The following is a 57,671-nucleotide window of genomic DNA, read 5'->3' as shown; positions in this document are numbered from 1 at the left end:
TACGGTATGGGCATATTTACCGAGAACACCACGAGAGTAGAGTGGTGGGATAACAGTAGTTTTCTTGCGTTCTTCGATTTCTTGGTCAGAAACATGCATGGTGATTTCTTTGGTATCTTGGTCAACCGTTACCAAATCACCTGTACGGAGGTAGGCAATTGGTCCACCATCCTGAGCTTCAGGTGCGATGTGTCCAACAACCAGTCCATAGGTACCACCAGAGAAACGACCGTCTGTTAGAAGGGCAACCTTGTCACCTTGGCCTTTTCCGACAATCATAGAAGAAAGGGACAGCATTTCAGGCATACCAGGACCACCTTTTGGTCCAACATAGCGGACAACGACTACATCGCCATCTACGATTTCATCGGTCAAGACGGCTTCGATTGCTTCCTCTTCTGAATCAAAGACCTTGGCTGGACCTGTATGGTTGCGGACTTTCACACCAGAAACCTTGGCAACGGCACCTTCAGGAGCAAGGTTACCTTTTAGGATGATGAGTGGGCCATCTGCACGTTTTGGATTTTCAAGTGGCATGATGACATCTTGACCTGGAGTCAAGTCTGCAAAATTCTCTAGGTTTTCAGCAACGGTTTTACCTGTACATGTGATGCGATCGCCATGAAGGAAGCCGTTTTTGAGCAAGTATTTCATAACCGCAGGGACACCGCCGACATTATAGAGGTCTTGGAAAACATATTTACCAGATGGTTTTAGGTCTGCCAAGTGAGGTACGCGCTCTTGGAAATCGTTGAAGTCTTCCAGTGTTAATTCAACATTAGCAGCATGGGCGATGGCTAGAAGATGGAGCGTAGCGTTGGTTGAGCCACCGAGTGCCATGGTAACAGTGATTGCATCTTCAAAGGCTTCACGAGTCATAATGTCAGATGGTTTGATGCCAAGTTCTAGCATGCGTACAACAGCACGACCAGCTTCTTCAATATCAGCCTTCTTCTCAGGAGATTCAGCAGGGTGAGAAGAAGAGCCAGGAATGGACATACCCATTACCTCAATGGCAGTAGCCATGGTATTGGCAGTGTACATACCACCGCAACCACCAGGACCAGGACAGGCATTACACTCAATCTGACGAACTTCTTCAGCAGTTAAGTCGCCATTGTTCCATTTTCCGATTCCTTCGAAGACAGAAACGAGGTCAATATCTTTTCCATTGAGGTTACCAGGTGCGATAGTTCCACCGTAGGCAAATACGGCAGGAATGTCCATATTGGCGATAGCAATCATAGAGCCAGGCATGTTTTTATCACAGCCACCGATTGCGACAAAGGCATCCACGTTGTGTCCTCCCATAGCTGCCTCAATAGAATCTGCAATGATATCACGTGAAGTCAGTGAGAAACGCATTCCCGGAGTCCCCATAGCGATTCCGTCTGCAACGGTGATGGTACCGTATTGAACAGGCCAGGCACCTGCATCTTTAACTCCTTCTTTGGCTAATTTTCCAAAGTCATGAAGGTGGATGTTACAAGGTGTATTTTCAGCCCATGTCGAAATAACCCCAACAATGGGCTTTTCAAAGCTATCGTCGGTCATTCCTGTTGCTCGTAACATAGCACGGTTAGGTGATTTTACCATCGAATCGTAGACGGAACTACGGTGACGGAGGTTTTTAAGTTTGTTTGTATCGGTCATAATTTTCTTCTCCCTATCTTATTTTACCCATTATATCATAGATATGAAAGAAACGATAAAAGATTTGATAAATAATTGGAAATTTCCGAATTTTCCAACAATTCATTCTACAATAAAAGGCACCTAAGAATTTTAAGTGCCCTTATCATTTATTTGTAGATTAAGTGGTCGTTTTTCGACGATTGTTTGCGGATGGATTGATGAAAAGACCGACTAACGATAGAACTAGGAAGGCTGCGCCGATGTACCAATAAGGTTGATCTAAGGTAGTTGAACGTCCAGATAGGTTGATAATGCCTCGGAGAAGACAACCAGCTGTAATAGTTGCGACGCCAGAATTCCACAAATTATAAGAGAGACGTGAAAGAGTAGGTATAAGTTGCAGCAGACCGAGTAGCACAGCTCCGCCTATTAATGGTACACAGAACATATAATGCATAAAGACAGAGACTTCGCCATAGCTGAGACTTTCATAGATTCGACTGAAAATAAACAGGAAAGCTGTTATTGCTAAGTAGGAGATAAATGTTCTTGAAACTCTTGTAGTTGAATTAGTAACCGATGTAGACAATGTCACTCACCGCCCTTTCTGAGATAGTATTTCCGTTTGTTGTTGGGTTGTTAATAACTTGACCGTTGAAGTAAAGAGTAGATGAACCACCGCCATCAAGGTTGTAGGCAGTTTGAGCACCATATTGTTTCATAACTTCTGCCAATTGATAGAGAGAGAGTCCTTCGCTTTCAGACGTACGTCCATCTGCTACGACGATGATATAATGATTTTCATCGATAATCCCGATAGCAGAACGAGGGTTGGATGACATTGCACGTCCGACTTCTGTTGAAGTATCGACGACAATTTCGCCGTTTTCGACCAATGATGGACCAAATGCTAAGAGGTTGACAACGCCCTTGTCAATCAATTCTTGGGCGGTAATCTCATTTTCATAAATGATTTCAAATGAGCCGTCTGCGTAGATAGCCAAGTCACCATAGGAAGCATTGTCACGGACTGTGTCACGGTAGAGAACGCCGTTTTTAATAACATAACCAGTTGAGTTGGCTCCGTAGTAGTCACCATTAACCGCTAGAATGGCATTGTTTGCTGCCGCTGTTTCTGAGGTTTTAGCTGTTACGTTTGTACCGTAAGTGTTTTGCGCAAGTGCTGTTTTTAAATACTCTGGCGAGCTAACTTGGATATCCGCTACATAGACAGTTGTATTGTTGGTTGTGATGGTTTCCAAGTTAATTTGGATATTGTCATCCATATAGCTGGTATCTGTTGTAGATACGTTTGTTGCAGTGGTGGCAGCTGTCGATGAAGATGAGGTAGTTGTATCTTGGCTACTTGCTGTGGTATTGCTTGCAGAGACTGTTGAGATGGCCTCTGAGATGACAAAGGTTTTCAACATAGAATAGGTGAACCCACTGGTTAAGAGTATTCCGAAGATTGAGGCATAGGCAAAGGGTTTTTTAAGCAATTTCATGGGAAAATGATTTCCTTTCTTTAAAAATGATATTCTTTTGAACAAACCAAGAAGCTAGGAAAAGGAAGATATCAACTGCAAGTTTGACAATGTAGAGGTTGAGTCCTAGAATTTGGTGGAAGAGATAAAGAAGCGCAGTGTCACAAAGGAAGAGGATAAGGGCTAAAGTAAAGTAGCCGGCTCCAGTACGAGTGACGCTTTCTTTATTTTTAAAGACTAACTTCTTGTTAAGTGCAAAATTACAGGTAGCGCTACAAATGCGAGCAAGGGTATTTGCGACCAATAAGCGTAGAGCAGTTGGTAAGCTAGTGAGTAGCAATAAGGCAAGTGCATATACTCCGTAGTCAACTAGAAATCCACCAAAAGATGCCAGAGCAAATTTGAAGAGATTTTTGTAAATGAGCAGTCCATCTTTTATGGGACGAAAATGCGAACTGGCATTATCATCGATATAAATAGTTTGAATTGGGACTTCCGTAATTTTATAGCGTTGACTTGCCTGAGTTAACATGTTCATCTCGTACTCATAGCGATCGCCTTCAATATCTAACATGAATGGAATTAAGTCAGTATGGAATCCACGCAAGCCTGTTTGTGTATCGGACACATTGACGCCAGTTTGCAGTCTAAACAACACTCTAGTTAGTTTGTTACCAAAACGACTCCGAAAGGGAATGTCTTTGGTAAATTGACGAACACCAAGAATCAGGCGACTTGGCAAATTCATAGCTGCACGGGCGATGCGGTCAATATCATTCACAGCATGTTGACCATCTGCGTCAGCAGTTACGATAACACCTGGTTTTCTCAAATCTTGGATGAAACTAAAGGCTGTTCGCAAGGCTTGGCCTTTTCCTTTATTGACATCATGGTGTAGAACAATTGCATAGGTTTTGGCGATTTCAAGAATATTTTTGGATGCGCCAGTACTACCATCATCCACAACGATGACCTGACAATTTAGCCTGTTTTTCATTATTTCTAATAGTTGGATTAATTTTTCATCTGGCTGGTAAGCCGGTATCACTACATAATACATATCCTAAACCTCATTTATTTTTCTTGTTGGGACTACTATACTGAAGTTTTCTAAAAGCAAGCTGAAACCAAGCCAGTCAAGGGGGTTGCTTAAGTTTTGCTTAAGAAAATGTTAGGAAATAGTTAAGAAAACGAACAAATGTAGGAATTTTCAGAAAATTCCTTGACATTCTACTTCCTTGTGATATTATAGTAGATAACACATTTGCAGAGAGGAGGAATATTCGTGCAAGAAATTCAACTAGACCAACCGCGTTCGGGGTCCTATCTCATTTTGGACACCCTGCATCAGCTGGGAGTAGACCTTGTTTTTGGATATCCTGGTGGGGCAGTTTTGCCTCTATATGATGCTATCTATCAATATGAGGGAATCCAGCATATTTTGGCTCGTCATGAACAAGGAGCGGTCCACGAGGCCGAAGGATACGCTAAATCATCAGGAAAGGTGGGCGTAGCCATTGTAACCTCTGGGCCAGGAGCTACCAATGCCATTACTGGAATTGCGGACGCAATGGGCGATAGTGTTCCTCTTTTAGTTTTTACTGGTCAAGTCGCAACACGTGGTATCGGTAAAGATGCTTTTCAGGAAGCGGATGTCTTGGGGATGACAATGCCGATTACCAAGTACAATTACCAAATTCGGGATACGGCAGATATTCCTAGAGTCATCACAGAAGCTCTCCATATTGCAACAACGGGGAGACCGGGTCCCGTTGTTATTGATGTTCCAAAAGACATCCAAGAAAGAGTTGTTGATTTTTATCATGACCCAACTCTACACCTACCAAGTTATCAGCCAACGATTGAACCAAATGGTTTGCAGGTTAAGAAAATTTTGAAACAGCTTAGCCAAGCTCAAAAACCAGTTATATTGGCTGGTGGTGGTGTCAATTATGCAGATGCCAATAAAGAATTAGTTGCCTTTGCAGAGCGCTACCGTATTCCAGTAGTTTCAACCCTCCTTGGATTAGGTGCAATGCCCATTGAGCATGAATTATCCTTGGCTATGGGGGGAATGCACGGTTCATACGCTGCTAATATGGCTATGGATCAGGCTGATTACATTATCAATATTGGAGCGCGATTCGATGACCGCCTAACAGGAAATCCAACAACCTATGCGCCAAATGCGACGGTAGCACATATTGATATTGATCCCGCAGAAATTGGTAAAGTTGTCAAAACGGCTATTCCAGTAGTGGGCGACGCTAAGGCAACCTTGAAAGCTTTGCTTGCTTTAGAAACAGTCGAAACAAGCTATGCTGATTGGACGGCACAAGTATTGGAAAACAAACGTCGGGCGCCATTTTGGTACAATGAAGATGAAAAGGTTATTAAGCCACAGGCGGCAATTGAATTAATTGGTCAGTTGACGCAAGGGGATGCCATTGTCGTGACAGATGTTGGTCAGCATCAAATGTGGGCTGCCCAATTCTACCCCTACAAACATGCACGTCAACTTGTAACATCTGGTGGCATGGGGACCATGGGCTTTGGTATTCCTGCGGCTATCGGCGCCAAATTAGCTAATCCAGATAAAGAAGTAATCATCTTTGTTGGTGATGGCGGCTTCCAAATGACCAACCAAGAATTGGCTATTTTGAATGGCTATGGTGTACCGATTAAGGTCGTATTGATCAATAACCACTCTCTTGGAATGGTTCGTCAATGGCAGGAATCCTTCTATGAAAAACGTCGTAGCCAATCAGTCTTTGATGATGAGCCAAATTTCCAACTGTTGGCAGAGGCCTATGGAATTAGTCATTATAGTTTTGACAATCCAGCGACTCTAAGTGAAGACATGAAAGTTATCTTAGAAGATAAACCAATGCTCATAGAGGTTCATATTTCTAATCGTGAACATGTTCAACCGATGGTGCCAGCAGGTAAGAGCAATGCAGAAATGTTGGGGGTGAAGTTCAATGCGTAGAATGTTAACAGCTAAATTGCGAAATTCATCTGGTGTTCTGAATCGTTTTACAGGTGTCCTATCTCGTCGCCAAATCAATATTGAGTCCATCTCCGTCGGCCCAACAGAAGTAGATGGTATCTCACGTGTGACGGTGATTGTAGACGTGGCCAGTCACGATGAGGTCGAACAAATCATCAAACAGCTAAACCGCTTGATTGATGTGGTCCGTGTCCGTGATTTGACGGACATTCCCCACTTAGAGCGTGAGGTGATTCTTGTTAAAATTTCAGCTCCGCCAACAAAACGAGCAGAAATTTTAGCGATTATCCAACCCTTTAGAGCAAATGTTGTTGATGTGGCACCGCACTCCATTACCATTCAAATGACAGGTGATGGAGATAAGATTGACGCCCTCCTGCGGGTGATTCAGCCTTATGGCATTAAGAATATCGCAAGAACGGGTGCGACTGGCTTTAGTAGAGACTAATCCTTTTCGATAATAAAACCTATCCTGCGTTGATTTGGCTTGATGAACGTTAGTTCTATCTTCGTCTACATCGCCTAGTCTAGCCTTCATTTTCTTTGAACATCCAAAACTACAAATAAAAATAGAAAAGAGAAAAAATTATGACAGTAACAATGCAATATGAAAAAGATGTAACAGTAGCAGCACTTGACGGTAAACGTATCGCCGTTATCGGTTATGGTTCACAAGGTCATGCCCATGCTCAAAACTTGCGTGATACAGGGCACGATGTCATCATCGGTGTGCGTGCAGGTAAGTCATTTGACAAGGCAAAAGAAGACGGTTTTGAAACTTTTGAAGTAGCAGAAGCAGCAAAACAAGCCGATGTCATCATGATTTTGGCTCCAGACGAAATCCAAGCAGACCTTTACAATGAAGAAATCGCTCCAAACTTGGAAGCGGGCAATGCCCTTGGTTTTGCCCATGGTTTCAACGTTCATTTTGAATTTATCAAGGTACCAGCAGATGTGGATGTCTTCATGTGTGCACCAAAAGGTCCAGGTCACTTGGTCCGCCGTACCTTTGAAGAAGGTTTTGGAGTACCAGCCCTCTATGCTGTTTACCAAGATGCAACTGGCAATGCAAAACATATTGCGATGGACTGGGCAAAAGGTGTTGGTTCAGCCCGTGTTGGTCTTTTGGAAACAACTTTCAAAGAAGAGACAGAAGAAGATTTGTTTGGTGAGCAAGCTGTTCTCTGCGGTGGCTTGACAGCCCTTATGCAAGCTGGTTTTGAAGTCTTGACAGAAGCTGGCTATGCACCAGAATTGGCATACTTTGAAGTTCTCCATGAAATGAAACTTATCGTTGACCTTGTTTACGAGGGTGGTTTCAAGAAAATGCGCCAATCTATCTCAAACACTGCTGAATTTGGTGACTATGTATCAGGTCCACGCGTGATTACAGACCAAGTCAAAGAAAACATGAAAGCAGTCCTTGCAGATATTCAATCTGGTAAATTTGCAAATGACTTTGTAAATGACTATAAAGCAGGCCGTCCACGTATGGAAGCTTATCGTAAAGAAGCAGAGAATCTTGAAATCGAAAAAGTAGGTGCAGAACTCCGCAAAGCAATGCCATTTGTCGGACGCAATGATGACGACGCATTCAAAATCTATAATTAAACACTATCATGGTAGATAGGGGGATAGTCAGCTTTACTTTGAGTGATGGCAATACATTTAAGGTTTGAGTTGGCGGCTGAGGGGATGTCATTCCCTTTTTCCCTTATCTCCGAAAATGAATAAAAGAGCTGGTTTTTCCAGCTCTTTTGCCCATTTTGTTCATAAATAGATCTTTACAAAATTAAACATTCGTTTTCTGTTGAATAACATGCTAGTAGCTTGAATATAAGTATAAATACTAGGATTTTCTAGGGAATAATGATACAATAAATATAGAAAGAAATTAATGGAACTATGATTACAGCAAAAAATGTAGAACAAGCATACTCCGTTCTTAAGCGCGTGGTAGTACGTACCCCCTTGGATTATAGTCGATACTTGTCGGAAAAATATGGTGCAACTATTTATTTAAAAAGAGAAAATGAACAGCGTGTTCGCTCTTTTAAAATTCGAGGAGCCTATTATGCTATTTCACAATTGACAGATGATGAGAAGTCACGCGGAGTGGTCTGTGCTTCGGCCGGGAACCATGCTCAAGGTGTGGCCTACACCTGTCAGGAAATGCAAATTCCTGCTACGATTTTCATGCCCATTACAACTCCGCAACAAAAAATAGGGCAGGTTAAATTTTTCGGAGGAGACTACGTAGAGATTCGGCTCGTAGGTGATACCTTCGATGAGTCAGCCAAGGCAGCACAAGATTATACTCAGGAAAGCGGGAAAACATTTATAGACCCATTCGATGATGAAAATGTGCAGGCTGGTCAGGGAACAGTAGCCTATGAAATCTTGGAAGAAGCGGAAGAGCAAACCATTAGTTTTGACCAAATTTTAGTTCCCATAGGAGGAGGTGGTCTGGTTGCAGGCGTTTCGGCTTATCTGAAAGAACATGCACCTGAAATTAAGATTGTTGGTGTTGAAGCAAGTGGGGCACGGTCAATGAAAGCGGCTTTTGATAAAGGTCGTCCGGTTAAATTAGACCAAATTGATAAATTTGCTGACGGTATTGCGGTACAGAAAGTCGGTAAGTCGACCTACGAAGTGGCTCGGAAATACGTAGATCGCCTGATTGGTGTGGATGAAGGATGGATTTCCGGGACTATTTTAGACCTCTATTCTAAGCTGGGTATTGTTGCTGAGCCAGCAGGAGCAGCAACGATTGCAGCTCTTGAGGTAGTCAAGGACCAAATCAAGGGGCAAACCATTTGTTGTATCATTTCTGGTGGTAATAACGACATCAACAGGATGCCGGAAATGGAGGAACGTGCGCTTATCTACGAGGGAATTAAACACTACTTTGTTGTTAATTTTCCACAACGTCCAGGGGCTCTTCGTGAATTTGTAAATGAAATTCTAGGGCCAAATGATGATATTACTCGTTTTGAATATATCAAACGTGCCAATAAGGGAACAGGGCCGGTTCTAATCGGTATTGCCCTAGGAGATAAAACAGATTATACGCAGTTTATTTCTCGCTTGGAAGAGTTTGATCCCCAGTACATCAATCTTCATGAAAATGATTCGCTTTATAAAATGCTAGTTTAGGAGGTCATTATGGTGCTTGGTCCAATTGTTTTTATTGGTAGTTTCTTGTTTTTTGTACTGATTGCTTTGATTTTGATTGCTTCAGGGCTATACGTTGTCAAGCAGCAGACGGTCGCTATTATTGAGCGCTTTGGGAAATACCAAAAAACATCTACCTCAGGTATTAACTTTAAAATCCCCTTTGGAGTTGATGTCATTGCAGCCCGTATTCAATTGCGGATGTTGCAGAGTGAAATCGTGGTAGAAACCAAAACTCAGGACAATGTCTTTGTGACTATGAATGTTGCCACTCAATATCGTGTTAATGAACATAATGTGACGGATGCCTATTATAAACTTATGCATCCAGAGGCTCAGATCAAGTCATATATTGAGGATGCCCTTCGGTCATCTGTTCCTAAATTGACCTTGGATGAACTCTTTGAGAAAAAAGATGAAATTGCTCTGGAAGTTCAAAAACAAGTGGCCGAAGAAATGTCAACCTACGGCTATGTTATTGTCAAGACCTTGATTACGAAGGTCGAGCCAGATGCCGAGGTCAAGCAATCAATGAATGAAATTAACGCAGCTCAGCGGAAACGGGTTGCGGCCCAAGAATTGGCAGAAGCTGACAAGATTAAAATTGTCACAGCAGCAGAAGCAGAGGCTGAAAAAGACCGTCTACATGGTGTGGGGATTGCCCAACAACGGAAGGCAATTGTAGATGGCTTGGCAGATTCGATTAGAGAATTGAAAGATTCAAATGTCAGTCTGTCTGAGGAGCAAATTATGTCCATCCTGTTGACCAACCAATACTTGGATACATTAAACAATTTTGCACAAGGAGGTAATCAAACCATTTTCCTTCCTGCAAATCCGGAAGGAGTAGAAGATATCAGAACGCAACTATTGTCATCTCTCAAAGTAAAATCATAGTAAAAACCGAACATTTTGCTTGACAAAATAGGTTTATCTGTATTATACTTAATTGCACGAATAAAATAGAAAGGGGTTTCTCATGACTAGTTATGAAAAAGTTGCCGCTGTTGTCGGCTGGGTTCGTGAAAAGAAAATCACAGGTTACCGTATCAGCAAGGAAACGAATGCTCGTGAAATGTCAGTTATCGCTCTTGCACAAGGACGCGCTAAAATTGACAATATTTCATTTGCTACTGCCTTGGGGTTGATTGACTTTTACGACAAAAACCACAAGAAATTTGAAAACTAATCTAAATAATAGTTTTATTTAGAACCTTTACTGAGAAGACCATTTGGTCTTCTTTTTTTGGTACAAAAAAACTTACCAGCTAAAAAGGCTGATAAGTTTGAATTCGAATAAAGGATTGAAAGGTTATCCAAGGAAACGTTGGAGAAATTCGCGAGTCCGTTCTTCCTGGGGATTTTCAAAGATTTGCTGTGGACTGCCTTCTTCGGCAATGACACCCTTATCCATAAAGATGACACGGTCTGAAACATCGCGGGCAAATTCCATTTCGTGAGTTACGATAAGCATCGTCAATCCTGATTTTGCCAAATCTTGCATGGTTTTGAGAACTTCCCCGACCATCTCTGGATCGAGAGCAGAAGTCGGCTCATCAAAGAGGATAACTTCTGGGTCAACAGATAGGGCGCGTGCAATGGCCACACGTTGTTTCTGTCCACCAGAGAGTTGACTTGGTTTGGCTTGCCAGTACTGTTCGGTCATGCCAACCTTGTTGAGATTTTCCTTGGCGATTTTCTCTGCCTTAGCTCGATCTCGTTTCAGTACAGTAGTTTGTGCTACAATGGCATTTTCCAATACATTTAGATTGTTGAAAAGGTTGAAGGATTGGAATACCATACCTAGTTTTTCACGGTAAGTCGTCAAATCATATCCTTTAGCCAAAACATCTTGTCCGTGGTATAGAATCTGTCCTTCTGTTGGTGTTTCCAAAAGGTTGATAGATCGGAGGAAGGTTGATTTTCCCGAACCAGATGAACCGATGATTGAGATAACCTCGCCCTTTTCAACGCTAATAGAGATGTCTTTGAGGACTTGATTTTGTCCGTATGATTTCTTTAGATTTTTGATTTCAAGAATTACATTTTTAGTCATGTGGCACCTCGACTTGCATTTGGTTTGCACCTGTTGTGTATGTATCTGTATCAAAATGCTTTTCAACTGCGCGTAAGATACGTGTCACAGTAAAGGTTAGGATGAAGTAGATAATAGCAATAACCGTAAAGGTTTGGAAATATTGATAGGTTTGGGTTGCGACAGTATTTCCTGAGAAATAGAGTTCAACAACTGAGATAACGTTCAATACAGAAGTATCTTTGATATTGATGACAAATTCATTACCAGTCGCTGGTAAGATGTTACGAATAACCTGTGGAAGGACAATCTTACGCATGGTCTGATTATGGGTAAATCCGAGAGCAGTAGCAGCTTCAAATTGGCCCTTATCGACGGCAAAGATACCACCGCGGACAATCTCGCTCATGTAGGCACCTGTGTTGATGGATACAATGAAGATAGCGGCAAGTGTGCGGTCAAGATTAAGTCCGAATGCTTGGGCGGTACCATAGTAAATAACCATGGATTGTACAATCATCGGCGTACCACGGAAAATTTCGATGTAGATATTGATAATCCAACCGAGCACTTTTTGACCAATAGCAAGCGCCTTGTTTGCTGCTTTTGGAGCTGTACGGAAGACACCGATGAGGAGACCGATAGCAGTACCGATAATTGTACCGAGGATGGAAATGAGTAATGTCATCCCAGTTCCGCGCAGAAGTTGTTGCCAGTTGTTAACAACAATATTCCAAACTTGGGCGAAGAAACTAGGTGTTTCACCCTCGCTGGCTTCTTCAACGGGCTGGTTTTCAATCATATCATCCATAAGTGCGATTTGCTCTTCTTCTGAAATAGTTGCTAAGACTTCGTTGACCTGAGCGATACGCTCGTCATCTTTGCGCATACCGACAGCAATGGTTACGTCTTCGGCATTGGTTTCAAAACTGTCTGCCAATTCAACCATTTTGAAAGCTTTATTTGCAGCTTCTGCTGTACGACCTTCTGGACGTTCAGAAACATAGGCGTCTATAATGCCAGATTCTAAAGCTTGACGGATTTGGGAGAAATCTCCCATGGCAGTCTGTTTGTTAGCCCCTTCAATTTGGTCAATCAAATCATAGAGGTAAACCCCTTGCTGGGCAGTGATTTTTGCGCCAGCAAAATCTTCCAAGCTGGTTGCATCTGCGTACTGACTATCAGAACGAACAACCAGGGTAGGAATTGAAGTATAGTAGCTATCTGAGAAGGCGATTTCTTTCTTGCGCTCTTCTGTCGGGCTCATACCGGCGATAATCATATCGATTTTACCAGATGTAAGAGCAGGGACCAAGCCTTCCCACTTGGTTTTAACAATCAAGAGTTCTTTGTCCATGGATGCAGCGATTTTTTTTGCAACCTGAACATCATATCCGTTGGCAAATTGATTGGTTCCCTCAATAGGAACGGCACCGTTGCTATCATCTTCTTGGGTCCAGTTAAATGGTGCATAGGCAGCTTCCATACCGACCCGCAGGTATTCGTCTGCCCGAACCCCTGTTGTTACAGAAAAAACAGCGATTAGGGTCAGCAGAAATATACTGAGTTTACGTTTCATAATGTCTCCTTTAAAATGCTATTACACCATTTTATTAAAAATTCTGACAAATTTCAATATCCTTGAACTATCATTGTGTTATTTTTTATGGTATAATAATTAGAATTGAAAAAAGGAGTTTATTATGATTTTGGAATTGTTGAAGGCTATATTTTTAGGAATCATTGAAGGGGTAACGGAATGGTTGCCAGTTTCTTCAACGGGGCATTTAATTTTGGTTCAAGAGTTCGTGAAATTAAACCAAAGCAAGAACTTCCTAGAAATGTTTAATATTGTCATTCAGCTAGGAGCAATTCTAGCAGTTATGACCATTTACTTTAAAAAATTGAATCCATTTCAGCCTGGAAAAACCAAGCGTGATATTCAATTGACTTGGCAATTATGGGCCAAGGTTGTCATTGCCTGTATTCCGTCCATCCTAATTGCAGTCCCGTTGGATAATTGGTTTGAAGCGCACTTCAATTTTATGGTACCGATTGCGATTGCTTTGATTGTCTACGGTATTGCCTTTATTTGGATTGAGAACCGTAACAGTGGTGTAGAGCCACAGGTGACGGACTTAGCGAAAATGTCTTATAAAACTGCCTTGTTGATTGGGTGTTTCCAGGTCTTAAGCATCGTTCCGGGGACTAGTCGATCAGGTGCGACCATTCTGGGAGCGATTATTTTGGGGACCAGCCGATCTGTGGCGGCAGATTTTACCTTCTTCCTTGGAATTCCAACCATGTTTGGTTATAGTGGCTTGAAGGCTGTTAAATATTTCTTAGATGGCAATAGCCTGAATATGGAGCAGGTATGGATCTTGCTAGTCGCTAGTGTGACGGCTTACTTGGTATCCTTAGTTGTTATTCGTTTCTTGACAGACTTTGTTAAAAAACATGATTTCACGGTCTTTGGTTACTACCGCATCATTTTAGGGGCGATTTTATTGGTTTATGCCTTTATCACATTTTTATTTTAAGAGCAGGGAGACCTGCTTTTCTTTTGTCTTTCGAGCTTGGTTTTAGTATAATGGTGGAAGATATGTATGAGTATTGAAAATGATCAATCAATTTTAAGAAATTGATGAATCAATGAATGAGGTAGTTATGAAAGTAAAGCAAATTAGTGATTCAACCTTGAAAATCACTATAAAATTAGATGATTTGGAAGAGAGAGGAATGGAACTTTCGGACTTTCTCATTCCGCAAGAAAAGACAGAGGAGTTCTTCTATACTGTTTTGGATGAATTGGATTTACCAATGACTTTCCGAGAAAGCGGTATGCTGAGTTTTCGTGTGACTCCGAAGCCAGATCGGGTGGACATCTTTGTTACCAAGTCTGATTTGGATCAGAGCTTGAATTTCGATGAATTTACAGATTTGTCGGAACTTGGTGATGTCGCAAGTATGACTCCAGATGAGTTTTTCAAGAGTTTGGAGCAAACCGTTCGTGAGAAAAGTGCACCGGATGCAACAGCCGTTCGTCATTTGGAAGAGGTAGAGCAAGAGGAAGAAGCAGATGAAGAGGAGCAGGAGCGCTATATTTACTATATTTTGGAATTTCCAACGATAGAGGATCTGTTTACTTTTGTTGGTACGGTTGATTATCCAGTAGAAGAATCGGAATTATATAAAATGGATGGTCACTACTACTTGACCGTTCTTATCAATGTAGAAAATCGTTCCAAGCAGTATCCAGGCTACATTCTCTCACGAATGTTGGAATTTACCAATGATACGAAGTTGACCAGACCTGCTTTACAAGAACACGGAACTTTGATGCTTCCGCTTGCGGCAATCGAGGAGCTTAGGAAGGTTCCGACAGTATGATTCCTTTTGCTCTAAAATACATAATGGTTATTATTACAACCATGATCATATCAGCCATTGCGACCCCCTTGGTTCGTTTTATGTCCCTGAGGGTTGGAGCAGTCGATAATCCCAATGCACGACGGATAAATAAGGTGCCCATGCCTTCAGCGGGAGGTCTGGCCATCTTTGTGGCATTTACCATTTCTGTCCTATGGTTTTTACCAGGAATTGTTACCCGTGTCAATTACCATGGCACTTACTTGCATTATATCTGGCCCCTGGTCCTAGCATCCAGCATTATCGTTCTTACGGGATTCATTGATGATGTCAAGGAGCTAAAGCCTGCTCCTAAAATGTTTGGTATTCTAGCTGCAGCGACGCTCATTTGGATTTTTACGGAATTTCGTTTTGATAGCTTTAAGATTCCTTTTGGAGGACCTTTCCTTCAATTTCCTGTCTGGCTCTCTTTTCTATTAACGGTCCTTTGGATTGTTTCCATTACGAATGCAGTCAACTTGATTGATGGTCTGGATGGTCTGGTTTCGGGAGTATCGATTATTTCCTTGACAACGATGGGAATTGTGTCTTATTTCTTTTTGCATGATAGCAATATTTTTTTGACCTTAACCATCTTTGTTTTGGTTGCGGCGATTGTAGGATTTTTACCCTATAACTATAATCCTGCCATCATTTATCTTGGCGATACAGGAGCCCTTTTCATTGGGTTTATGATTGGAGTCTTGTCGCTTCAAGGACTGAAAAATTCGACAGCTGTTGCAGTGGTTACTCCGATGATTATTCTTGGAGTGCCTATTACGGATACTGTAGTAGCCATCATTCGTCGAAAATTGTCTGGACAAAAAATCTATGAAGCAGATAAGATGCATCTGCATCATCGCTTGCTCTCTCTGGGACTTACTCATCGTGGCACTGTATTGGTGATTTACGCCATCTCTTTCTTATTCTCCCTGACCTCTCTTTTGCTCAATGTTTCGAGTCGAATAGGGGGTATTCTCCTATTGGTGACCATGGGACTGGGGATTGAGATTCTCTGTGAATTGATTGGCATCTTTGGTATCAATAGAACTCCGTTGCTCAATCTCCTTCGGTTTATTGGTAATAGTAGTTACCGTCAAGAAAAAATCGCAAAGTATAAAAAGTGCTACGAAGAGAAAAAAAGAAAATAAGAATCTTTCTAAACAAGATAAGAGCCGTCAGGCTCTTTTTTTGATATAATATAGCGGATATGGTTAATTAATACTCAATGAAAATCAAAAGTAGCCTAGGAAACGAAGCCGAAGGTAGAACTCTGTTACTATCTTATTTCAAGGTAACAGGCTGAAAACCTCCACTGGAGCTTTTCACTCATCAAGGTAAGTTGACAACGGATAATTTTGATTTTCGAAGAGTATAAAATTGTCAGAAAAGACTATTTTATAGATTAACACTCTCTGAAAATCATCATTAACAAGAAAAGAGGCTGGGCTCAAGCCCCGCACCGCTTCTCAAAGTTAGCGTCAACATCTCAATGCAGTGGTTGATTGGAGTTAACAGTCCGGTGGAGTGCAACAACTAGAAATAAAGACTTGTTGACGAACTCTTCTATGAATGGTCGAGTTCTTTCCCACTGCCAAAGTTGAGTCTTATCGGTGTGTCTAGTTAGCTTGGTCAGTTAATGTGGTTATTGAAGAGGAAAAAAATGAAAAGGAGCACAGCATGTCAGTATTAGAAATCAAAGACCTTCATGTGGAAATTGAAGGCAAAGAAATCTTGAAGGGTGTCAATTTGACCCTCAAAACAGGTGAAATTGCAGCTATCATGGGACCTAACGGAACAGGGAAATCCACCCTTTCAGCAGCCATCATGGGCAATCCAAGTTATGAAGTGACCCAAGGGGAAATTCTCTTTGACGGTGTCAATATTTTGGAGTTGGAAGTCGATGAGCGTGCCCGTATGGGACTCTTCTTGGCTATGCAATACCCGTCAGAAATTCCAGGGATTACTAATGCAGAGTTCCTCCGTGCTGCTATGAATGCTGGCAAGGAAGATGAAGACAAGATTTCTGTCCGTGATTTCATTACCAAGTTGGACGAAAAAATGGAACTCCTCAACATGAAAGAAGAAATGGCAGAGCGTTACCTCAACGAAGGTTTCTCAGGTGGTGAGAAAAAACGCAATGAGATTCTGCAATTACTCATGTTGGAACCAACCTTTGCTCTTCTTGACGAGATTGACTCAGGCTTGGATATTGATGCGCTTAAAGTCGTGTCAAAAGGAATCAATGCTATGCGTGGGGAAGGCTTCGGTGCCCTGATTATCACCCACTACCAACGCTTGCTCAACTACATCACACCAGACGTTGTCCATGTCATGATGGAAGGCCGTGTCGTGCTTTCAGGCGGACCAGAATTGGCGCAACGCTTGGAAAAAGAAGGATATGTCCAAGTTGCAGCTGAGCTTGGCATTGACTACAAAGAAGATGACATTTAAGTCTTTGGAGGAAGCTATGACCAAAGAAAAGATTCAAGAATTTTCAGCCTTGCAGGCAGAACCAACTTGGTTGACAGACCTGCGTCTTAAGGCTTTTGACAAAATAGCAGAGCTGGACTTGCCGGTTATCGAGCGGGTCAAGTTTCACCGTTGGAATTTAGGTGACGGAAGCCTAGCCACAAATGATGAAATCGGGACTGTTCCAGATTTTACAGCTATCGGTGACAATCCTATGTTGGTCCAAGTTGGTAGCCAAACTGTTCTAGAGCAGTTGCCGGTTGACCTTGTGGAGAAGGGTGTAGTCTTTACAGACTTCGCATCGGCTATGGACATCATTCCAGATGTGCTTGAAAAGTACCTCGGATCTGCCGTAGCCTACGACGAGCACAAATTGGCAGCCTACAATACCGCCTATTTCAACGCAACAGCTGTCCTCTACGTACCAGATAATGTTGAAATCGACCAGCCAGTTGAGGCCCTTTTCTACCAAGACAGCACTAGTCCAGTTGCCTTTAACAAACGTGTCCTCATCATCGCTGGAAAAAATGCCAAGCTAAATTACCTAGAGCGTTTTGAAAGTCTAGGTGACGGCGCAGCAGCGACTTCAGCCAATATTGTCGTGGAAGTCATTGCTCTTGCTGGTAGCCAAATCAAGTTTGCGGCTATTGACCGCCTTGGTAAGCATTTGGATACCTATCTCAACCGTCGTGGCTATCTCGGAAACGATGCAACGATTGACTGGGCGATTGGTCTGCTCAACGAAGGAAATGTGGTTGCCGATTTGGACAGCGAATTAAAAGGAAACGGCAGTCATGCCAACCTCAAAGTTGTCGGCCTTTCATCTGGTCGTCAGGTACAAGGTGTGGATACGCGCGTGACCAACTACGGTCATAATTCGGTCGGTCACATCCTGCAACATGGGGTTATCTTAGAAAGCGGAACCTTGACTTTTAATGGTATCGGACACATTGTCCGTGGTGCAAAAGGTGCAGATGCCCAGCAAGAAAGCCGTGTCCTCATGCTGTCTGACAAGGCTCGCTCCGATGCAAACCCAATTCTCCTTATCGACGAGAATGAGGTCACAGCTGGACACGCAGCCTCAATCGGTCAGGTGGATCCAGAAGACATGTACTACCTCATGAGTCGTGGTCTGGACCGAGCAACTGCTGAACGCTTGGTTGTTCGTGGTTTCCTTGGCGCAGTCATTACCGAAATTCCTGTCAAAGAAGTTCGTGACCAACTGATTGCCGTGATTGAAGAAAAACTAACAAAGAGATAAGATGATTGATTTTGACCGCATTCGCAAGGATTTTTCAATCCTAGACCAAGTTGTTAACGATGAGCCGCTGGTCTATTTGGACAATGCAGCGACCACTCAAAAAACGCAGCAGGTACTGGATGTGCTGGCAGATTATTACCAGAAGGACAATGCCAATGTCCACCGTGGTGTCCATACCCTGTCAGAACGGGCAACGGCTCGCTATGAAGCCGCTAGGCAGAAGGTGGCTGATTTTATCCAGGCCAAGTCTAGCAAGGAAATCCTCTTCACCAGAGGTACGACCACCGGTCTCAACTGGGTAGCTCAGTTTGCAAAGGAAATTCTCCAGCCAGACCAGGAAGTGATCATCTCGGTTCAAGAGCACCACTCCAATATCATCCCTTGGCAGCAAGCCTGTCAGCAAACAGGTGCCAAGCTCCGCTATGTGACCCTAAAAGACGGCGAGCTAGACATGGATCACCTGCGGTCGCTACTATCTTCCAAGACCAAGTTCGTCTCTCTAGCTCATGTGTCCAATGTCCTAGGCAGTGTGGCTCCTATCGGGGAAATAGCAGAGCTGGTACATGAAGTTGGAGCTTACTTGGTGGTGGACGGAGCCCAGTCCGTTCCCCACATGACCGTCAACGTGCAAGAATTAGACGTGGACTTCTATGCCTTTTCAGGTCATAAGATGTTAGGTCCGACAGGAATCGGCGTTCTCTACGGCAAGGAAGAATTACTCAATCTCATGTCGCCAGTTGAATTCGGCGGTGAAATGATTGACTTTGTCTATGAGCAGTCAGCAACTTGGAAGGAATTGCCTTGGAAGTTTGAGGCAGGAACGCCCAATATTGCAGGTGCGATTGGGCTGGGAGCAGCCATTGATTACCTGATGGAAATCGGCATGGACGCTATCCAGGCCCACGAGGCAGAACTGGTTGACTATGTCTTTCCAAAATTGCAGGCTATTCCAGGCTTGACCGTTTATGGTAGTCAGGACCTGTCCAAGCGGACGGGAGTTATTGCCTTTAACTTGGACGACTTGCATCCACACGATGTGGCAACTGCTCTGGACTATGAAGGTGTTGCTGTGCGGGCTGGCCACCATTGTGCCCAACCGCTTCTCAGATATTTGCAGGTTCCTGCTACTGTACGAGCAAGTTTTTACATCTACAATACCAAGGCCGACTGTGATAAGTTGGTCGAGGCAATCATCAAGACAAAGGAGTTTTTCAATGGCCCTATCTAGATTAGATTCTCTTTATATGGCAGTTGTGTCTGAACACTCCAAGTCACCTCGTCATCGTGGGAGCTTGGACGGAGTGGAAAAGTTGGAACTCCACAACCCAACCTGCGGCGATGTGATTGAACTATCAGTCAAGATTGAAAAAGATGTGATTACCGATATTGCTTTTGACGGAGTTGGCTGTACCATTTCAACCGCATCAGCTTCTATGATGACTGAAGCAGTGCTCGGCAAAGAAATCAGTCAGATTCAAGAGCTGGCGGAAATCTTCTCACAAATGGTCCAAGGGCAAGATGATGAACGTCAAAAGGAACTAGGGGACGCCTCCCTCCTTGCAGGTGTCGCCAAATTCCCCCAACGCATCAAATGTGCTACACTTCCATGGAATGCCATTAAGAAAGCAATCGAACGCAGTGAGAGTGCTAACTGAGCATCAATATAGTCATTTAGTTTTTCTTTTATTACTTCGTTAACTCGCTTTGCCGTACTCCAGTACTGTCTGCAGCTCGTTGCCTAGTACTAAAAGTAAACTAAAAGACTATATAAATAAACAAAAAACGAAAATCATACAGAAAGGATTGTTCAGTTTCTGATTGGAAATGAAATTGAACAGGCCCAGCAAGTATTTAAGAGAGCGTAACTGCTATTTTCATACTTTTTGGGCTTAGTATCTTATATTATGTCAGAAGAAAGAATTGAACCAACCCCGATTGACCTTGGGGAATACAAATTCGGTTTCCATGACGAGAACGTGGAACTGGTGGCTTCGACTGGTAAGGGTTTGAGCGAAGAAGTCATTCGTGAAATGTCCCGTATCAAAGGCGAGCCCGAATGGATGTTGGAATTCCGTTTGAAATCCTATGAAACCTTCAAGAAAATGCCTATGCAGACCTGGGGAGCCGACTTGTCGGAACTGGATTTTGATGATATTGTTTACTATCAAAAACCGTCGGATAAGCCAGCACGTAGCTGGGATGATGTTCCAGACAAAATCAAAGAAACCTTTGAACGCATCGGGATTCCAGAAGCCGAGCGTGCTTACCTGGCAGGAGCTTCTGCCCAGTACGAATCAGAAGTGGTCTACCACAATATGAAGGAAGAGTACGACAAACACGGTATAATCTTTACAGATACCGACACGGCTCTCAAGGAACATCCAGAACTCTTCAAAAAATACTTTGGAAAACTTGTTCCGCCGTCAGACAATAAACTAGCTGCCCTCAACTCAGCGGTTTGGTCAGGCGGGACCTTCATCTACGTACCAAAAGGCGTTAAGTTGGATATTCCACTCCAAACCTATTTCCGTATCAACAACGAGGGAACAGGTCAGTTTGAACGCACCCTTATCATCGTGGATGAAGGAGCGAGTGTTCACTACGTAGAAGGCTGTACCGCTCCGACTTACTCAACGGCCAGCCTCCACGCTGCTATTGTGGAAATCATTGCCCACGAAGGTGCCTACATGCGTTATACGACTATTCAAAACTGGTCAGATAATGTCTATAACCTAGTAACCAAACGTGCCCGTGCTGAGAAAAATGCTACAGTTGAGTGGATTGACGGGAACCTTGGTGCTAAGACGACCATGAAATATCCTGCGGTTTACTTGGAAGGCGAAGGAGCCCGTGGAACGATGTTATCCATTGCCTTTGCCAATAAGGGTCAGGTACAGGATACCGGTGCCAAGATGATCCACAATGCACCACGGACTTCTTCTTCTATCGTATCCAAATCCATTGCCCGTGGCGGTGGAGAAGTAAACTACCGTGGTCAAGTGACTTTTGCTAAAAACTCAGCTAAATCTATCAGCCACATCGAGTGTGACACCATTATAATGGATGATATTTCCAAATCAGATACCATTCCATTTAATGAAATTCACAACTCACAAGTGGCCCTCGAACACGAAGCCAAAGTATCAAAAATATCAGAAGAACAGCTTTACTACCTCATGAGCCGAGGTCTATCCGAATCCGAAGCCACAGAGATGATTGTCATGGGCTTTGTCGAACCATTCACAAAAGAACTCCCAATGGAATACGCAGTCGAACTCAACAGACTGATTGCCTATGAAATGGAGGGGAGCGTTGGCTAATTTGTGTAGCTCCACATAGCTAAAAAGCTATTTGGAGCACACAAATGCCAACGCTCGTTGGAAATAGGGAGCGACGGCAGTCGCTCTTCTCTATAAATAACATAGTCTGGGAGACTATTTTTATCCTACTGACGTCGCTTCCTGTAAGGAAGCGATATTTAATAAGGAGTTACGCAGGAACTCCCTCCAAGGAAGTAGGAGATAAGGAGTAGCGAAAGCTACTCTACATTGTAATGCCAACGCTCGTTGGAAATAGGGAGCGACGGCAGTCGCTCTTCTCTATAAATAACATAGTCTGGGAGACTATTTTTATCCTACTGACGTCGCTTCCTGTAAGGAAGCGATATTTAATAAGGAGTTACGCAGGAACTCCCTCCAAGGAAGTAGGAGATAAGGAGTAGCGAAAGCTACTCTACATTGCAATGCCGACACTCGTTGGAGATAGGGAGCGACGGCAGTCGCTCTTCTTTGTAATCATAATAACCTTATCACAATTCCATGCCTTCCACGCTCGTCATTTTCTGTAAGAAAATGATATGTAGTGAGGAGTTCCACAGGAACTCCCTCCAAGGAAGTAGGAGATAAGGAGTAGCGGATATCACTCTGCGATAAAAAAATAGTATGTCGAAAATTGTTCGACATACTATTTTTTTATAATTTTTCATTGACATAGCGGACAAATTGATTCCACCAAGAGAAAGGCCAGAATGCTTCTTTCATATCGCTAGGGATAATCATATCGACACTAGCTTGTTCGGAAATATAACCTTTTCCAATGAGATCTTGATCTTTCAGTTGCAGTTTGCCAACCAGGGTCCCTGCTTTGAGGGGAGCATCAATTTCTTTTATATCCGTTGTGAAAGTTGCGGTGGGGACATTATCAGTTTGATTTCGTTGAACAACAGTTAAATCTGCTGCCGCAACAACAGGACTTGTTTCTTTTTCGCCATTGAAAACCTTTATCTTACTATCTTCAAAAGCTTCACCTTTTTTTACTAGCGTAACAAGCGAAAAGTTAGAATAAACATAGTTCATCAAATCATTTGTCGCGACAAATCGATTTTCTGGAGAGGTCAGCCCATCAGTGGCATTCAATACTACTGTGATAATGCGCATACCAGCTTGTTGAGTTGTTGCAAGAAAACTTGAACCTGCTGAGTTTGAGGTCCCTGTTTTTAAGCCGTCAACCCCTCCACGAGCGTGAGTACCATCGCTTAGCATTTGGTTGGTGCTATAGTAAGTGTAGCCACCAAAATCGTAGGCGTTTAGTGAGGTAATGTCGAGTACCTGAGGATAGTCGAGTATTAATCGTCTTGCAATGATAGCAACATCTAAGGCTGAAAACATATTTACATCTTCAGGACTGGAGCCTGGATAAATATTTTCACCCAAGTCGGTATTGTCTAGTCCGGATACATTTACAATCTTTGCGTCAGTAATTCCCCATTCTTGGACTTTTGCTTTCATTCGATCCACGAATGCAGCTTCGCTACCGGCTATTTTTTCTGCCAGAGCAATAATAGCACTATTGGATGATGTTATCAAAGAAGCGTTTAATAGGTCTCTTACTGAATAGGAACGTTCATCCAGGTTGACATTGCTTAATTCTGTATTAGAAGTGAGGCTATAGGGATAATCAGAAATGTCTACCATAGTATCAAGAGTAATCTCACCTTTTTCCAAAGACTCGTAAACCAGATAGATACTCAAGAGCTTACTGATAGAAGCAATGCTTGCTTTGGTTTCGGCATCTTGCTCATACAAGATTTTGCCGCTACTTACTTCAACTGCGATAGCATGCTTGGTTGCAACAGAAAAATCTTCTGCAATAATCGGTGTGGAAGTCAAAAAAAATGCAAGAATCGTAGTGAGTGTTATTAGAAGTTTACGCATAATCGTTCCTTTATCTGTTATTTGTTTCTATTATATCACAAGAAATGTGAGAAAAACTTGGGAAAAACATGTAAAAAATGAGAAAATGCTGAAAAATTATGTTTTTACAAAATTTTCTGACAAAAAGACTTTATTTAAGAAAATTTTATGATATAATGGTTTTTATAAGACATAGTAATATGTGTCAAACAAAAAGAAAACAGAGGTGTTTTATGAAAAAGACAACGAAACTTTTTGCACTTGCAGGTGTGACTCTCCTTTCAGCATCTGTTCTTGCAGCATGTGGTTCTAAACAATCAGGTGCAGCAAAACAGGAATTGTCATTCCCATCTGAAGTAAAACAAGATGGGACAGCTGTTTCTGACGCTCAGTTGAAATATGCATGGGTATCACCAACAACTTCATCAGGTCTTTTGATTGATGAATTGACTGAAAACACAACTGACTCAACCTTTGGTGGTTTTGTTGATATTTCAATGTTTGGTTACGATGGAGATCGTAAGTTGGATGATTCAGGTCTTGCTAAAGCTGAATTTGATGTAGCAGGTAAGAAAATCACAGTTAGCTTGACTGGTAAAGACTACAAGTGGTCAGATGGTGAACCATTTACTATCGATGATTACATCTTTACTATCAAGTCAATGGCAAGCAAAGACTATACAGGTGTTCGTTTTGATGATAAATTCTTGAACATTGAAGGTATGAAAGAATTCGTTGCTGGAACAGCTTCTGACATCTCTGGTCTTAAGAAAATTGATGACTACACAGTGGAATTGACTGTAAAAGAAATGTCACCTTCTATGATGTATGCCGGTGGTGATGTTCCATCCTTTATTCAACCAGAGCACATCTATAAAGATATTCCTGTGGCAGATTGGGAAAAGAGTGAGTATTCACGTACAGCTAAACTTGTTGGTATGGGACCTTGGAAAATCAAGGAAATCGTAAACGGTGAGTCTATCACTTACGTACCAAACGAATACTACTTTAAAGGAAAAGTTCAAAAAACAAGTTCATTGAAGGTTGATATTGTATCTCCTGATACTATTGTTTCTGAGATGAAAGCTGGTAACTATGACATCGCTGAGATGCCTGTTGACCAGTTGGATTCATACAAAGAAGCATCCAACTTGAATATTGTTGGTTCACTTAACTCGTCTTATGAATATATTTCATTCAACCTTGGTAAATATGATGAAGCAGCAGGCAAAAACGTTATGAACGAAAATGCTAAGATGAATGATGTAAAACTTCGTCAAGCGATTGCCTACGCAATTGATACCAAGACAGCTGGTGAGTCATTGTACAATGGTCTTTACCACCCAGCAAAATCATTGATTATCTCATTCTTCGGCGATATTCATGATTCAGAGTTGGAAGGTTATTCATACGATCCTGAAAAAGCTAAGAAACTCTTAGACGAAGCTGGCTATAAAGATGTAGATGGCGACGGAATCCGTGAAGGTAAAGATGGTAAAGAATTCAAGATTACCTTTGCAGCTCGTAAACGTACTGAAGCTAACGAAGCACTTGTACAACAGTACATTGCTTGGTGGAAAGAAGTCGGCTTGAACGTTGAATTGTACACAGGTCGTACAGTTGAAGTAAATACATTCTACGATGCGATTCAAGCAAATGATCCTGCTATCGATATGTATGCTGGTGGTTGGTCTACAGGTTACGATCCAAACCCAACAGGACTTTGGGGAGAAGTTGCTCAGTTCAACATGTCACGTTTCGTATCTGAAGAAAATACAAAATTGTTGAATGCTATTAGCTCTACAGAATCATTTGACGATAAGAAAAATGTTGAGAACTATAAGGCTTGGCAAAAATATGCTGCCGAGCAAGCATTTGCGATTCCAACATTTGAATCTGAAAAGGTTACAGCACTTAACAAACGTGTGAAAAACTATGATTCAAACTATGGTTCAGCTTCAGGAAACGGTATTGCTTATGAAGGTATTGAACTAACTGCTGACAAAGGTGTAGCTGCAGAATAATATTAGCAGATAACAATAGAATCTGAAAAAGCCAACTTGGTTGGCTTTTTCAGATTGCTATTGGAATTTTCAGATAATTATGGTATAGTAGAACCAGTACACAAAAATGATATATATTATTTTTGAATGTTTAGTAAACGTTATCAAACTCTATATGGACTTGGTAGGTTTAGTAAAGAAGATTTAAAAAGGTCACTTTCCACATGCCGAAAGGTACTTGACTTGAACGATGAATGAAGTTGGAATAGCTGACGAACAAAGGAGGAGAAAGCGTGGCTACTGAAAAACCGCTTTTAGACATTAAGGATTTACACGTTGGATTCCGCATTGGAGATGATTATTTTGATGCAGTCGATGGTGTTGATATTTCCTTACAAAAGAATGAAATTTTAGCAATTGTTGGGGAATCTGGCTGTGGTAAGTCAACGTTGGCAACAACTATTATGGGTTTGCACAATCCATTGAATACTAAAATTACAGGCAGCATCCAGTACAATGATATGGAATTGATTGGAATGGATGAAGCCAAGTATAACACAGTGCGTGGTAACGATATTGGTATGATTTTCCAGGATCCCTTGGCTTCTTTAAATCCATTGATGACCATTGGTGCACAGATTGACGAGGCCTTATTCTACCATACAGATTTGGATGCCAATGCCCGTACGGAGCGTGTTTTGGAATTGTTGGCTCAAGTAGGTATTCCGAATCCTAAGCGTACCTTTAAGCAGTATCCACATGAACTTTCAGGTGGTATGCGTCAGCGTATTATTATTGCAATGGCTCTTTCTTGTAAGCCACCAATTATTATTGCCGATGAGCCAACGACAGCCTTGGACGTTACCATTCAGGCACAGATTTTGGACCTTTTGAATGATATTCAGGCTGAAACAGGTTCAGGTATTATCCTGATTACCCACGATTTGGGTGTAGTAGCAGAAACGGCAGACCGTGTAGCAGTTATGTATGGTGGTCAGTTTGTCGAAGTAGCTCCCGTTGAGGAACTCTTTACCAATCCAAAACACCCATATACTTGTTCACTCTTGAAGTCAAATCCACAATCTGGTAGTGAAGGTGGCGAATTACACGTTATTGATGGAATTGTACCGCCAATTACGAAGATGTTGCGCAAAGGTTGTCGTTTTGCACCACGTATTCCGTGGATTGATGCAACAGCTCATGAAGAAAATCCAGTGATGCATGAGATTGGTCCTGACCATTTTGTGCGTTGTACATGTCATGAGACATTCTATTTTGAAGGGGAGGCCTAATAGTGGGATTTATTGAAGTAAAAGATTTAAAAGTCCATTATCCAATTCGTAGTGGCTTCTTTAACCGTGTCACAGACCATGTCTACGCTGTAGATGGTGTAAATATTGAAATTGAAGAAGGTAAGACCTATGGCTTGGTTGGTGAATCAGGTTCAGGTAAATCAACAATTGGTAAGGCAATTATTGGTTTGGAACGTGCTACTTCAGGACAAATCATCTATGAAGGGCAAAATGTAACCAATAAATCACGTGGTAAAAAAGGAAACTTTAACCGCGATGTGCAGATGATTTTCCAAGATTCGCTTTCTAGTTTCAACCCTAAAAAGCGTATTTTAGACATTATTGCAGAGCCTATTCGTAACTTTGACCGTCTGTCTCCAGATGAGGAAAAGAAAAAAGTTCTTCAATTATTGGATACGATTGGTCTAAATGAAGAAGCTTTAATTAAATACCCGCATGAGTTTTCTGGTGGTCAACGTCAGCGTATCGGCGTGGCACGTGCCTTGGCAAGTAATCCTCGTTTGATTATTGCCGATGAGCCTGTTTCTGCCTTAGACTTGTCTGTTCAAGCACAGGTCTTGAACTATATGAAACGCATCCAGGATGAGTTCAAACTCAGTTATCTATTTATTTCCCATGACCTTGGTGTGGTGCAACATATGTGTGATGAGTTGTTCATCATGTATCGTGGTCGTTTTGTTGAAACAGGGAATAAAAACGATATTTATAATAATCCCCAGCATATCTACACCAAACGTCTCCTATCAGCTATTCCGTCCATTGATCCAGTGAATCGCTTGAAAAATAAAGAGAAACGTTTGGCTGCAGAGAAGGAATATCAAGAGAAACAAGGTCAGTACTATGATGAAAACGGTCGTGTATATGATTTGAAAGCCTTCTCGGCAACTCATCAGGTAGCCCTTCCAGAAGGAGGTAAGAACTAAGATGTGGAAAACAATATTACGTCGTTTACTCATGATGATTCCTCAGATTATCATTCTGAGTGTCATTGCTTTCTTTGTAGCGAAAATGATGCCTGGTGATCCATTTACCGGTATGATTGACCCTAATATCGACCCTGCTATTATCGAACAGAAACGTATTGCAGCCGGGTATTATGATCCAATCCATATCCAGTATTTCCGCTGGGTCGGTAATCTTTTGCAAGGTGATTTTGGTCAAAGTATCCTCTTTAAACAACCGGTTATTGATGTTATTATGCAACGTTTGAATAACACGATTTGGTTGTCATTACTTACTATGATCTTGACCTACGCTATCGCTCTTCCTTTGGGGATGATTGCAGGTCGTTACCAAAATTCTTTGGCTGATAAAATCATTGGTGTATACAATTTCTTGACCTTCTCAACTCCAACCTTTGTATTTGCGATCTTGATGCTATGGTTGTTTGGTTTTAGTTTGGGCTGGTTCCCAACGCGTGGATCCATTGGTGGCGATGTTGAAGGATTTGCAGCGATTTTAAGTCGTCTACACCATATGATTTTGCCGGCTATTACGATGGCGATTTTGTCAACAACAGTTACTATCCAATATCTTCGTACAGGGATTATCGATGCCAAGAGTCAGGACTATGTCCGTACAGCTCGTGCTAAAGGTGTGCCTGAACGCGTGGTGTACAACCGTCACATTTTCCGTAACTCTATTTTGCCTATTGCATCATTCTTGGGTTACGAATTGACAGGTTTGATTGGTGGATCGATCTTTATTGAAAATATCTTTACCTATCCTGGTATTGGTCAATTGTTCTTCAACTCTATCTCAAGCCGTGATTACAGTGTCATCTTGGCTCTCTTGTTAATCTTTGGTATGGGAACTTTGTTGGGAACTTTGATTTCAGATATTATCATGAGTATTGTAGACCCACGTATCCGTGTGAAATAGAAGGAGGAGTAAGGTGAGTAAAGAAAATAAAAAACAAGTACAATCAGCTTCAACTCCTCCAGGTGGTTTTCGTGTCATTGCACGAGAATTTATGAAGGATAAGCTGGCTTTGACTTCATTGATTATCTTGGTAACAGTTCTTTTAGGTGTTTTCATTGGAGCTTTGATTTTAGACCAAGAACAAGTGATGAAAGTCAATCTTTTAGGACGTTACTTGGAACCAGGTGTTGATGGTTATATCTTAGGAACCGATGAAGGTGGTAAAGATATCTTTGGTCAATTGATTATCGGTGCCCGTAATTCAATTATTATCGGTTTTACCATTACGATTATTACTAGTATTGTTGGTATCTCAGTTGGTCTAATCTCAGGTTATTATGGTGGTCGTTTAGACGGTTTCTTAATGCGAATTGTAGATTTCATTATGATTTTGCCAGTAACCATGCTTATTATTGTTTTTGTAACAGTAATTAAAAACTATACCATCTATCACTTTATTTTGATCATGAGTGCCTTTTATTGGACAGCCAAGGCCCGTCTCTTCCGTACAAGAACCTTGTCAGAAGCGAGCTTGGATTATGTCAATGCATCCAAAACACTTGGAACAAGCGACTTTATGATTATGTTCCGCGAAATCTTGCCAAACTTGAGTTCATTGATTATCGTTAACTTGACACTCAACTTTGCAGGTAATATCGGTATTGAAACCTCATTGACCTATCTTGGATTTGGTCTTCCATCGACTGTCCCAAGTTTGGGTACCTTGATTTCAAATGCCCGCAATGCAGATATTTTGGAAAACAAGACATGGATTTGGTTGCCAGCAGCCATCTTCATCTTGGTCATGATGCTTTGTATCAACTATGTCGGTCAAGCCTTCCAACGTGCTGCCGATGCCAAACAACGTTTGGGTTAAGCAAATATATAAGAGGCTGGGCTCAAGCCCAGCTCCACTACTCAGAGTTCGTGTCAACATCTCAGCGCAGTGGTTGATTGGCAGATTTGTTCGTGTTTCACACTCCAAATCTGACCTAATCAACTGTGCGGGGGTGGGAAAACGAACTCTTTTTTGGACTAGTCGAGTTCTTTCCCGCTCCCTTTTTCTGTACATTTCAGCTGTCACAGGCTTGTTTTTTACAGAATTTAGAAAATGTGGTAAAATGGAGTGATAAAACTATTTGAGGTAAGGAATTATGACTGTAAAAATCAATACAAAAGACGGCCAGATTGAATTGACTGATGACGTGATTGCCACAGTTGTCGGTGGAGCTACGACCGAAATTTTTGGTGTTGTGGGTATGGCTAGTAAGTCTGCGATTAAGGATAATTTTCAGGCTCTATTGCGTAAAGAAAATTATTCCAAAGGTGTTGTCATTAAGACCTTGGAAGACGGTCGCATTGCAGTCGATGTTTACACTGTTATGAGCTATGGTGTAAAAATCAGTGAAGTATCTCGCAATATCCAAGAACGTGTTAAGTTCAACTTGGAGAATCAGTTGGGTATCACAGTAGATGCTGTGAATGTATTTATCCAAAATATTAAAGTCGTAGGAGAATAATTGTGTCTAAAATTACTACTAGTTTATTTCAAGAAATGGTGCAGGCGGCATCAACTCGTCTAAATAAACAAGCTGAATATGTAAACTCATTAAACGTCTTCCCAGTGCCAGATGGCGATACTGGAACCAACATGGGGATGACTATTACCAATGGTGCTAAAGAAGTAGCAGATAAGTCTGCTTCTACTGTTGGAGAAGTTGCGCAAATTCTTTCTAAGGGCTTGTTGATGGGAGCTCGTGGAAACTCAGGTGTTATTACGTCGCAATTGTTCCGCGGTTTTGGTCAATCTGTTAAAGGCAAGGTTGAATTGGACGGTAAGGATTTGGCGCAAGCCTTTCAACATGGTGTAGAAGTGGCTTATAAAGCCGTTATGAAGCCAGTTGAAGGTACAATTCTTACTGTTTCGCGTGGGGCAGCCACTGCCGCTTTGAAAAAGGCAGAAGAGACTGATGATGCGGTTGAGGTCATGCGTGCCACTCTTGACGGTGCTAATCGTGCTCTTAAGAAAACGCCAGAGATGCTTCCAGTCTTGAAAGAGGTTGGTGTTGTTGATTCAGGTGGACAAGGTCTTGTTTACATTTATGAAGGCTTCTTGTCAGCTTTGACAGGTGAGTATATTGCTTCGGAAGATTTTGAGGCGACACCAGCTGTCATGTCTGAGATGATCAATGCTGAGCACCACAAGTCAGTTGCGGGTCATGTAGCGACTGAAGATATTACCTTTGGTTATTGTACCGAAATCATGGTAGCTCTTCGCCAAGGCCCTACTTACGTCAAGGACTTTGATTATGAAGAATTCCGCAACTATCTGAATGACCTTGGGGATTCTCTCCTAGTTGTCAACGATGATGAAATCGTTAAAGTCCATGTCCATACAGAAGATCCAGGTTTGGTCATGCAAGCGGGTCTTCAATACGGTAGCTTGGTCAAGGTAAAAGTGGACAATATGCGTGAGCAACATGAAGCTCAGGTTGAGAAAGAAGAAAGTTTCCAACAACCGGCTGAACAAAAAGAGTATGGCATTATTGCTGTTGCGGCAGGCGAGGGATTGACAGAAATCTTCAAATCACAAGGTGTTGATTATGTGATTTCTGGTGGTCAAACTATGAACCCTTCGACAGAAGACTTTGTCAACGCAATTGAGTTGGTCAATGCCCGTAATGTCATCTTGTTGCCAAACAACAAGAACATCTTGATGGCTGCTCAGACTGCAGCAGAAGTTGCGGAAGTTGCGGTTAAGGTTGTGGAAACCAAGACTCTGCCACAAGGTTTCACTAGCTTGCTTGCCTTTGATCCAAGTCGTGATTTGGAAAGTAACTTTGAAGCCATGACGGCATCTCTCGCAGAGGTGAAAAGCGGTAGCGTGACAACTGCAGTCCGTGACACAACCATCGATGGTCTTGAAATCCATGAAAATGACAACCTTGGTATGGTTGATGGTAAGATTGTGGTTTCTAATCCAGATATGATGGAAACACTTGTCGCTACATTTGAGAAAATGCTCGATGAAGACAGCGAAATCGTGACGATCTATATCGGTGAAGATGGTAATGAAGAATTGGCACAAGCTCTTGCTGAACAGCTAGAAGAACAATTTGAAGATGTCGAGGTCGAAATCCATCAAGGAAATCAACCAGTCTACCCATATCTTTTCAGCGTAGAATAAACAAAATCGCAGGCTCTGGCTTGCGATTTTTTCTGTCGACTTGTCTACAATTTCCAGTAGACCTATGACAAACTACTGGGGCTATGGTATAATTAAAGACATGTATAGTCAGAATGAAAATGAATTGATTGCCATTGGTGAGAGAATTGGAAAAGCCTGTAAGCCAAATCAAGTTCTAGTATTATCAGGGGATTTGGGTGCTGGGAAAACAACTCTGACCAAGGGTTTGGCCAAGGGTTTAAAAATTGAACAGATGATTAAGAGTCCTACTTATACGATTGTTCGAGAGTATGAGGGTACCATGCCACTCTATCACTTAGATGTTTATCGAATTGGAGATGATCCAGATTCCATTGACCTGGATGATTTTCTCTATGGTGGCGGTGTGACGGTTATCGAATGGGGCGAATTGTTGGATGCTAATCTTTTGGATGACTATTTGCTCATTCGTATAGAGAAAGAGGGAGATGGTCGACGATTGACAGTCGAATCTCATGGGGCTCAAAGTAGCGATTTAGCGAAGGAGTTCCAAAATGTCTGAAAAAGAAGTGTATTTTAGTGAAGCTGAACCAGCTGATGCAGCAGCTTTTATTGATTTTATGAATCAAGTTGCTAGAGAAACGGATTATCTGGTTATGGATGAGACTGGTTTTCGATTTAGTGTTGATGAAATGGAGACCATCTTCGAAGCAGGAATCGAAAATCCTCGTGAATTGTGCCTGCTGGCCAAGGTTGGTTCGGAAGTCGTCGGCGCAATTTCTGTTAAGTCCTCTAAGCAGTTTCGCATTAGCCATATCGGAAATATTTTTATTGCAGTAAAAAAAGCCTATTGGGGTCACGGTCTAGGGACGATTTTACTGGAGGAAGTATTGCATTGGGCAGAGGAAATGGATGTATTGAAACGTTTGGAATTAACGGTTCAGGTTCGCAATCAGGCGGCAGTACATTTATACCAAAAACTAGGATTCAACATTGAAGGAACCCAGGTACGTGGGGCTAGAACAGATGAAGGAGAATGGCTTGATCTTTATTATATGGGCAAGTTAATTGGTGAAGTATGACAATTGGAAAAAAAATATTCTTAATGTCTTTGGCTATTGTTGGTTTAACACTAGGTGCCGGCTTAATATATGGAGCCAGCTTGTTAAATTTTTCTACGGATGCTATTTCGAAAACATTTAAGCAATTAGATGGAGAAGAAAAAATCACTCCGATTGATGCGACAGAGCCCCTAACCATCCTACTGATGGGGGTGGATATGGACCAAGCAACCCGTGGGGGAGATTGGGAGGGTGGTCGTAGTGATTCGATGATTTTGGTAACCGTCAATCCTAAGACTAAGGAAACCAATATGATGAGCTTGACTCGTGATATTATGGTTGAGATTGCAGAAGCGAACGGGGAGTCTTCAGGAACGGTTGAAAAACTAAATCATTCTTATAGCTACGGACAGGCACCGATGGCCATTGCCACGATCGAAAAGATGATGGATATTAACATTGACCATTATATCGAAATAAATATGGATGGTCTGGTTGAGCTTGTTGATGCGGTTGGAGGTATTGAGATAAACAATACTCTTGGCTTCCCTATATCCATTTCAGAACATGAGCCTGCCTACACCTCTATTGTTCAGCCGGGGAAACAGTTGGTAAACGGGGATCAGGCGCTGGTTTATGCTCGGATGCGCTATGATGATCCTGAGGGGGATATTGGACGTCAGAGACGCCAACGAGAAGTTATCACGGCTATTATAAAAAAACTCCTCCAGTTAGATGGTTTGACCCAGTATAAGAAAATTCTGACCGCCATTTCTAATAATATGCGAACCAACATTGAGATTAGTCCTGCGACAATTCCAAGCCTCCTAGGTTATAAAGACTCGGTCTCTAAGTTGAATTCCTATCAGTTGCGCGGTGTGGATCAAATGGTTGATGCAATCTATTATCAATTACCAACCAGCGAACACCTATTGGAAATGCAAAATATTTTGAAAAAATCTATCGGCTTAGAAGAAAAGACCGACTTAGTCACAAACGTGAAGGTCTACGAAGGACAGATGGGATTGCCAAGTCCAATAAACGTTTATGATGTATATACAAATCTCTTGTTGTTAGAAGCAAGTCCATGGGCAGAAAGCTTGGATCCAGAAATAGGGAGTCCATCGGCTACTACGACTGTGACAACAGAAGAGCAGGTAACCGATTTTTCAACAGAGCCAGTACTCGGTGATGAAAACGGGTCACAATAATGTTGTCATTCAGTTTTTCTTTTATTATAGTCATTTGAATTAACTTTGATACATCGTCACTTTCGGCTTGCCGTACTTATAGTACAGCCTGCACCTCAGTTCCTTGTCTGAAAGCTAATTCATTCGACTATACTTTGACGAGCGAGTATAAAAGCCTATAAAAATAGAGGTTGTTTACAACCTCTCAGATTGAAGAAAAAGTCCATTTTGGACAATTTTCTTCAATCTTTTTTCTTTATGTTGAAAATAAAAAACTCTCAGAAACGACGAAAGATCAATGTTTCTAAGAGTTTAATGACTTGCTATCTTTCGCAAACTTCTTCAACTTTTTATATTTTTATAGGCTTTTAGTTTACTTTTAGTACTCGCTCCAACTATCTGGGAGATAGTTGGAGACTGGGGATGAAGTGAACGATGTTCACATCAAAAGCCGCAGGCATAACTGAAGTTAGGCAAGGCGAGTTCAAACAATCCAGTGGAGTGTTTGAAGTTGGAAATAAGGAAACAGAGTTTCCTCTTACGTCGAAGTAATAAAAGAAAAACTAAATGACGATATTTGGAAATTCCCTATGTTAGGGAGTGCTGTTCTCATTCTGGTATTTTTTGAGAATCTGTTGGATTTCTTCCAAGTTTCCTGCAATGCTTTGCTGATAGACTCGAGTCTTATATTGTAAGTCAGAAGCCATTTCCTGCAAGGGTTCTTGAAAACTTTGGATAATGGCAAGTTGTTCCTGAATATTGTCCTTGCTCAATTGAATATCTGATAGAAGTTGTTTGGTTTCCTGTACTTCTTTAGCAATTTTATCCCGATGCGTGACTGCAAGGAAGCTGGCGGTAGCGGCGCTTACGGCTAAAATGATATTACGAAGTTTCATATTATTCTCCTAGATAGAGCTCTTGTGCCAGTTGAGCCAGGGCTGGGAAGTCAGGGTCGTTGGCTTTAAATTGAATGTTCAATCCATCTTGATTGTTAAAGCGTGGTAAGAGATGGATGTGTGTATGAAAGACGGTTTGTCCAGCGGCCTCCTCGTTGTTATTAACGATGTTTAGACCACTAGCTCCAAGTTTTTCTTTTAACTGACGAGTGATGGTTGGCACAACAGAAAAGAGTGTGGCTGCAGCTTCTTCATCCATGTCAAGCACGTTTCGGTAGTGTTTTTTAGGGACGACCAATGTGTGTCCTTTTGTGACCTGAGTGATGTCTAAAAAGGCTAATACTTGGTCATCTTCGTAGACTTTTGAAGCTGGTATTTCTCCAGAGATAATTTTGCAAAAAATACAATCCGACATAATGGCAACCTCTTTCTGGGATTTTTGTTATAATAATTATATCAAATTGTAGGAAGAAATGTATGTTAGAAGTAAAAAATGTAACTGGAGGGTATGTCAATATCCCGGTTTTGAAAGATGTATCTTTTACGGTTGAGGATGGTCAATTAGTTGGTCTAATTGGTTTAAATGGTGCAGGGAAATCAACGACTATTAAGGAAATTATCGGTCTTTTGACACCTTATCAAGGACAGATTGCAATTGACGGCTTAACTTTGCTACAAGGGGCTGAAAATTATCGGAAGAAGATTGGGTTTATTCCTGAAACACCAAGTTTGTATGAAGAACTAACCCTCAAAGAGCACTTGGAAGTGGTAGCAATGGCCTATGATTTATCCTGGGAGCAAGCTTGGGGACGTGTTGAGCACTTGTTAAAACTATTTCGCTTGGATGAAAAATTGGACTGGTTTCCTGTCAATTTTTCAAAGGGAATGAAGCAGAAGGTCATGATTATTTGTGCTTTTATGGTGGAGCCGAGTCTGCTGATTGTTGATGAGCCTTTTCTGGGATTAGACCCTGTGGCTATCTCTGACTTGATCGCTCTTTTGGAGGAAGAAAAATCTAAGGGCACTTCCATTCTCATGTCCACCCACGTTCTTGACTCAGCTGAGAAAATGTGCGACTCTTTTGTGATTTTACATCAGGGACAGGTCCGTGCAACTGGAAATTTGGAGGAGCTACAAAGCGCATTTGGTATGGATGGTGCAAGTCTGAACGAAATTTATCTGGCCTTGACGCAAGAAGGAGTGGCTGGATGAAAGAATTGTTTCAACAACGCCGACTAGATTTTTTTAATCGTTGTTCCAAGTATCTGCGCTATGTTCTGAATGACCATTTTGTTTTGGTTCTCATGGTTTTATTAGGCTTTTTGAGTTTGCAATACCGTCAATTATTGTTGTCATTCCCTGAGAATCCGTTGCCGATTATTTTGGTGGTTATTGCAATCAGTCTACTGGTGCTATTGTCCGGAAGAATTGCGACTTATTTAGAAGAAGCTGATCAAATCTTCTTATTGACCAAGGAAAAAGACATTCTACAAGGACTCGAGGTTGCAGCCAGACGCACGGTCTTGTTTTGGTCCTCTATACAGGTGGTGGTTCAGCTTGTTTTGTTACCAATCTATTTGAAACTGGGTTTACCGGTGTGGATGATTGTAGCTGGTCTTCTTACTTTGTTGGTTTTAAAATGTCTTCTTGTCAAGCGCCAATTAGCGGCTTATCAGTCACAGGGAGTATTGGACTGGTCTAAGGCTATTCAAGATGAACAAAAAAGGAAACAGTCTATTTTACGTTTCTTTGCCTTGTTTACGACGGTTAAAGGCATCAGCACGACAGTTAGACCGAGAAGCTATCTCAATGGAATCTTGCGTCTTGTCAAGTCGAGACAGACTTGGTTTTATCTCTACTTACGGGCTTTCTTGCGTTCAGGAGACTACTTGGGCTTGACGATACGTCTACTGTTGTTGGCGATTTTGTCCCTATTTGCCATTGAAGAATCGTGGTTATCCATCGGCCTAGTTCTAGTCTTTCATTATTTGCTTGTCTTCCAGTTGTTGGGGCTTTACAAGCATTATGATTATCAATATGTAACACAACTGTATCCTTTGGAGAAAGATTCCAAGAAAATCGGTCTTCAGAATTTGCTTAGAGTGATTTTATACAGTCTATTACTGGTGGAATTAGGCTTTGCTCTGCTATTTTCTAAAGAGAATACGATGGTAGTCGTCTTACTTCTTGTGGGGATTTTCTTGCATGAAATATATTTGCCTCTAAAATTAAAAAAATTGATTGACTAAATAGACGAAAATTAGTAAAATAGTAAGGAATTTTTAAAGGAGGAAAGGCATGCAGTTTGATACCAGTGGGCTACAATTACAGTCTATTGCAGGAAATAGTGGCAAAGCGTTTAAAGGCCTACGGTCAGACGGAACGCCAGTCTTTGTGAAGTATGAGATGCCTCCGATAGTGTCTGCTCTTGCGCGTGAGCAAATTACACCACCCGTTTTGTCAGCAAATCGTGAAGTAGGAATGGGGCATCGTGTAGAGCAGGAGTGGTTGAATGGTCGTACCTTGGAGCGTCAAGATATGACTAGTAAACAGATTCGTCAAATACTGGTGAGAATGCACTATTCTCGCATTTTGCTCAATCAGGCTTTGCAGATGAATTATACCTATATGGAACCTCAGGATTTGGTTTATCGTTGGCAAAAAGAGGCGCCAACTAGATTGGGACAGAATTCTTATCTGCAATCTATCTGTCAAGATTTATTGAATAATCTACCAAGATTCCGTCAAGAGGTGGCAACATTTGTTCACGGAGATTTGCATCATAGTAACTGGGTAGAAACGACGTCTGGTTTGGTGTATTTGACAGATTGGGAGACCGCTTGTGTAACGGATCGGATGTTGGATGTTGCCTATGTTTTGACGCATTATATTCCTCGTCAGTCCTGGGAAGAGTGGCTTCGGGCTTATGGCTACAAATATAACAGCACAGTATTAAATAAGGTTTATTGGTATGGCCAGCTTGGCTATCTAAACCAAATTGCTAAGCATGTAGAAAGCTACAATGTTTTGGCTGCAAATAAAGAAATTTACGCTCTACGGCAATTCCGTCAGAGTTTCTATAAGGAAGTATGAGAGTTAGAAATCGTAAGGGAGCGAGTGAGCTTCTAGCAAACAATCCCCAGTATGTTATCTCCAATCCAGAGGAATGTAAGGGGAAATGGGCAGAGATTTTTGGAAACAATAATCCTATCCACATAGAGGTTGGTTCTGGTAAAGGTCGCTTTGTCACTGGTATGGCTGCGCAAAATCCAGATATTAACTATATTGGTATTGATATTCAGATGACCGTGTTAAGCTATGCCTTGGACCGTGTGCTTGAAGCTGGCTTGCCAAATATAAAATTATTGCAGGTGGATGGTTCGAGTTTGACCAACTATTTTGCACCGGCAGAGATAGATCAGCTTTATCTGAATTTTTCAGATCCATGGCCTAAGAAACGCCATGAAAAACGTAGATTGACCTACAAGTCTTTCTTGGATACCTATAAGGAAATTCTACCTGAAAATGGGGAAATTCATTTCAAGACGGATAACCGTGGTTTGTTTGAATATAGCTTGGCTAGTTTTTCACAATACGGCATGGTCTTGAAGCAGGTCTGGCTAGACCTACATGCAGATGGGTTGGAAGGCAATGTTATGACAGAGTATGAGGAAAAATTCTCAAACAAGGGTCAGGTTATCTATCGCGTGGAAGCTCGATTTTAATAAGATAAGCAAATAAGGAATCCAGATGGACTCCTTATTTTTCTTTTGTAAAATGGATTAGATAGACAATGCAAGTGGCAATGGCTGAACCGATGAGTAAGTAGGCTATTGGTCTAAGGCTTTCTAAGCCATACAATAAATGGCTGTCAATAAAGAGAAAGACAGCTAGAGTTATGATGAGAAGCACTAGGCAAAGGGTGAATACTATACTTTCTTTTTTTATGATGGACCTCCAATGATAGTATAGCAAAGTAATCTTAGTGATGCAACTGTAAAAATGGATAACGTTTACCAATAGTTGCCCTTATCGTTTTTCTTTACAGTTCTAGGGAATTGTGGTAAAATACAGGATAGAAATAAAGAGAAAAGGGGGTTGACGTCAGTCAACCCTTTCCCTGTATGCAAATTGTAGCAGGTTAGAATTGTAAAAGGAGGTGCCTATGTCATCAATTATTGATTTAGTCACGGCTACCATTGAACCAGCGATCCAAACTCCTTATGAGTTGGTAGATGTGGAATATGGCAAAATGGGTGGTGACTACGTCTTATCGATTTTTATTGATAAGGAAGGAGGGATTTCCCTTCAGGATACGGCAGATTTATCCGAAATCATTAGTCCGCTTTTGGATACGATTCAGCCAGATCCCTTCCCAGAGCAGTATATGCTTGAAGTGACCAGTCCAGGTTTGGAACGTCCCTTGAAGACAGCAGAAGCAGTTGCCCAAGCTGTTGGGAAATACATTCATGTCAAGCTGTATCAGGCTATTGACAAGGTGAAGATTTTTGAAGGAACTCTCCTGTCCTTTGATGGAACGGATTTAGTCATGGAATATATGGACAAGACTCGTAAAAAAGAAGTGACCATTCCATATTCGACTGTAGCCAAGGCACGTTTAGCCGTTAAAATTTAAGTATAAGAAAGGACCTTTTGCTATCAAAAGGAAATGAAGATGAGTAGAGAAATGCTAGAAGCCTTCCGCATTTTAGAGGAAGACATGGGTATCAACAAGGCGGATATTATTGATGCAGTGACGGAATCACTCCGCTCTGCCTATAAACGCCGTTATGGACAAGCAGAGTCAGCAGTCATCGAGTTTGATGAGAAGAAGGCTGACTTCCATGTATATACTGTCCGTGAAGTAGTGGATGAGGTCTTTGATAGCCGGTTGGAAATCAGCCTCAAGGATGCCTTGGCCATCTCAACTGCGTATGAAATGGGTGATAAAATCAAATTCCAAGAAGATCCTGCAGAATTTGGTCGCGTAGCTGCTCAATCAGCCAAGCAGACCATTATGGAAAAAATGCGCAAGCAAAAGCGTGCCATTACCTTCAATACCTACAAGCAACATGAGAATGAAATCATGTCTGGTACAGTTGAACGATTTGACAATCGCTTTATCTATGTCAACCTTGGCAGCATTGAAGCCCAGTTGTCAAAACAGGACCAAATTCCTGGCGAAGTTTTCCAGTCACATGACCGTATTGAAGTCTATGTCTACAAGGTAGAAGACAATGGTCGTGGAGTAAACGTATTTGTTAGCCGTAGCCATCCAGAAATGATTAAACGCCTCATGGAGCAGGAAATTCCTGAGGTGTATGATGGTACTGTTGAGATCATGAGTGTTGCTCGTGAAGCGGGTGACCGTACGAAAGTCGCTGTTCGTAGCCACAATCCAAACGTGGATGCTATCGGTACGATCGTTGGTCGTGGTGGTTCAAATATTAAGAAAATCACGAGCAAATTCCACCCAGCTCGTTACGATGCTAAGAATGACCGCATGATTCCTACTGAGGAAAATATTGACGTTATCGAGTGGGTAGCTGACGAAGCGGAATTTATCTACAATGCACTCGCACCTGCAGAAGTTGACCAAGTATTGTTTGATACAGAAGATGGCAAACATGCTACAGTCGTTGTGCCAGATGATAAATTGTCACTAGCAATCGGTCGCCGTGGTCAAAACGTTCGTTTGGCAGCCCATTTGACAGGATTCCGCATCGACATCAAGTCAGCATCAGAGTATGAAGCAATCGAGGCAGCTCAATATGCGGTAGATGAGCTTGTAGAAGAAGTAGCAGAAGAACAAGAATAAGGCAAAAGGAGCAACCATGGCAAAAGCTAGAAAAATTCCCTTGCGCAAGTCTGTGGTGTCCGGTGAAATCATCGACAAACGGGATTTGCTCCGTATTGTAAAAAATAAAGAAGGTCAAGTATTTATCGATCCAACCGGCAAGGCAAACGGTCGTGGTGCCTATATCAAATTGGACAATGAGGAAGCTGCTCAGGCTAAAAAACGTCGGGTTTTCGATCGTTCCTTTAGCATGGAAGTGGCTGAAGAGTTCTATGATGAATTGATTGCCTATGTTGATCACAAGGTCAAGAGGAGAGAGCTTGGACTGGAATAAGAAACAGAAAATCTTAAATTTATTGGGCTTGGCCCAACGAGCAGGTCGCTTGGTTTCAGGCGAAGACTTGGTTGTTGAAGCGATCCAAAAAAAGCAGGCAAAGTTGGTGTTTTTAGCCAACGATGCAGCTGGAAATTTAAGTAAAAAAGTAACAGATAAAAGTCATACCTATCAAGTAGAAGTTGTAACAGTGTTTTCAACACTGGAATTGAGTGCAGCTGTCGGCAAGGCCAGAAAAGTCCTTGCAGTGACAGACGCTGGATTTACAAAGAAGATGAGGTCTATTATGGAATAGAACAGGAGGACAAGGCATTGTCTAAGAAGAGATTGAATGAAATTGCCCGAGAATTAGGTGTTAGCAGTAAGGAAGTTGTTGCTAAGGCTCAAGAATTGGGTTTTGAAGTCAAAAGCCATGCTTCAAGTGTAGATGAAGCAGGTGCTAAACGCTTGGCTGATAGCTTTAACCAAAAAGTAGAAGCGCCTAAACCAACAGCGAAAGTTCAGCCGGTAGAAAAGCCAGCAGCAACCAAGGCTGAGGTCGTAAAAGAGGACGCACCCGCACCAACGCTTAAGGAAGAAACGAAGGTGGCTGCTCCAGCAACACCACACCGTCCACAGAGCCGTAACTTTAAGGCAGAACGGGAAGCACGTGCCAAGGAGCAAGCAGCTAAACGAGCACAAGGTAAAGGTGGCCAAGGTAAACAAAATCAAGACCGTCGTGATAACCGTCAACAAGGTCAAAACCGTCCAAATAATGACCGTAATGACCGACGCGATAATAGACGTGAGCAAGGTTCAGATAAACGCAAGGACAATCGTTTTGGTGACCGTCGCGACAATCGTCGCCAGGATAACCGTTCAGGTCAGTCAGCTCGCTTTGAGCAAAGAGAGGCTGCAAAACCTGCGGCACCTAAAATTGACTTCAAAGCGCGTGCTGCAGCCCTAAAAGCTGAGCAGAATGCAGAATATGCTCGCACTAGCGAAGAGCGATTCCGTCAGGCACAAGAAGCGAAGAAGCAACCGAAAAAACCAAAGGAAATCAAGTTTGAAGAACCGGTGATTGAAAGCAAGCCATTTGTTAAACCAACACCAGTCGCAGCGGTACCTGAGAAAGTTGCTGACAGTGCTGTAGATACCCGTCGTAAGAAACAAGCTCGACCAGATAAAAAGCGTGACTTTAATAGTGACGAAGAAGATGGTCCACGGAAACAACAAAGAAATCGAAATAGTCAAAATCAAGTGAGAAATCAAAGAAATAGTAACTGGAATAACAACAAGAAAAATAAACGTGGCAAGAACAATCAACCTGCCAAGCCTGTCACAGAACGCAAGTTCCACGAATTGCCAACTGAATTTGAATATACTGCTGGCATGACCGTCGCAGAAATTGCAAAACGAATCAAGCGTGAACCAGCTGAAATTGTTAAAAAGCTCTTCATGATGGGTGTTATGGCAACGCAGAACCAATCTCTTGATGGCGATACCATTGAACTCCTAATGGTTGATTATGGAATTGAAGCCAAAGAAAAAGTAGAGGTCGACAATGCCGATATTGAACGTTTCTTTGTCGAAGAAGGCTACCTCAATGAAGAGGAAATGGTGGAGCGTCCACCAGTTGTGACTATCATGGGTCACGTTGACCATGGTAAGACGACACTTTTGGATACTCTTCGTAATTCTCGTGTCGCAACAGGCGAAGCGGGTGGTATCACTCAGCATATCGGTGCCTACCAAATCGAAGAAAACGGTAAGAAGATTACCTTCTTGGATACACCTGGACACGCGGCCTTTACATCTATGCGTGCACGTGGTGCATCTGTTACTGACTTGACCATCTTGGTCGTTGCAGCAGATGACGGAGTTATGCCACAGACTATCGAGGCAATCAACCACTCCAAAGCTGCCAATGTTCCAATCATTGTAGCTATCAACAAAATTGACAAGCCAGGTGCAAACCCAGAGCGTGTTATCGGTGAATTGGCTGAACATGGCGTTATCTCAACTGCTTGGGGCGGTGAGTCTGAGTTCGTTGAAATTTCTGCTAAATTCAACCAAAATATCGATGAATTGTTGGAAACGGTTCTTCTAGTAGCTGAAATCCAAGAACTCAAGGCTGATCCTACAGTTCGTGCGATTGGTACAGTTATTGAAGCGCATTTGGATAAAGGTAAAGGTGCCGTCGCAACCCTTCTTGTTCAACAAGGAACACTTAATGTTCAAGACCCAATCGTTGTCGGAAATACCTTTGGTCGCGTTCGTGCTATGACAAATGACCTTGGTCGTCGTGTTAAGGTTGCTGGTCCATCAACGCCAATTTCGATCACAGGTTTGAACGAAACTCCAATGGCAGGTGACCATTTTGCAGTCTACGAAGATGAAAAATCTGCGCGTGCAGCTGGTGAAGAACGTGCTAAACGTGCCCTTCTTAAACAGCGTCAAGCAACGCAACGAGTTAGCCTTGAAAACCTCTTTGACACTCTTAAAGCAGGTGAAGTTAAGTCAGTTAATGTGATCATCAAAGCTGACGTACAAGGTTCTGTTGAAGCACTTGCTTCATCCCTTCAAAAAATCGAAGTGGAAGGCGTGCGTGTCAATATCGTTCACTCAGCAGTTGGTGCCATTAACGAGTCAGACATCACCCTTGCGGAAGCATCCAATGCGCTTGTCATCGGTTTCAACGTTCGTCCAACTGCCGAAGCACGCAATCAAGCGGAAGCAGATGATGTTGAAGTACGTCTTCACAGCATCATTTACAAGGTTATCGAAGAGATGGAAGATGCCATGAAAGGTATGCTTGACCCAGAATATGAAGAAAAAATCATCGGTGAAGCTGTCATCCGTGAAACCTTTAAAGTATCGAAAATTGGTACCATCGGTGGTTTCATGGTTGTACGTGGTAAGGTTACCCGTGATTCAAGCGTCCGTGTCATCCGTGATGGTGTTGTTATCTTCGACGGTAAATTGGCGAGCTTGAAGCGTTACAAGGACGATGTGAAAGAAGTTGGTAATGCTCAAGAGGGTGGTTTGATGATTGAGAACTACAACGACTTGAAAGTTGATGATACCATTGAAGCTTACATCATGGAAGAAATTAAGAAATAATCAACCTGAGATGGTGATGTTTCGACCAACTGTAAACGTATTGAATAAAATAGGGTAGATAGAAAGTGATCTTCTACCAGCAAGAAAAGCTGAGGAAACTCAGCTTTTCTATCATTCGTTAGAAAGGAATGACTATGGCAAACCATTTTCGTACAGACCGTGTCGGGATGGAAATCAAGCGCGAAGTCAATGAGATTTTGCAAAAGAAAGTTCGTGATCCACGTGTGCAGGGAGTGACCATTACAGATGTTCAGATGGTCGGCGATTTGTCAATGGCCAAGGTTTACTACACAATCATGAGTAATTTGGCATCCGATAATCAAAAAGCACAAACTGGTCTTGAAAAAGCGACGGGAACCATTAAGAGAGAACTTGGTCGTAAGTTAACTCTTTATAAAATTCCGGATTTGGTCTTTGAAAAAGACCAATCAATTGAGTACGGCAATAAAATTGACCAAATGTTGCGTGCTCTTGATCAGAAAGATTAACAACAAAAGTCGGATGGAAACATTCGGCTTTTTCTGGCTCGGATACTTTGTCCATATATGGTGGCGTTTACAAGCCCTCGGAAAGATGTTATACTAAAATCAAAAGTAACCTAGGAAACGAAGCCGAAGATAGAACTCTGTTACTATCTTATTTCAAGGTAACAGGCTGAAAACCTCCACTGGAGCTTTTCACTCATCAAGGCTCTTGACAACGGATAATGTTGGTTTTCGAAGAGTATAAGACCAAAGATAGAGCACAGGAGGAAGTTATGAAAACATTTATTAGTAAACTGATGTTAGTGTCCACAGTTGTACTACTAGCTGCTTGTCAGTCTAATCAGGTAAAAGGTGGTGAGAGTTCTAGCTCTAGTGCTTCAAGCCAAGTTTCAGATAGTTCTAGTTTGCAGCAAGCGTCAACAATAGCATCTAGCTCCGAGACGCAAGCATCCTCAGTGACCACTCCTGAGCTAAGTGAGGTATACCAATCAGTTATTGATCGTTATCAAGCGAATATGGGGCAGCCTGCTGAGGTAATCAATCAGGATGAGGTCAGTAGCTATCTGAGCTTATTAACTAGTCAGGGGCAAGAATATAGTGGAATATTTTATAGTTTGTATGATGTCAACCATGATGGTACAGAGGAGGTGCTTCTAGCTTTGGACAAGTCGGGAGAATATGTCTTAATTGACCTCTATACTCAGCTTGCCGATGAGAGTCTACGTTTGGTGGATAATTTCCGCAATCTTGGATTTGAAATTGGACCGGACGCCCTACTTCGTCCTTTACAGGATGGAACATACTTATTTGAAGGAGATGGTGTTTTTCGCATTTATCAATACAATGCGATGATTCCAGGTTTAAAACGCATTTCTGAATCAGATACCAACCCTGAAACTTCTCCCTTGCTTGAGTTGAAAAGCTTGAATTGGGTTAAGTTATAGATTTTATCAATGATTATTCCTAGGCTGGGTTTCCCGGCCTTTTGTAGTTCCTAAGAACTTTAAGTTTTCTTTTGGCAATCTTTAATCTTTCTTTTAGGAAGGAAAGGTAAACTAGGAGCGTATCAGGAAGGGATACGACTTCCTAAAGAAAGAAAAGGAATCTTTATTATGAAAACAAATCTTAAAAAATTACTTTACTCTGGTGTTACTCTTATGAGTCTTGGTGTCTTAGCAGCGTGTTCATCTACTTCAAGTTCAACGACGACTTCAAGCTCAGCAGCAACTAGTCAGACAAGTGTAGCGACAACTTCAAATAATAGCACTTCATCAGATTCGAGCACGTCATCTATTGACTGGTCAGCTCTTCCAACGACAGAAGTGACGCTTTCAAATGATGGCTTGAAAATTACTGAGGGAGGAACCTATATTTTGACTGGTTCAACAACAGCTGGTGTAACGGTTGAAACAGATGCCAATGTTCGCATCATTCTAGCAGGTGCTGAGATTTCAAGTTCAGATACTGCAGCAATCAATGTTATTAATGCTGATAATGTTGAACTGGAAATCAAAGATAGTACGACGAATACAGTGAAAGATACCAGCAATCATACAGACACCAATATTGAAGGGGCTATCCATGTTGAAGCAGATTTGACCATCACTGGTAATGGTAGCCTGACAGTTGAGGGGAACTTCCAAGATGGTATTGTATCGACGGACGACCTTGTCGTGAATTCAGGAAATATTACCGCCACTGCAGTGGATGATGGTATTCGTGGTAAGGATTCATTGACAATCAATGGTGGTACAATCAATGTAACAGCAGGTGGTGATGGTATCAAGTCTACAAATGATACAGATACTACCAAAGGTTATACAACTATCACAGGCGGTGAAATTACTGTAAAAGCAGGTGATGATGGTATTAAAGCGGAGACCGCTTTGACAATTGACGGAGGTACCATTACAGTATCAGAATCTGCTGAGGCACTTGAAGGTACTAACATCACGATTAATGGTGGTACATTAGATGTTTACGGTTCAGATGATGCTATTAATGCGGCAAGTACAACGTCATCAGATATCTTTATCAAGGTAACTGGCGGTGACTTGAAAGTGGCTGTAGGTAGTGGAGATACGGACGCCTTTGATGCTAATGGAGACATTTATATCTCCGGTGGTACAATTGATGTAACAGCTCAATCTGCTTTTGACTTCGATGGGACTGCTGAATTGACAGGAGGTACTGTGACAGTTAACGGTGAGCAGATTACTCAAATCACAGCAACAGGACCAGGTGCAGGTGGCCACGGTGGCTGGTAATCAATAATAATACAAAAAGGTCTGAGTTGACGAACTCAGACCTTTCGTTTGCTTTCCATATTGGGAAGATTGATTTTGTACTTAATTACCAATAATCGAATGACTAAAGAAATGGTAAAAATGGTGATGAAGGTTGGAATTTGTGGTAATTTCCAATTTACAACGCAAAGATGATAGAGGACTCCTGAGAAAAATGCAAGGACAGCATAGACATCTTCTTTAAGAACAATAGGTGTTTCATTGACGAGTAAATCACGGGCGATTCCGCCTCCGACACCTGTCAAAGCTGCCAGAATACCACTGGTTAGAGCGTTTAGCTGGAGAGAGATGCCAGTACTGGCTCCAATGAGGGCAAAGATGGCTAGACCGATTGCATCAAAGATAAGGTTTGTCTGGGAAAGGAAATGAATCATCTTCTTATCAAGTGGTTTGTCCTGCTTTAGATTGATAACAATCAAGTACATGCTAATCGCTACTCCGAGAGATAAATAGATGGCTGTAGGATCAGTCAAAGCAGTAGGAATGCGATTGGCCATTGTATCTCGAATAATTCCCCCACCAACGGCGGTAATGATACCGAGCAAGCTAATTCCAAAAATATCTAACTTTTTCTTAAATCCTTTTACGGCCCCCGAAACAGCAAATGCGATAGTGCCTATGTAGTTACAAATCATAAGAAATAAATCGAATTCCATAAGTACCTCCTTCTTTATATTAACAGAAAGGATAAGTGCTTTCAAGAGGATTTCAAGTTTGTGAAATATTTTTCAAAAAGAAGGTGATTAGCCTTGATAGATTTGTGAAAAAACGCACGAAATCAAGCGATTTCAGGAAACTTTCTGTAAAAAGAAAACGGTTCAAATATTTGCCATTTGTGAAATATTGGTCTATCATATTACAGAACGAGAAAAACCTTTGGAGGAAATTATGGTATCTATCTCAAAAGAACAACACTTGGATATGTTCCTAAAAATGCAACAAATCCGTGATGTTGATATGAAATTGAACAAATTGGTGCGTCGTGGCTTCGTACAAGGTATGACTCACTTCTCAGTTGGTGAAGAAGCGGCGGCTGTTGGACCAATCGCTGGTTTGACAGACCAAGACATCATCTTCTCACACCACCGTGGTCACGGTCACGTTATTGCAAAAGGTATTGACATCAACGGCATGATGGCGGAGCTTGCTGGTAAGGCAACAGGGACATCAAAAGGCCGTGGTGGTTCTATGCACTTGGCAAACGTTGAAAAAGGAAACTTTGGTTCAAACGGTATCGTAGGTGGTGGTTATGCCCTTGCAGTAGGTGCAGCCCTTACGCAACAATACCTTGGTACAGATAATATCGTTATTGCCTTCTCAGGTGACTCAGCGACAAACGAAGGCTCATTCCACGAGTCAATGAACTTGGCAGCTGTTTGGAACTTGCCAGTTATCTTCTTCATTACAAACAATCGTTACGGTATCTCAACAGATATTTCTTACTCAACTAAGATTCCTCATCTCTACCAACGTGCAGCAGCCTACGGTATTCCAGGTCACTATGTCGAGGATGGTAACGATGTCATTGCCGTTTATGAGAAAATGCAAGAAGTCATCGAGTACGTTCGTGCAGGAAACGGACCAGCAATGGTTGAGGTTGAGTCATACCGATGGTTTGGTCACTCAACTGCCGATGCAGGTGTTTACCGTACCAAAGAAGAAGTTAACGAGTGGAAAGCAAAAGACCCACTTAAGAAATACCGCAAATACTTGACAGAAAACAAGATTGCGACAGACGAAGAATTGGATGCCATCGAAGCACAAGTTGCAGAGCAAGTAGAAGCATCTGTGAAATTCGCACAAGAAAGCCCAGATCCAGACATCTCAGTAGCTTATGAGGATGTGTTTGTAGATTAAGTAACGAGAACGTTAAAAGGACACAGTGAAAATAAGCGGTAAGTCCGAAATCTTTGATTTCGTAGACGCACCCTCGTCAAGACAACTAGTATTTTCACAGGTGAAACCGAAGAAAGTACAGTTGTCTACGACGCAGTAACTGCAATAGTTAAACATGAAATTCGCACAGTCCTTAGTTCGAGTACAATTCTAGGGTGTGAAGATGTTAAAGAGGCACAGAAAAATTAGGGAGTCAGCTAGTGATGTGGACATCACTAATGGCTTATCTATTTTTCCAAGCCTCTAGTCTGAACCCCAACTACAAACGTAATCAGTTTGACTAAGCTCTAAAGTGCAAGTCAAACTAGGTAGCTCGAGCAGCTATGACACTTGATTACAATGAAGTAATTGATTAGTTTTCTATATTTTACTTGTTACAGTAAAGATAAATTGATATAAATTAGGAGTAAAAAATGGCTGAAACAAAAGTAATGGCCTTGCGTGAAGCGATTAACTTGGCTCAAAGCGAAGAAATGCGTAAGGATGAAAAAGTATTCTTGATGGGTGAAGACGTCGGTATCTACGGCGGTGACTTCGGGACATCTGTTGGTATGTTGGACGAATTTGGTCCAAAACGCGTTCGCGACACGCCTATCTCTGAAGCAGCAATTGCTGGTTCTGCGGTTGGTGCAGCTCAAACAGGTCTTCGTCCAATCGTTGACTTGACCTTCATGGACTTCATCACAATTGCCCTCGATGCGATTGTTAACCAAGCTGCGAAAACCAACTACATGTTTGGTGGTGGCTTGAAAACACCTGTAACCTTCCGTGTGGCATCTGGATCAGGTATCGGTTCAGCGGCACAGCACTCACAATCCCTTGAAGCATGGTTGACTCACATTCCAGGTATCAAGGTGGTTGCACCAGGTACAGCTAACGATGCAAAAGGTCTTTTGAAGTCATCTATCCTTGACAACAACCCAGTTATCTTCTTGGAGCCAAAAGCTCTTTACGGTAAAAAAGAAGAAGTGAACTTGGACCCAGATTTCTACATTCCACTTGGTAAAGGTGAAATCAAACGTGAAGGTACAGATGTAACCATTATTTCATACGGTCGTATGTTGGAACGTGCCTTGAAAGCTGCGGAAGAAGTAGCTGCTGAAGGCATCAGCGTAGAAGTGGTTGACCCTCGTACCCTTATCCCATTGGATAAAGAATTGATCATCGAATCTGTGAAGAAAACTGGTAAGGTTATCTTGGTGAACGATGCTTACAAAACAGGTGGTTTCATTGGTGAAATCGCATCAATCATCACAGAAAGCGAAGCCTTTGACTACTTGGATGCACCAATCATCCGTATCGCTTCAGACGATGTACCAGTTCCTTACGCAAACATTCTTGAAAACGCAGTATTGCCAAACGTAGAGAAAATCAAAGCGGCAATCTACAAGCAAGTAAACAAGGGCTAATATTATCGTCATCCGCTTATCTTTTCTGGCTGTGTTGATTTGGCTTGCCTAAGATCGGTTATGCCTGCACCAAATCGCCTTGGCAGAAATGCAATCGGAAAGACGCTAACCCTGCTATACTAGAAATAAAATGTTCTAGCATGACTAAGAATGCTTGGAAAAGAATTGAGCCACTTCGCTTATCGAAGTCTGGTCTGGTTCTTGACAAGGTAAGAAACTGAAAGAAAGGATTAGAACACGAACTAAATGCTCGGATAATACTGATAAGTTGCACGGCTCTCGGCGTCGTTGACGTCTGAACTTTCTTTGACCAAGGTCTTTGAAAGTTCTAGTCGTCTTGACGTGGGTGCGTCTACGAAATCAAAGATTTCGGACTTACCGCAAAAATCCGTCGCATTTGGACGTTCTTTGTATCATAATTATGGCTATTGAAATCATTATGCCTAAGCTCGGTGTGGACATGCAAGAAGGTGAAATCATCGAGTGGAAAAAACAAGAGGGCGATTTCGTCAATGAAGGCGACGTCATCTTGGAAATGATGTCTGACAAGACCAGCATGGAGCTGGAAGCAGAAGAGTCAGGCGTCCTATTAAAAATTGTTCATGGAAACGGTGCTACTGTTCCCGTAACAGAAGTTATTGCCTACTTGGGTGCTGAAGGTGAGACAGTTGAAGCAGGTGCTTCATCTGCTCCAGTTGCTCCTGCAGCAGCAATCGAAGAAGTGCCTGCAGGTCGTACACCTGTCATCGTTGCTCCTGCAGCGGCTGCCAAACCTCAAGGTGGTGGCAAGGTTCGTGCGACTCCTGCAGCACGTAAATTGGCGCGTGAGCTTGGAATTGACTTGGGTCTTGTTCCAGGAACAGGTGCTAACGGTCGTGTCCACAAGGTTGACGTTGAAGACTTTAAGGGAGCAGCTCCAAAAGCAACACCGCTTGCAGCCCGTATTGCAGCAGACCAAGGTGTTGACTTGTCAACTCTTACTGGTTCAGGTGTCAATGGTAAGATTGTTAAGGATGACGTTCTTGCAGTACTTGCTCCTGCAGCTGTAGAAACTGTTGCACCAGCACCAAAAGCTGAAGAGAAACCAGCTAAAGAATTGCCAGAAGGCGTTGAAATCATCAAGATGAGCCCAATGCGTAAGGCAATTTCAAAAGGTATGGTCAACTCTTACTTGACAGCTCCAACCTTTACGCTTAACTACGATATCGACATGACCAACCTCATGGCACTTCGTAAGCAAGTCCTTGAGCCAATCATGAACAAGACTGGTTTGAAAGTGACCTTTACAGACTTGATCGGTCTTGCGGTTGTTCGTACTTTGATGAAAGAAGAACACCGTTACATGAATGCATCTTTGATTAACGATGCACAGGAAATCGAGTTGCACAAGTTTGTCAACCTTGGTATCGCGGTAGGTTTGGATGAAGGATTGGTGGTGCCAGTTGTTCACGGTGCAGATAAGATGAGCTTGTCTGACTTCGTGGTGGCTTCGAAAGATGTCATCAAGAAGGCTCAATCTGGTAAGTTGAAGGGTGCTGAAATGTCAGGATCAACCTTCTCTATCACCAACTTGGGTATGTTTGGTACTAAAACCTTTAACCCAATCATCAATCAACCAAACTCAGCAATCCTTGGTGTTGCGGCAACTGTTCAAACACCAGTTGTCATCGACGGCGAAATCAAAATCCGTCCAATCATGGCACTCTGCTTGACCATTGACCACCGTATCGTTGACGGTATGAATGGTGCTAAGTTCATGGTTGACTTGAAGAACTTGCTGGAAAACCCATTAGAATTATTAATCTGATAAGGTTTTTATTGGTCGAAAATAAAGGAATGTAGATTTCTGAATAGAAAATAAAGAAAGGGAATAAGAGCGAGAGAGTTTTAGCAATTGAACCCGAGCGGAAAGCTCGGAAAAATAGATAAATCGTTTAGAAAATCAGGATTTTCTACGATTTCCTAATTTTTCAGTCGCTTTCTCTTCGCTCTTGGTATCTTAATCATGGCAATTGAAATTATTATGCCGAAACTTGGTGTAGATATGCAAGAAGGCGAAATCATCGAGTGGAAAAAACAAGAGGGTGATTTTGTCAACGAAGGTGATGTTATCTTGGAGATGATGTCAGACAAGACAAGCATGGAATTGGAAGCGGAAGAATCAGGTGTTCTTTTGAAAATCGTTCACGGTAACGGTGCAACAGTTCCTGTAACTGAGGTCATTGCTTACCTTGGTGCAGAAGGTGAAACAGTTGAAGTGGGTGCTGCACCTGCTCCAGCTGAGGTTGCTCAAGCAACTGCTGACTTGAAAGCAGCTGGTTTGGAAGTACCTGCAGCTCCTGCAGCAGCTCCACAAGCTCCGAAGGCTGAATTGGCAGCTGACGAGTATGACATGGTTGTTGTCGGTGGTGGTCCTGCTGGTTACTACGCAGCTATTCGTGGTGCTCAATTGGGCGGTAAAATCGCTATCGTTGAGAAATCAGAATTTGGTGGTACCTGCTTGAACAAGGGTTGTATCCCAACTAAGACCTACCTTAAGAACGCTGAAATCCTTGATGGCTTGAAAATCGCGGCTGAGCGTGGTATCAACCTTGCTTCAACAAACTACACCGTTGACATGGACAAGACAGTTGACTTCAAGAACAAGGTTGTCAAGACCTTGACTGGTGGCGTTCAAGGTCTCTTGAAAGCTAACAAGGTAACCATCTTCAATGGTCTTGGTCAAGTAAACCCTGACAAGACAGTTGTTATTGGGGACAAGGTCATCAAAGGTCGCAGCATCATCCTTGCGACAGGTTCGAAAGTATCACGCATTAACATCCCAGGTATTGATTCTAAGTTGGTATTGACTTCTGACGATATCCTTGACTTGCGTGAAATTCCTAAGTCACTCACTGTTATGGGTGGTGGCGTAGTTGGTGTGGAACTTGGTTTGGTTTACGCATCATACGGTACAGAAGTAACCGTTGTTGAAATGGCTGACCGTATCATTCCAGGTATGGACCGCGAAGTGTCTGTTGAATTGCAAAAAGTCCTTTCTAAGAAAGGTATGAAATTCTTGACATCCGTTGGTGTATCTGAAATCGTTGAAGCCAACAACCAATTGACTATCAAGTTGAACGACGGTTCAGAAATCGTTTCTGAAAAAGCCCTTCTTTCAATTGGACGTGTACCACAATTGGCTGGTCTTGAAAATCTTAACCTTGAATTGGACCGCGGTCGTATCAAGGTCAACGAATACCAAGAAACATCTATCCCTGGTATCTACGCACCAGGTGATGTCAACGGTACCAAGATGTTGGCACACGCTGCTTACCGTATGGGTGAAGTTGCAGCTGAAAATGCGATCCACGGCAACCACCACAAGGCTAAATTGGACTTCACACCTGCAGCGGTTTACACACACCCAGAAATCGCTATGGTTGGTTTGACAGAAGACCAAGCTATCGAGAAATACGGTAAAGAAAACATCCTTATCGGTCGCAACAGCTTCACTGGTAACGGTCGTGCGATCGCTTCTAATGAAGCACATGGTTTCGTAAAAGTTATCGCTGATAAGAAATACCATGAAATCCTTGGTGTTCACATCATCGGTCCAGTTGCAGCTGAAATGATCAACGAAGCAGCAACCATCATGGAATCTGAGTTGACAGTTGACGACGTGGCAGCATCAATCCACGGTCACCCAACCTTCTCAGAAGTGATGTACGAAGCCTTCCTTGATGTTCTTGGTGTTGCGATCCACAACCCACCAAAGCGGAAATAATCAGATGAATAAAACAGTCATCGCCAGCAATGGTAAAGACGTAGAATAAGAAAAACGGCAGTGTGCCGTTTTTCTTTAAGGGAGGATAAAATCGAATGAAAATTGAACATCTTGCTATCTATGCTCAAGACCTAGAAGGAATGCGGAATTTCTTTGAAACTTATTTCGGTGCAAAGTCCAATCAACTCTATCACAATACAAAAACAAGTTTTAAATCCTATTTCCTGACTTTTGAAGATGGAGCTCGTCTTGAAATTATGACTAGAGATGATGTGGTGGACAAGCCTAGCCAGCTCAATCACTTGGGGCTGATTCATCTAGCCTTTAGTTTGGGAAGTGAAGAAGCGGTGAATGAATTGACTGAGCAATTGGTCGCAGCGGGTTATCAGCTTCTCAGTGGCCCACGAGTTACTGGAGATGGTTACTATGAATCTTGTATTCTAGGTTTTGAGGATATCCAAATTGAATTAACAGTGTGAAACAGGGAGATGGGGTAGCGAAACAATTTACTTATTGTTTCACGGTGAAGCCTTCTTTGATACTCAAAAACGAGTACAAGGGAGGGTCGATTCTCCTTTGAGTGAAAAAAGAACAGAGCAGGCGTATGTATCTAAACTACGCCAAGAACCTCATTCCTTTGTTATAAAACAGCTATCGCTACAAACGGAGTAGACATGAACTAAAGTTTGAAAGACAGGTCTTCGGACTTGTCTTTTGTTATCGTTTCCACTATAATAAAAATTAGTTAACCATAAAGGAGTTTCGCATGAAATACATCGTAAACAACAGCAATGACCCTGCTTATAACATCGCCCTCGAAGCCTATGCTTTCAAGGAACTAACAGACATTGACGAAATTTTTATTCTCTGGATCAATGAGCCTGCCATCATTATCGGTAAGCACCAGAATGCTATTGAAGAAATCAACAAGGAATTCACAGACGAAAATGGCATCCATGTTGTTCGCCGTCTGTCAGGTGGTGGCGCTGTCTATCATGACCTCAACAACCTCAACTATACCATTATCTCTAACAAGGCTGACGAAGGAGCCTTTGACTTCAAAACCTTCTCTAAGCCAGTTATCGATACTCTGGCAACACTGGGTGTAGAGGCGAATTTCACCGGTCGTAATGACCTGGAAATCGACGGCAAGAAAATCTGTGGTAATGCCCAAGCCTATGCCAAAGGTCGTATGATGCACCACGGTTGCTTGCTCTTTGATGTGGATATGTCCGTCCTGGCAAGTGCCCTCAAGGTCAGCAAGGACAAGATTGAATCCAAGGGTGTCAAGTCAGTCCGTGCCCGTGTGACCAACATCAACAACGAATTACCAGAGAAGATGACCGTCTTGGAGTTCAAAGATGCTATCCTCAACCAGATGAAGCAAGAATATCCAGATATGGACGAGTATGTCTTGTCAGAAGATGACTTGGCTCGTATCCAAGAAATCCGTGATACCCAGTTTGCGACTTGGGATTGGACCTACGGACAAACACCAGAATATACTGTGGAGCGTAGCGTTCGTTACCCAGCAGGTAAAATCACGACTTACATCAAGGCTGAAAAATCTGTTATCGAATCCATCAAGATTTACGGAGACTTCTTCGGTATCGGTGATGTATCGGACATCGAAGATTTGCTGGTTGGTACCCGCTATGAATACGCAGATGTCCTTGCCAAATTACAAGAAATCGACACCACACACTACTTCTCACGCATGACAACAGAAGAAGTAGCAAAAGCGATTGTAGCTTAATCTATCAGACTGTCCATTGTTTGGGCAGTCTTTATTTTTGGTGAAATTGTTTTCAGTAAGCCACGCTAAACGCATGAAGAAAAATTCGTTTTCAGAAAGCGAAAATCATAACCAAAGATCAATCAAAGTAGTACACTAGAATAGAGGTGAACTACAATGATTGATTTTCTTTTATCCATAGAAGAACACAAAGAAGAGTATGATAGCCGTCAAGCATGGAAAATCCGCTATCCCTTATCTACCATTCTCTTTCTAGTTTTCTCTTGTCAATTGGCAGGGATTGAAACGTGGAAAGAGATGGAGGATTTTATAGAAATGAACGAATCTGTCTTGGGAGAGTACGTTGATTTGAGTGCTGGTTGTCCTTCTCATGATACCTTGGAACGTGTTGTGAGTATGGTCAATCCAGATTTCTTAAAGGAACTGAAACTGTCTTTCGAAACCTCTTCAGAAACAACTGATTTTTCAAAATTGATAGCTGTTGACGGAAAAACGATTCGAGGGAACCGAGGAAAATACCAATCTCCTACTCATATTGTCACTGCCTATGATGGTGGCAATCGAATTAGTCTTGGGCAGGTAGCAGTTGAGGATAAAAGCAATGAAATTACTGCCATTCCTCGTCTCTTGCGTCAGCTAGACCTTCGTAAGAGTGTTGTCACGATTGATGCCATGGGCACCCAGACAGACATTGCGGACGTGATTATAGGAGGTAAGGGTGATTACTGCTTGGCAGTCAAAGGAAATCAAGGCACTCTCCATGAGGATATTGACCTTTATTTTAGTGATGCCAACTTGTTATCTCAGTTGACAGAGAAAGGTTGTCATTATCAGACTATTGAAAAGGCACGCAGTCAGATTGAGGTGAGGGACTACTGGGTTTCTCACGATGTGAAATGGCTGAGCCAACGACACCCAAAATGGAAAAAACTTCGTGGGATTGGGATGACTAAGAATACCATTGATAAAGATGGCATCATTACGGAAGAAGTTCGTTACTTTATCCTCAGTTTCAAGGGGGGTGTGCAGACTTTTTCTCAGGTTGTTCGCGGCCATTGGTCGGTTGAGAGCCTCCATTGGTTGTTAGATGTGGTCTACCGAGAAGATAAGAACCAAACCTTAGATAAACGAGCTGCCTTCAATTTAAATGCTATTCGTAAGGTCTGTCTTTATCTTTTACAAATGATGACATTCCCTAAGGAAAAGCTGAGCTACCGCCGCAAACAACGCTATATTTCTGTTCATTTGGAGGATTATTTGCCACAATTATTTGGAAATCGCGGATAAGGTGGTTGGACAAAGGTAGATATCAAGTTTAAAGCAGTTATTTCCGAAGACAAAAGGAGAGAAGAAATTTTTCATGCGTATGGCGTGTCAGTAAGCGAATCATTCCCGTAGTTGGTTATGCCCTACCCATCATAGCTTTTCAAACTCACAAAAAGAAAAATCGCCACGGTAAGTAGCGATTTTTCCCTTTTGTGAGCCTCAATGAAACGACAAAGCGTTATAATAGTTTTAAGTCAAAAATCTCTATTAGCGAGGTCTCACTATGAAAATTATAACACAGCTTAACCTTTTTGAGGATCAGGAACTGGGTGAT

52 protein-coding genes and 2 pseudogenes (1 of these 54 running past the window's edge) are annotated in these 57,671 nt (G+C 42.1%); 44 read left to right on the top strand and 10 right to left on the bottom strand.

Features of this window, described 5'->3' with window-relative positions; translation table 11 throughout:
* The 4 genes from ilvD to P7J36_RS05190 form a co-directional block, all read right to left on the bottom strand.
* On the bottom strand, window positions 1–1,653 hold the 5' portion of the coding sequence (gene ilvD / locus P7J36_RS05205) for a dihydroxy-acid dehydratase (protein ID WP_408551452.1). Its footprint begins 63 nt before the window's first position; 1,653 of the gene's 1,716 nt are visible here — the first part of the coding sequence; its start codon is at window positions 1,651–1,653; its stop codon lies off the left edge, out of view.
* A 160-nt stretch (window positions 1,654–1,813) separates the two neighbouring features.
* Window positions 1,814–2,230 carry a hypothetical protein gene (locus tag P7J36_RS05200; protein WP_032504832.1) on the bottom strand — a complete coding sequence of 139 codons (417 nt, stop codon included), beginning with the start codon at window positions 2,228–2,230 and terminating at the stop codon, window positions 1,814–1,816.
* Window positions 2,205–3,140 carry a phosphodiester glycosidase family protein gene (locus tag P7J36_RS05195; protein WP_408551451.1) on the bottom strand — a complete coding sequence of 312 codons (936 nt, stop codon included), beginning with the start codon at window positions 3,138–3,140 and terminating at the stop codon, window positions 2,205–2,207. Before P7J36_RS05195 ends, P7J36_RS05200 begins: the two co-directional genes overlap by 26 nt.
* Window positions 3,127–4,179: a glycosyltransferase gene (locus P7J36_RS05190; protein WP_408551450.1), complete on the bottom strand. Its 1,053-nt coding sequence runs from the start codon at window positions 4,177–4,179 to the stop codon at window positions 3,127–3,129. The genes P7J36_RS05195 and P7J36_RS05190 overlap by 14 nt, the downstream gene beginning before the upstream one ends.
* Before the next feature lie 225 nt (window positions 4,180–4,404).
* On the opposite strand from P7J36_RS05190, the gene P7J36_RS05185 reads away from it, so the two are divergent.
* The 6 genes from P7J36_RS05185 (at window position 4,405) to P7J36_RS05160 (ending at window position 10,492) form a co-directional block, all read left to right on the top strand.
* Window positions 4,405–6,108 carry an acetolactate synthase large subunit gene (locus P7J36_RS05185; RefSeq protein ID WP_408551449.1) on the top strand — a complete coding sequence of 568 codons (1,704 nt, stop codon included), beginning with the start codon at window positions 4,405–4,407 and terminating at the stop codon, window positions 6,106–6,108.
* Entirely contained in the window at window positions 6,101–6,577 is a 477-nt protein-coding gene (gene ilvN, locus P7J36_RS05180) for an acetolactate synthase small subunit (RefSeq protein WP_002942256.1), read from the top strand. Before P7J36_RS05185 ends, ilvN begins: the two co-directional genes overlap by 8 nt.
* A gap of 140 nt (window positions 6,578–6,717) precedes the next feature.
* A complete protein-coding gene (ilvC, locus tag P7J36_RS05175) occupies window positions 6,718–7,740 on the top strand; it encodes a ketol-acid reductoisomerase (protein WP_009910803.1) in 1,023 nt (340 codons plus the stop codon).
* A 294-nt stretch (window positions 7,741–8,034) separates the two neighbouring features.
* Window positions 8,035–9,285: a threonine ammonia-lyase IlvA gene (gene ilvA / locus P7J36_RS05170; RefSeq protein ID WP_408551448.1), complete on the top strand. Its 1,251-nt coding sequence runs from the start codon at window positions 8,035–8,037 to the stop codon at window positions 9,283–9,285.
* 9 nt (window positions 9,286–9,294) lie between these two features.
* Window positions 9,295–10,200, top strand: coding sequence for an SPFH domain-containing protein (locus tag P7J36_RS05165; RefSeq protein ID WP_408551447.1), 906 nt, complete (start codon window positions 9,295–9,297; stop codon window positions 10,198–10,200).
* A gap of 82 nt (window positions 10,201–10,282) precedes the next feature.
* Window positions 10,283–10,492: a capsule biosynthesis transcriptional regulator gene (locus P7J36_RS05160; RefSeq protein ID WP_009910800.1), complete on the top strand. Its 210-nt coding sequence runs from the start codon at window positions 10,283–10,285 to the stop codon at window positions 10,490–10,492.
* A gap of 123 nt (window positions 10,493–10,615) precedes the next feature.
* On the opposite strand, the gene P7J36_RS05155 is transcribed toward P7J36_RS05160, so the two are convergent.
* The gene (locus P7J36_RS05155) at window positions 10,616–11,359 is read right to left on the bottom strand and encodes an amino acid ABC transporter ATP-binding protein (RefSeq protein ID WP_408551446.1); all 744 of its coding nucleotides are present in this window, start codon (window positions 11,357–11,359) and stop codon (window positions 10,616–10,618) included.
* On the bottom strand, window positions 11,352–12,917 hold the full coding sequence (locus P7J36_RS05150) for an ABC transporter substrate-binding protein/permease (protein ID WP_222296540.1): 1,566 nt from the start codon (window positions 12,915–12,917) through the stop codon (window positions 11,352–11,354). Before P7J36_RS05150 ends, P7J36_RS05155 begins: the two co-directional genes overlap by 8 nt.
* A 121-nt stretch (window positions 12,918–13,038) precedes the next feature.
* Between P7J36_RS05150 and P7J36_RS05145 the strand changes: the two genes are divergently transcribed.
* From P7J36_RS05145 to sufB, 8 genes are all read left to right on the top strand, one after another.
* On the top strand, window positions 13,039–13,878 hold the full coding sequence (locus P7J36_RS05145) for an undecaprenyl-diphosphate phosphatase (RefSeq protein WP_024377889.1): 840 nt from the start codon (window positions 13,039–13,041) through the stop codon (window positions 13,876–13,878).
* A gap of 127 nt (window positions 13,879–14,005) precedes the next feature.
* On the top strand, window positions 14,006–14,728 hold the full coding sequence (gene mecA / locus P7J36_RS05140) for an adaptor protein MecA (RefSeq protein WP_002938171.1): 723 nt from the start codon (window positions 14,006–14,008) through the stop codon (window positions 14,726–14,728).
* Complete coding sequence (locus tag P7J36_RS05135) at window positions 14,725–15,897, top strand: MraY family glycosyltransferase (RefSeq protein ID WP_408551445.1); 1,173 nt, start codon at window positions 14,725–14,727, stop codon at window positions 15,895–15,897. Before mecA ends, P7J36_RS05135 begins: the two co-directional genes overlap by 4 nt.
* 529 nt (window positions 15,898–16,426) lie before the next feature.
* Window positions 16,427–17,200, top strand: coding sequence for a Fe-S cluster assembly ATPase SufC (gene sufC / locus P7J36_RS05130; protein WP_408551444.1), 774 nt, complete (start codon window positions 16,427–16,429; stop codon window positions 17,198–17,200).
* Between the two features lie 16 nt (window positions 17,201–17,216).
* Window positions 17,217–18,479 (top strand): Fe-S cluster assembly protein SufD, encoded by a 1,263-nt coding sequence (gene sufD, locus P7J36_RS05125; protein ID WP_408551443.1) that lies wholly within the window; start codon window positions 17,217–17,219, stop codon window positions 18,477–18,479.
* 1 nt (window position 18,480) lies between these two features.
* The gene (locus P7J36_RS05120) at window positions 18,481–19,707 is read left to right on the top strand and encodes a cysteine desulfurase (protein ID WP_408551442.1); all 1,227 of its coding nucleotides are present in this window, start codon (window positions 18,481–18,483) and stop codon (window positions 19,705–19,707) included.
* Complete coding sequence (gene sufU, locus P7J36_RS05115; protein WP_408551441.1) at window positions 19,694–20,134, top strand: Fe-S cluster assembly sulfur transfer protein SufU; 441 nt, start codon at window positions 19,694–19,696, stop codon at window positions 20,132–20,134. The genes P7J36_RS05120 and sufU overlap by 14 nt, the downstream gene beginning before the upstream one ends.
* Window positions 20,135–20,383: 249 nt before the next feature.
* The gene (sufB, locus tag P7J36_RS05110; protein ID WP_024379508.1) at window positions 20,384–21,799 is read left to right on the top strand and encodes a Fe-S cluster assembly protein SufB; all 1,416 of its coding nucleotides are present in this window, start codon (window positions 20,384–20,386) and stop codon (window positions 21,797–21,799) included.
* Between the two features lie 651 nt (window positions 21,800–22,450).
* On the opposite strand, the gene pbp3 is transcribed toward sufB, so the two are convergent.
* Window positions 22,451–23,692, bottom strand: a complete 1,242-nt coding sequence (gene pbp3 / locus P7J36_RS05105; RefSeq protein ID WP_408551440.1) for a D-alanyl-D-alanine carboxypeptidase PBP3 — start codon at window positions 23,690–23,692, stop codon at window positions 22,451–22,453.
* A gap of 212 nt (window positions 23,693–23,904) precedes the next feature.
* Here pbp3 and P7J36_RS05100 point away from each other — a divergent pair, with 212 nt between their 5' ends.
* The 10 genes from P7J36_RS05100 (at window position 23,905) to P7J36_RS05055 (ending at window position 34,345) form a co-directional block, all read left to right on the top strand.
* Entirely contained in the window at window positions 23,905–25,695 is a 1,791-nt protein-coding gene (locus tag P7J36_RS05100; RefSeq protein ID WP_408551439.1) for an oligopeptide ABC transporter substrate-binding protein, read from the top strand.
* A 272-nt stretch (window positions 25,696–25,967) separates the two neighbouring features.
* Complete coding sequence (locus P7J36_RS05095; RefSeq protein ID WP_408551438.1) at window positions 25,968–26,966, top strand: ABC transporter ATP-binding protein; 999 nt, start codon at window positions 25,968–25,970, stop codon at window positions 26,964–26,966.
* Between the two features lie 2 nt (window positions 26,967–26,968).
* The gene (locus P7J36_RS05090; protein ID WP_029942771.1) at window positions 26,969–27,910 is read left to right on the top strand and encodes an ATP-binding cassette domain-containing protein; all 942 of its coding nucleotides are present in this window, start codon (window positions 26,969–26,971) and stop codon (window positions 27,908–27,910) included.
* Between the two features lies 1 nt (window position 27,911).
* Window positions 27,912–28,868 (top strand): oligopeptide ABC transporter permease, encoded by a 957-nt coding sequence (gene opp4B / locus P7J36_RS05085; RefSeq protein ID WP_172002587.1) that lies wholly within the window; start codon window positions 27,912–27,914, stop codon window positions 28,866–28,868.
* Window positions 28,869–28,881: 13 nt separating this feature from the next.
* A complete protein-coding gene (locus tag P7J36_RS05080) occupies window positions 28,882–29,784 on the top strand; it encodes an ABC transporter permease (RefSeq protein ID WP_029187387.1) in 903 nt (300 codons plus the stop codon).
* Between the two features lie 277 nt (window positions 29,785–30,061).
* Window positions 30,062–30,427 carry an Asp23/Gls24 family envelope stress response protein gene (locus P7J36_RS05075; RefSeq protein WP_408551437.1) on the top strand — a complete coding sequence of 122 codons (366 nt, stop codon included), beginning with the start codon at window positions 30,062–30,064 and terminating at the stop codon, window positions 30,425–30,427.
* A gap of 2 nt (window positions 30,428–30,429) precedes the next feature.
* Entirely contained in the window at window positions 30,430–32,094 is a 1,665-nt protein-coding gene (locus tag P7J36_RS05070; protein ID WP_408562434.1) for a DAK2 domain-containing protein, read from the top strand.
* Between the two features lie 100 nt (window positions 32,095–32,194).
* The gene (gene tsaE / locus P7J36_RS05065) at window positions 32,195–32,635 is read left to right on the top strand and encodes a tRNA (adenosine(37)-N6)-threonylcarbamoyltransferase complex ATPase subunit type 1 TsaE (protein ID WP_408551455.1); all 441 of its coding nucleotides are present in this window, start codon (window positions 32,195–32,197) and stop codon (window positions 32,633–32,635) included.
* On the top strand, window positions 32,628–33,155 hold the full coding sequence (locus tag P7J36_RS05060; protein ID WP_024406553.1) for a GNAT family N-acetyltransferase: 528 nt from the start codon (window positions 32,628–32,630) through the stop codon (window positions 33,153–33,155). Before tsaE ends, P7J36_RS05060 begins: the two co-directional genes overlap by 8 nt.
* Window positions 33,152–34,345, top strand: a complete 1,194-nt coding sequence (locus P7J36_RS05055) for an LCP family protein (RefSeq protein WP_408551435.1) — start codon at window positions 33,152–33,154, stop codon at window positions 34,343–34,345. The genes P7J36_RS05060 and P7J36_RS05055 overlap by 4 nt, the downstream gene beginning before the upstream one ends.
* Window positions 34,346–34,917: 572 nt before the next feature.
* On the opposite strand, the gene P7J36_RS05050 is transcribed toward P7J36_RS05055, so the two are convergent.
* Both P7J36_RS05050 and P7J36_RS05045 read right to left on the bottom strand, forming a co-directional pair.
* On the bottom strand, window positions 34,918–35,220 hold the full coding sequence (locus P7J36_RS05050) for a hypothetical protein (protein WP_024395377.1): 303 nt from the start codon (window positions 35,218–35,220) through the stop codon (window positions 34,918–34,920).
* 1 nt (window position 35,221) lies between these two features.
* On the bottom strand, window positions 35,222–35,635 hold the full coding sequence (locus tag P7J36_RS05045) for an HIT family protein (RefSeq protein WP_408551434.1): 414 nt from the start codon (window positions 35,633–35,635) through the stop codon (window positions 35,222–35,224).
* A 62-nt stretch (window positions 35,636–35,697) separates the two neighbouring features.
* On the opposite strand from P7J36_RS05045, the gene P7J36_RS05040 reads away from it, so the two are divergent.
* The 13 genes and pseudogenes from P7J36_RS05040 to P7J36_RS04980 all read left to right on the top strand — a co-directional run bounded on the left by P7J36_RS05040 (window position 35,698) and on the right by P7J36_RS04980 (window position 47,205).
* A complete protein-coding gene (locus tag P7J36_RS05040; RefSeq protein ID WP_002942356.1) occupies window positions 35,698–36,432 on the top strand; it encodes an ABC transporter ATP-binding protein in 735 nt (244 codons plus the stop codon).
* Window positions 36,429–37,469 carry an ABC transporter permease gene (locus P7J36_RS05035; RefSeq protein ID WP_408551433.1) on the top strand — a complete coding sequence of 347 codons (1,041 nt, stop codon included), beginning with the start codon at window positions 36,429–36,431 and terminating at the stop codon, window positions 37,467–37,469. The genes P7J36_RS05040 and P7J36_RS05035 overlap by 4 nt, the downstream gene beginning before the upstream one ends.
* A 49-nt stretch (window positions 37,470–37,518) precedes the next feature.
* Window positions 37,519–38,313 (top strand): cell cycle regulator CcrZ, encoded by a 795-nt coding sequence (ccrZ, locus tag P7J36_RS05030; RefSeq protein ID WP_029188407.1) that lies wholly within the window; start codon window positions 37,519–37,521, stop codon window positions 38,311–38,313.
* On the top strand, window positions 38,310–38,945 hold the full coding sequence (trmB, locus tag P7J36_RS05025; RefSeq protein WP_105109340.1) for a tRNA (guanosine(46)-N7)-methyltransferase TrmB: 636 nt from the start codon (window positions 38,310–38,312) through the stop codon (window positions 38,943–38,945). The genes ccrZ and trmB overlap by 4 nt, the downstream gene beginning before the upstream one ends.
* A gap of 440 nt (window positions 38,946–39,385) precedes the next feature.
* Window positions 39,386–39,856 (top strand): ribosome maturation factor RimP, encoded by a 471-nt coding sequence (rimP, locus tag P7J36_RS05020; RefSeq protein WP_408551432.1) that lies wholly within the window; start codon window positions 39,386–39,388, stop codon window positions 39,854–39,856.
* A gap of 39 nt (window positions 39,857–39,895) precedes the next feature.
* The gene (nusA, locus tag P7J36_RS05015; protein WP_408551431.1) at window positions 39,896–41,038 is read left to right on the top strand and encodes a transcription termination factor NusA; all 1,143 of its coding nucleotides are present in this window, start codon (window positions 39,896–39,898) and stop codon (window positions 41,036–41,038) included.
* A 16-nt stretch (window positions 41,039–41,054) separates the two neighbouring features.
* Window positions 41,055–41,351, top strand: a complete 297-nt coding sequence (gene rnpM, locus P7J36_RS05010; protein WP_029179281.1) for an RNase P modulator RnpM — start codon at window positions 41,055–41,057, stop codon at window positions 41,349–41,351.
* The gene (locus P7J36_RS05005; RefSeq protein WP_408551430.1) at window positions 41,338–41,646 is read left to right on the top strand and encodes a YlxQ-related RNA-binding protein; all 309 of its coding nucleotides are present in this window, start codon (window positions 41,338–41,340) and stop codon (window positions 41,644–41,646) included. Before rnpM ends, P7J36_RS05005 begins: the two co-directional genes overlap by 14 nt.
* 17 nt (window positions 41,647–41,663) lie before the next feature.
* Window positions 41,664–41,759: pseudogene (locus P7J36_RS05000) on the top strand (translation initiation factor IF-2 N-terminal domain-containing protein); the annotation flags it as partial.
* 483 nt (window positions 41,760–42,242) lie between these two features.
* Window positions 42,243–44,453: pseudogene (gene infB / locus P7J36_RS04995) on the top strand (translation initiation factor IF-2); the annotation flags it as partial.
* Between the two features lie 134 nt (window positions 44,454–44,587).
* Window positions 44,588–44,941, top strand: coding sequence for a 30S ribosome-binding factor RbfA (gene rbfA, locus P7J36_RS04990; RefSeq protein ID WP_002942382.1), 354 nt, complete (start codon window positions 44,588–44,590; stop codon window positions 44,939–44,941).
* Window positions 44,942–45,210: 269 nt separating this feature from the next.
* Window positions 45,211–45,882 (top strand): colicin lysis protein, encoded by a 672-nt coding sequence (locus P7J36_RS04985; protein WP_408551429.1) that lies wholly within the window; start codon window positions 45,211–45,213, stop codon window positions 45,880–45,882.
* Between the two features lie 168 nt (window positions 45,883–46,050).
* Window positions 46,051–47,205, top strand: coding sequence for a carbohydrate-binding domain-containing protein (locus P7J36_RS04980; RefSeq protein ID WP_408551428.1), 1,155 nt, complete (start codon window positions 46,051–46,053; stop codon window positions 47,203–47,205).
* Between the two features lie 35 nt (window positions 47,206–47,240).
* On the opposite strand, the gene P7J36_RS04975 is transcribed toward P7J36_RS04980, so the two are convergent.
* Window positions 47,241–47,900 (bottom strand): trimeric intracellular cation channel family protein, encoded by a 660-nt coding sequence (locus P7J36_RS04975; protein ID WP_044682340.1) that lies wholly within the window; start codon window positions 47,898–47,900, stop codon window positions 47,241–47,243.
* A gap of 232 nt (window positions 47,901–48,132) precedes the next feature.
* On the opposite strand from P7J36_RS04975, the gene P7J36_RS04970 reads away from it, so the two are divergent.
* The 7 genes from P7J36_RS04970 (at window position 48,133) to P7J36_RS04935 (ending at window position 57,358) form a co-directional block, all read left to right on the top strand.
* Complete coding sequence (locus P7J36_RS04970; protein ID WP_044674001.1) at window positions 48,133–49,101, top strand: thiamine pyrophosphate-dependent dehydrogenase E1 component subunit alpha; 969 nt, start codon at window positions 48,133–48,135, stop codon at window positions 49,099–49,101.
* Between the two features lie 452 nt (window positions 49,102–49,553).
* Window positions 49,554–50,549 carry an alpha-ketoacid dehydrogenase subunit beta gene (locus P7J36_RS04965; RefSeq protein ID WP_002942393.1) on the top strand — a complete coding sequence of 332 codons (996 nt, stop codon included), beginning with the start codon at window positions 49,554–49,556 and terminating at the stop codon, window positions 50,547–50,549.
* A 421-nt stretch (window positions 50,550–50,970) separates the two neighbouring features.
* Window positions 50,971–52,356 (top strand): dihydrolipoamide acetyltransferase, encoded by a 1,386-nt coding sequence (locus P7J36_RS04960; RefSeq protein WP_408551427.1) that lies wholly within the window; start codon window positions 50,971–50,973, stop codon window positions 52,354–52,356.
* 198 nt (window positions 52,357–52,554) lie between these two features.
* Window positions 52,555–54,315, top strand: coding sequence for a dihydrolipoyl dehydrogenase (gene lpdA / locus P7J36_RS04955; RefSeq protein ID WP_029171016.1), 1,761 nt, complete (start codon window positions 52,555–52,557; stop codon window positions 54,313–54,315).
* Window positions 54,316–54,410: 95 nt separating this feature from the next.
* Window positions 54,411–54,794, top strand: coding sequence for a VOC family protein (locus tag P7J36_RS04950; protein ID WP_105095601.1), 384 nt, complete (start codon window positions 54,411–54,413; stop codon window positions 54,792–54,794).
* Between the two features lie 287 nt (window positions 54,795–55,081).
* The gene (locus tag P7J36_RS04940) at window positions 55,082–56,071 is read left to right on the top strand and encodes a lipoate--protein ligase (RefSeq protein ID WP_205027024.1); all 990 of its coding nucleotides are present in this window, start codon (window positions 55,082–55,084) and stop codon (window positions 56,069–56,071) included.
* A gap of 156 nt (window positions 56,072–56,227) precedes the next feature.
* Window positions 56,228–57,358 carry an ISAs1 family transposase gene (locus tag P7J36_RS04935; protein WP_408551426.1) on the top strand — a complete coding sequence of 377 codons (1,131 nt, stop codon included), beginning with the start codon at window positions 56,228–56,230 and terminating at the stop codon, window positions 57,356–57,358.
* Window positions 57,359–57,671 lie beyond the last annotated feature (313 nt).

The sequence above is a fragment of the Streptococcus suis genome (assembly GCF_046032115.1).
GTDB lineage: Bacteria > Bacillota > Bacilli > Lactobacillales > Streptococcaceae > Streptococcus > Streptococcus suis_AJ.
This window is presented reverse-complemented; position numbering and strand designations above follow the sequence as displayed.

What these genes read in the sequence shown, in the direction of transcription:
- P7J36_RS05120 (WP_408551442.1), top strand. Translation starts at nt 18,481, where the DNA reads ATGATTGATTTTGACCGCATTCGCAAGGATTTTTCAATCCTAGACCAA.
- P7J36_RS04975 (WP_044682340.1), bottom strand. Translation starts at nt 47,900, where the DNA reads ATGGAATTCGATTTATTTCTTATGATTTGTAACTACATAGGCACTATC.
- P7J36_RS05195 (WP_408551451.1), bottom strand. Translation starts at nt 3,140, where the DNA reads ATGAAATTGCTTAAAAAACCCTTTGCCTATGCCTCAATCTTCGGAATA.
- P7J36_RS04935 (WP_408551426.1), top strand. Translation starts at nt 56,228, where the DNA reads ATGATTGATTTTCTTTTATCCATAGAAGAACACAAAGAAGAGTATGAT.
- ccrZ (WP_029188407.1), top strand. Translation starts at nt 37,519, where the DNA reads ATGCAGTTTGATACCAGTGGGCTACAATTACAGTCTATTGCAGGAAAT.
- P7J36_RS05100 (WP_408551439.1), top strand. Translation starts at nt 23,905, where the DNA reads ATGAAAAAGACAACGAAACTTTTTGCACTTGCAGGTGTGACTCTCCTT.
- sufD (WP_408551443.1), top strand. Translation starts at nt 17,217, where the DNA reads ATGACCAAAGAAAAGATTCAAGAATTTTCAGCCTTGCAGGCAGAACCA.
- mecA (WP_002938171.1), top strand. Translation starts at nt 14,006, where the DNA reads ATGAAAGTAAAGCAAATTAGTGATTCAACCTTGAAAATCACTATAAAA.
- P7J36_RS04985 (WP_408551429.1), top strand. Translation starts at nt 45,211, where the DNA reads ATGAAAACATTTATTAGTAAACTGATGTTAGTGTCCACAGTTGTACTA.
- P7J36_RS05075 (WP_408551437.1), top strand. Translation starts at nt 30,062, where the DNA reads ATGACTGTAAAAATCAATACAAAAGACGGCCAGATTGAATTGACTGAT.
- opp4B (WP_172002587.1), top strand. Translation starts at nt 27,912, where the DNA reads ATGTGGAAAACAATATTACGTCGTTTACTCATGATGATTCCTCAGATT.
- P7J36_RS04950 (WP_105095601.1), top strand. Translation starts at nt 54,411, where the DNA reads ATGAAAATTGAACATCTTGCTATCTATGCTCAAGACCTAGAAGGAATG.
- sufU (WP_408551441.1), top strand. Translation starts at nt 19,694, where the DNA reads ATGGCCCTATCTAGATTAGATTCTCTTTATATGGCAGTTGTGTCTGAA.
- sufC (WP_408551444.1), top strand. Translation starts at nt 16,427, where the DNA reads ATGTCAGTATTAGAAATCAAAGACCTTCATGTGGAAATTGAAGGCAAA.
- P7J36_RS05165 (WP_408551447.1), top strand. Translation starts at nt 9,295, where the DNA reads ATGGTGCTTGGTCCAATTGTTTTTATTGGTAGTTTCTTGTTTTTTGTA.
- P7J36_RS04970 (WP_044674001.1), top strand. Translation starts at nt 48,133, where the DNA reads ATGGTATCTATCTCAAAAGAACAACACTTGGATATGTTCCTAAAAATG.
- P7J36_RS05050 (WP_024395377.1), bottom strand. Translation starts at nt 35,220, where the DNA reads ATGAAACTTCGTAATATCATTTTAGCCGTAAGCGCCGCTACCGCCAGC.
- trmB (WP_105109340.1), top strand. Translation starts at nt 38,310, where the DNA reads ATGAGAGTTAGAAATCGTAAGGGAGCGAGTGAGCTTCTAGCAAACAAT.
- rnpM (WP_029179281.1), top strand. Translation starts at nt 41,055, where the DNA reads ATGGCAAAAGCTAGAAAAATTCCCTTGCGCAAGTCTGTGGTGTCCGGT.
- P7J36_RS05135 (WP_408551445.1), top strand. Translation starts at nt 14,725, where the DNA reads ATGATTCCTTTTGCTCTAAAATACATAATGGTTATTATTACAACCATG.
- P7J36_RS05055 (WP_408551435.1), top strand. Translation starts at nt 33,152, where the DNA reads ATGACAATTGGAAAAAAAATATTCTTAATGTCTTTGGCTATTGTTGGT.
- P7J36_RS05155 (WP_408551446.1), bottom strand. Translation starts at nt 11,359, where the DNA reads ATGACTAAAAATGTAATTCTTGAAATCAAAAATCTAAAGAAATCATAC.
- P7J36_RS05045 (WP_408551434.1), bottom strand. Translation starts at nt 35,635, where the DNA reads ATGTCGGATTGTATTTTTTGCAAAATTATCTCTGGAGAAATACCAGCT.
- rbfA (WP_002942382.1), top strand. Translation starts at nt 44,588, where the DNA reads ATGGCAAACCATTTTCGTACAGACCGTGTCGGGATGGAAATCAAGCGC.
- P7J36_RS05060 (WP_024406553.1), top strand. Translation starts at nt 32,628, where the DNA reads ATGTCTGAAAAAGAAGTGTATTTTAGTGAAGCTGAACCAGCTGATGCA.
- P7J36_RS04940 (WP_205027024.1), top strand. Translation starts at nt 55,082, where the DNA reads ATGAAATACATCGTAAACAACAGCAATGACCCTGCTTATAACATCGCC.
- lpdA (WP_029171016.1), top strand. Translation starts at nt 52,555, where the DNA reads ATGGCAATTGAAATTATTATGCCGAAACTTGGTGTAGATATGCAAGAA.
- nusA (WP_408551431.1), top strand. Translation starts at nt 39,896, where the DNA reads ATGAGTAGAGAAATGCTAGAAGCCTTCCGCATTTTAGAGGAAGACATG.
- P7J36_RS04965 (WP_002942393.1), top strand. Translation starts at nt 49,554, where the DNA reads ATGGCTGAAACAAAAGTAATGGCCTTGCGTGAAGCGATTAACTTGGCT.
- P7J36_RS05150 (WP_222296540.1), bottom strand. Translation starts at nt 12,917, where the DNA reads ATGAAACGTAAACTCAGTATATTTCTGCTGACCCTAATCGCTGTTTTT.
- ilvC (WP_009910803.1), top strand. Translation starts at nt 6,718, where the DNA reads ATGACAGTAACAATGCAATATGAAAAAGATGTAACAGTAGCAGCACTT.
- sufB (WP_024379508.1), top strand. Translation starts at nt 20,384, where the DNA reads ATGTCAGAAGAAAGAATTGAACCAACCCCGATTGACCTTGGGGAATAC.
- P7J36_RS04980 (WP_408551428.1), top strand. Translation starts at nt 46,051, where the DNA reads ATGAAAACAAATCTTAAAAAATTACTTTACTCTGGTGTTACTCTTATG.
- rimP (WP_408551432.1), top strand. Translation starts at nt 39,386, where the DNA reads ATGTCATCAATTATTGATTTAGTCACGGCTACCATTGAACCAGCGATC.
- P7J36_RS04960 (WP_408551427.1), top strand. Translation starts at nt 50,971, where the DNA reads ATGGCTATTGAAATCATTATGCCTAAGCTCGGTGTGGACATGCAAGAA.
- P7J36_RS05035 (WP_408551433.1), top strand. Translation starts at nt 36,429, where the DNA reads ATGAAAGAATTGTTTCAACAACGCCGACTAGATTTTTTTAATCGTTGT.
- ilvN (WP_002942256.1), top strand. Translation starts at nt 6,101, where the DNA reads ATGCGTAGAATGTTAACAGCTAAATTGCGAAATTCATCTGGTGTTCTG.
- pbp3 (WP_408551440.1), bottom strand. Translation starts at nt 23,692, where the DNA reads ATGCGTAAACTTCTAATAACACTCACTACGATTCTTGCATTTTTTTTG.
- P7J36_RS05040 (WP_002942356.1), top strand. Translation starts at nt 35,698, where the DNA reads ATGTTAGAAGTAAAAAATGTAACTGGAGGGTATGTCAATATCCCGGTT.
- P7J36_RS05190 (WP_408551450.1), bottom strand. Translation starts at nt 4,179, where the DNA reads ATGTATTATGTAGTGATACCGGCTTACCAGCCAGATGAAAAATTAATC.
- P7J36_RS05160 (WP_009910800.1), top strand. Translation starts at nt 10,283, where the DNA reads ATGACTAGTTATGAAAAAGTTGCCGCTGTTGTCGGCTGGGTTCGTGAA.
- tsaE (WP_408551455.1), top strand. Translation starts at nt 32,195, where the DNA reads ATGTATAGTCAGAATGAAAATGAATTGATTGCCATTGGTGAGAGAATT.
- ilvA (WP_408551448.1), top strand. Translation starts at nt 8,035, where the DNA reads ATGATTACAGCAAAAAATGTAGAACAAGCATACTCCGTTCTTAAGCGC.